Source organism: Noviherbaspirillum sp. UKPF54 (genome assembly GCF_007874125.1).
Lineage (GTDB): Bacteria > Pseudomonadota > Gammaproteobacteria > Burkholderiales > Burkholderiaceae_D > Noviherbaspirillum.
The window spans coordinates 1,363,809-1,420,426 of record NZ_CP040128.1 but is presented as its reverse complement, the minus strand read 5'-3'; the positions used below and the strand labels follow the sequence as shown (position 1 = coordinate 1,420,426).

Genomic DNA, 56,618 nt, shown 5'->3' with positions numbered 1-56,618 from the left:
CGGCACTGCCGGCGCCGGTAATGCATCGTCAACAGGCGTACCGCCTGGAAGAATTCAAAACGCTGGGGCTCGCTACGCAAGCGCTCGATCAGGCCAGGATCGATTCGCCGTTTCTTGGCTGGCATTTCAGCAGCTCCTGACCCGATTGTTTAGAAACCAGCACCAGTTGGACAAAACTGTTGGCGTGCGCATACAGCCCGAAAAAATGATCCAGCACCTGGGCAAACACGAACAGCCCGATACCGGCGTAATGGCTCTCGTCCACCGTCACCCGGATCTCCAGTCCGCGCACGAATACGGGGAACGGATTGCCGGCGATGCGCGCCGTGGCCGGGCGATTCTCGATGGCAGCGATGCCGCTGATCTGCCTGGTGTTCGCGCTCGAGCGCGTAATATCGTAGAGCGTCAAGATCTCCCTGATCGCATCCACGCCCTGTCCGGACAACGAAAGATGATTGAGCGAAAGTTGCGATATCAGGCGCCACTGGGCGCCGCGCCCGCGCGGAAAACGGTAGCCGGGCGTCGGCTTGCGCAGCAGCCGGATGGCTTTCGCGACCGAGCCGCCTTCGATGAACAGGTCGCCGTCCGCCATCCCGAACGGCAGCTGTGACGGCAATTCGCGGTTGGTGCAGGTCAGTTCCAAGCTCAGGGTATGCGTCTGCGACCGGCTGGTATCGAGGCTGTCGTCCACCAGCGACAGTTCCAGCGTATAGTTTTCCGCCACGTCGCCATCCGAATAGCTGGCATGCCAGTAACACGCCGGTCCGTCATGCAGCTCGCCGTGCCGGATCGAATAGAATGGCTTGAATTCCCTTACCTCCTCCTCTTCCAGGCTCTGTCTCACCTGGAATACGCGCCTGATGTCGTATATTTCGTACGCCTGCGGCCGCCGGCTGTCGACAATGACCGGATAACCGACAGCGGTATTAGTCATGCGTATCGGCTCGGGAATCTGTTTGAACAGATTCACGACCGGCGTGCAGCCGAGCACGAAGTTATCCTTGCTCACCCGGTCCAGCAGGTTGCCCGCCGCCTTGACGCCAGTGCCTTCCCGCAGCCCGATGCGGATTTCGACGCTACGCGCATGCTGTGGCAGCCGTCCTTTCAAGCCGCTCAGATCGAGATCGAAGAAATTGAACTTTTCAGGGAAAACAAAGTATTCGAGCAGCAGCTGGTAAGCGCGATGGGTTTTTGCATCCGTCTCCAGCAATGCATCTTCGGCATCGAAACCGACCGGCTGGATTGCATGCAGCGGCAGTTCGATTTTTTCCGCCGCAAGCGGAGTCGTCACCCAGATCCCTGCAGCGCCGGACATCAACGCTTCCCGCAGCGATGCGGTCAGCGAAGGATCGCCGTTCAGGAAAAACCTGAGTCGGCCAACGCCAAGAGTGTCGAGAGCGGCGCTTTCTGAGAGCGCCTGCAGTTCGATGCGGATGACGGAAGCGGTCGAGCGAGCGACACTTGAGCGCAGGCCGGCGATATCGAAAGCATTTTCATGAGCTGCCCGGGCGATCCGTAATGGCCAAAGCTCGGTTTCATATGCAGTGCGAAAGCGGCACGCCACGCCGCGCACCGGGCGCGTATGCAGCATCGCGTGTCGCGGGACGCGCACAGCCTTGGTCATTTGCGCTGCGCCACCGCCGCAGTCGAAATGAGCGATCGAAACCGATGGGAACGGGCGCAGGTACTGCGGATAAAGCACCTGCAGCAGGGAATCGGTCACTTCCGGGAAGTCGTCGTCAAGCTTTTTGTGGATGCGCCCGGCCAGGAAGGCAAACGACTCGATCAGCCGTTCGATGTGAGGATCTTCACAGGTTTCACCCGACAGCAGCAGTCGGCTGGCGACTTTCGGGTAGCGCTTGGCAAAGTCATGCGACAGCCTCCTGAGGAAGGTCAGCTCGCGCTCATAATATGGCAGCAGGGATTCCATGAATGTCCGGTGTTCAGATAGGTGCGAGTCGTCTTGCCTTGTTCACCGAGTACTGCAGCGTGGACGGCTGCAGCAGCGCGTCGAAGAACACCGGCTCGGCCGACGGATGGACCACCAGCAGCGCATTGATCGCAAAGCGCAGCCGGTTGACGGCCCCGTTTTCCAGTTCGAGCGACACGCGCACCTGCTTGAGCCGGCGCTCGTGAATCGAGATCGTGCGTTCGAGCGAACGGCAGATATGGCTCCTATCGCCCGGATTGGCCAGGCTGAGACCCACGAAATCACTCATGCCATAACTTGAGATCGAACGCAGGGCTTGCGGATATCTTCCGAAAACCTCGTCGTCAAAAGCGCAGCGCGAATTCAGAAGCGCCTCTAGATCGCGCGCGACGGATTCCTTCAATTCCTCCGCCGTAATCAGGCGCAGCGGTTGCCGCTCCGCCGGCTCGCACGGCGCCTCGTCGGCCAGGCGTTCAAAAAGCGTCGGTGAATATTTGGCGCAAGGAGAGGAACCGTGGTTCATTGAATCAATTGGCCTGAAAAAATGTTGCGGCGCATGCGAGGCGCCGCAATCAGGTAATGGAAAAAGCAGCCGCGAATTAAACCGCTTCGGTCGCCTTGTTCTTCGACAGGCTCCACATCTGCGGATTGCTGCCGCCCTTCTTGCCGTCGATGCCCTGCACCGTGTAAGTCCACTTCACCGACGCATATTTCAGCGCGACGGTTTCAGTCGGCAAGCCCTCTTCCGCCACCGCCGGCGTCACCGACGAGATGATGACGTGGTTCAGCACGATTTCCAGGTACTTGACCTTGTCCTTGCCGGACGCCCGCATGAACTCGATCGTGACCTTGTTGAAGGTATCGCCCTGGCTGCAGGCCAGCCAGATCGAGGGGCTGGTCGAATCGATATCCTTGACGAACACCATGTCGCCATGTTCGCAGCGTTCAGCGGTATGGCCGCCGGAAGTGCTTGCCGTCGCCGATTTCGGCTGGCGAATCAAGTGGCTCCAGGACAGTGCCTCGAGCCACTTGGAGTGGGCCTCGTCGCGCGACTCGCCTTCGATCTTGGTATCGCCCCCCTCAAACTTCAGGTATATATCTTTCATTCTTTAAAGCTCCTTTTTATAGTAGGCACGCGAGTGCCGGCTTGGTTGCAACAACAACGCTACGCCTTTGCCGACTGCGGCAATTCGGCCACCAGGCGCAGCGACACGCTGAGTTCGTCAAGCTGGAAATGAGGCCGCAGGAAAGTGACGGCGCGATAAACGCCAGGGCGGCCCGGCACTTCCGATACCTGCACCGCCGCTTCGCGCAACGGGTATTGCGCCTTGACTTCCTGGGATGCAGAGTCATCCATCACGACATACTGCGCCAGCCAGTTGTTCAAAAACTGCTCGACGTTGGCTGCGGCGGCGAAGCTGCCGATCTTGTCGCGCATCATCGACTTCAGGTAATGCGCGATGCGGCAGGACGCGAAGACGTATTGCAGTTGTGCCGACAGCACGGCATTGGCATTGGCGGCATCGGTGTTGTATTTCCGGGCGCGCTGCGCAGACTGCGCTCCGAAAAATGCCGCGTAATCGGTGTTCTTGCAGTGGACCAGAGGGATGAAGCCGAGGTCGCTCAACTCCTTTTCGCGGCGATCAGTGATCGCGATTTCAGTCGGGCACTTCAGCGCGATTTCGCCGTCGTCGGTCTTGAACGTGTGGGTCGGCAAGTCCTCCACCAGACCGCCGCCTTCCACTCCGCGGATCGCCGCGCACCAGCCGAAATGCTCGAACGCTCCGGTCAGGCGCGCGGCAAAGGCATACGCGGCATTCACCCACAGGTATTTATGGTGATCGGCGCCATCCACGTCTTCGGCAAAATTGAAGCCGTCGACCACCGTACCCTCCTTCGGGTGGTATGGCATCCGCCCCAGGAAGCGCGGCACGACAAGGCCGACATAGCGCGCGTCCTCCGACTCGCGAAAGGACTTCCATTTGACGTATTCGAGGGTGTCGAACACCTTTGCCAGGTCGCGCGGCTTGCCCAGGTCGGCGAACGACTCCAGCCCCAGCAGTTCCGGCGAAGCGGAGGAAATGAATGGCGCGTGGGCAGCGGCTGCAACATGCGACATCTGCTCGATGAAATACATGTCTTCCGGCTGGCGCGTGATTTCGTAGTCGCCGAGCAGCGCGCCGAAAGGCGCTCCGCCGAATGTTCCGAACTCTTCCTCGTAGACCTTCTTGAACAGCGCGCTCTGATCGAAGTCGATGGCGTTGCTGAAGTCGCGCACCAGGTCTTTCTTTGAAGCGTTGAGGACCTTGATTTTCAGCGTGTCCCCGGTCGAGGTGTGCTTGCACAGATAATGCAGGCCGCGCCAGGTGCTTTCCAGTTGCTGGAATTCCGGCGCATGCAGGATTTCGCTGAGCTGCTCCGAGATGAGCTCGTCCAGTTCGGCGATACGCGCATCCAAAGTCGCCGCTAGGTTGTTCGACACGACCACGGTGCCGTCCATGACCTGCGCCACCAATTCGCTGATCAAGTCTCTTGCGCGAGCGCGTTCGCTGTCCGAACGTGCCACCCTGCTCTGGGTAATTACCTGGTCGAGCAGGCTTTCCGAAGCCTGCTCCGCATATGCCTGAACGGCTTGAGCTTGGGCTGCCATATCAGTCCTCCGCGCGCTTGGCTTCGTCACCGAGCCGTTTCAGTTTCTCGGTATTCGCCAGCACCTCGCTCAATACGTCTTCCAGCTTGTCGTTCGCGGCAAGCTTGTTGCGCAAGTCCGACAGCCTGGTGCGCGCTTCGAGCAATTTGCGCAGCGGTTCCACCTGCTGCACCACGGACTCCGGCCGGAAGTCGTCGATCGACTTGAAGCTGAGGTCGACGGCGAATTCGCCGCCCTGATCGCCGAGCGTGTTCCTGACGCGACATGCGGTTCTCGGCGCGATACCCCTCATCACGTCGTCGAAATTGTCCATGTCGACGTTAACGAATTTGCGCTCTTTCAGCTTGGGCAACGGATTTCCGGAGCTTCCTGAAAAATCGCCCATTACGCCGACCACGAACGGAATCTCCTTCTGTTCGATGGCGTCGCCGATTTCGACGTCATAAGTCAGTTGTACCCGGGGCGGGCGGACGCGTTGCAGCTTCTTCTGCACGCTTTCTTTCTTGGACATGGATTTTCCTTCCGATGGAGAAGTCAGGTGGGTGGATGCGCTGCCTTACTTCAGCGACTTGAACGGATCGGCTGCCTCCGCGGCGGAAGTCGATGGCGCGGTGGCCCGCGTCGGAGCGGGCCGCTTGGCCTTGCGCTGCGCAGCGTGGCTGACAGGCCGCTTCTCCGGCACAGGAGCAGGAACGAGCACTTTCTCGCCGAGTACGGCGCGTAGGGAATTCGTCAGATTTTCCGCCTCCACGCGCACATCCGAGTTCACGGCATTCGGTGAACGCAAACCCGCCACCGAGTTGGAGGCAATCCGCAGCCCCGAGACTACCAGCAGGCTCTTTGCTTCCTGATTCGCTGTATCCCGTTGGAGCGCTTCGTTCGCGGACTGGATAGCGGCGGGATAATCGCCCTCGTCAAAGGAAATTTTTGCGATCTTGAGCCAGGGAATTGCGCTGGACGGATTTTCCCTGGCTGCTTGATTAAGCAGGGAAATAGCCTTGTCACGCTGGCCATTGGAAATTTCGGTATCGGCCTCCTTTGTCAAGATATCAAGCTGCGCCTGCGCACGCTCGGGATTAGTTGTCGTTGCGCAACCGGCCAGCAAAGCAAGGCAAAGCGCTGGAATGGCAAATAAACGATTTCCGTTGAGAACAGAAGAACTGCGTCGGTCGGTGAAATGGCTCATGGATAGTTTCAATGAAAGAAGGTCTCGGTTAGCGGAAAACACAGCAACATCGCCGGGTTCATCCAGTCAAGGATGACTGCCTTTACAGAGTGTCCGGGAAGAACACTTATCAAATTTTCAATTAACAAAATTGCAATGTTTGGTTTATACTAGCCGAAACATTGCGAATTAGACAATTTATTTTTTAATATTTTTTTGCTCTGGCGATATAAAAATGAAGAAAAAAGCAGAGGAAAAGAGCTTTTACATGATCTTGGATAGAAAAACGCGGCGTCATGTAACAAAAGGAAATCTACATGAGCTTCCATTTAGAAGGGTCGGTTTATTGACTATGAGTATTTTTCTCGCCGCCTGTAGCGCCGTGCGGGCCACGACGGATAAGGCAGCGCAGTTAGCCTTGGAAACAGTTGGAATCAGGGCGCCGGAAAGCTCGGCTCAGGCGGCGCCGGCCAGAACGATCCGGATACGCCTCGACGCCGCTAGGGATTTGAATGCCGACGAGGATGGAAAAGGCTTGTCGGCGATCGTACGGCTGTACAAGTTAAGAGACAAAAATGCCTTTCTTTCCGCATCGTACGCCGTATTTGGCCATCTTGATCGGGAAAAACAGGCGTTCGGCGCCGATTTGATGGAAGCGCACGAACTGATACTTACGCCAGGACAACAAATTGACCTTGCCGAGAAAATGAGCGCCGAAACGCCGTATCTCGGTGTGGCGACATTATTCCGTACGCCCGACAGCAGACGCTGGCGTTTTGCATTTGCTGGCGCGGCCGCCGAGGCGGCGGGCATTACCTTAGGCGTGCATGGATGCGCGATGACCGCCACAACCATCGCCCCCTTGGGCATGACATTGAGCGACGCGGCCTTGCTGTCTTCGGTCAAATGCAACTAATCCGGTAGCCATCACGATTTTTTCATCGCCACTCCAATGAACCATCCATCGAAAATCCTATGGGGCGAAGGCTTGTTTCTGCGCCCGCAGCATTTCCAGCGCCAGGACCTGTACCACGAATCGCGGCTGATCGAATTCGGCCGCGCAGTCCACCCCTATTTGTGGGGAATCCGCAGCCTGAAGTTCGACATGGATGCGCTTGCTTCGGGCGTGCTGCGCATCACCGAAGTCTGCGCCATTCTCCCCGACGGCGAGAGCGTCAATGCGCCCTCCTGCGACGATTTGCCCGAGCCCGTCGACCTAACGAGCGTCGATAGTTACGGTGCCGGGGTCGTGTTCTATCTGGCGCTTCCCTATCTGCGCGATACCGGCCCGAATTTTTCCGCGTGCCCGGACGATGCGGGCAAGACCCATCGCTACCGCCAGCATGACGTGCCCGCCCCCGATCTCTATACCAATGCGATCGACTCGACGCTATCGGTCCTGAAGAAATCAGTACGCCTTTTGTCGGACCTGGACAACCGCGAGCGATACGTGTCCCTGCCGTTGGCCCGGGTGCGTACGACGAGTTCCGGCGGTTATGAGCTGGACAACGCCTTCGTTCCGCCCGTCGTCAGCATCCAGGCCAGCGCTCCAATCTATCAAATGGTGCGGCGGCTGATCGAAATGCTGCAGGCGAAAGCACATGCACTTTACGGCTATCATCGGGAACCTTCCTTGAATATCGTCGAGTTCCGCTCTGGCGACGTCGCGTCCTTCTGGCTGCTCCATACCGTCAACACCGCCTGCGCCGCGCTGCAGCATCTGTTCCGTCATCCCGACCTGCATCCCGAGCGACTGTTCCAGGAATTGCTCCGCCTCGCAGGGCAGCTGCTGACCTTTTCCAAGGCATACAGCCTTTCCGACCTGCCCGCCTATCATCATGCCGCTCCCGGCCTTGAATTCATGAAGCTGGACCAGCTCATCAGGGAGTTGCTGGAAACCGTCATTTCGTCGCGCTATTTCTCGGTCATGCTGGCAGAGCCCAAACCAGCATTCCACCTCGGACGGCTCGATTCGGACAAGGTCGCCAGCGGTGCCGCCTACTACCTCGGGGCGACGGCTGACATGCCTCCGGCCGAACTGGTGGAGGCCGTCCCGCAGCGCTTCAAGGTCGGGGCGCCGGACGATGTGGACAAGATGGTGTCGTCGGCCATGCCCGGCGTGCGCCTGATGGCTGCGCCACAGGTTCCGGCGCCGATCCCGGTGCGCCCCGGCTGCTACTACTTTTCGATCGAACCGCACGGTCCACTTTATGAGCGCATGATCCAGTCTGGCTCGATCATGATCTACACAACCGCGGGTTTCAGGAACCTGAAGCTCGAACTGTTCGCCGTGACGCAATGAATGCCGCCACACCTTCCCCCGACTCCGTGAACCGCGCGCCATCGCTGTATGCCGGGCACATGGCGCCAGGGTTGGAGCCGCACGCCGGGCCACGTACGCTGGTCGACCTGATGCACGACGGCTTTTACCTGCTGCTGCTGCTAAAAAACCGCCACGTGCCGGACGATGCGGAGCGCTTCACGGCACAAGTTTGCCGCTTTCTCGCTACCTTCGAGCGCAATGCGCGAGCGCTGGATGTTTCTGCGGATGACATCTACGCCTCGAAATACGCCTTTTGCGCAGCTCTCGACGAAACCATCCTGTCATCCGACATGGCTATTCGCGACATATGGGAACGGGCGCCGCTGCAGCTGACGCTGTTCGGAGATCAGCTTGCCGGAGAAAACTTCTATGCCAAGCTGGAAGAAATCCGTCATCGTGGCCAGACAAGCCTGCAGGCGCTGGAAGTCTTCTACATGTGCCTGCTGACTGGGTTCCAGGGAAAGTACATGTTGGAGAGCAAAGAAAAGCTGAACTACCTGATTGCCACGCTGGACAAGGAAATCGTTCACCTGAGAGGCAAGCGAGCCCAGTTCGCGCCGCACTGGAAGGCGCCCGACAATATAAAGAACCTGATGCAGACGGGCATTCCGATGAGGGTGATCGGCGCGGCGCTGGCGCTGCTCGGCGTCGCGGCCTTTGCAGGCCTAGATTGGCTGCTGGCAACACATACGAATGCGGCACTCGCGCCCTACTTCGACATCGTCAAACTGGCGCCCAAGGTCGCCAATATCACGATCAGCCTCCCCTGATCGCAGGCCTATAGAAGATGAACAGCGCTTTCAGCACGGATCTTTCGCTTTCCCGGGTACCCCTGCCGCAATCCTTGAAAGCCGGCCTGCAAGCCTTGCCGCTCTGCCTGTCGCAGCATGCCAGGCTGCTGTCCATCGAAACCGCGCTCGGACCGGACGCGCTGATCGTGGAAAGCTTTAGCGGGCACGAATCCATGTCCGGACTGTTTCGCTTCAAGGTAGATTGCCTGGCGACGTTTGCGCATTGCGAGCTCAGTTCCATAGTCGGAGAAGAGGCTTGCCTGCGCATGCGCCTGGCCGACGGCAGCACGCGTCCTTTTCACGGCATCGTGACGACGGCCAGCCTGCTGGGCGGTGCCGGATCGACGGTTCGCTACGGATTGACGCTTGAGCCGTGGCTGCACGCGCTCACGCTGCGTCGGGACAGTTATGTTTTCCAGGACAAGTCCGTGCTCGACATCGTCGCCGAGATATTCCGGGACTACCCTCATGCCAGCTACCGCTTCGATGTCAGTGCACCGCCGCCCAAACGCGCGGTGACGATGCAATATCGCGAGTCCGACTACCAGTTCATCACGCGCCTGCTCGCCGACGAGGGCTTGAATTTCTATATTCGCCACGATACGCAAGACGGCCATTCGGAACGGGAAGCAAAGGCCGTGCGCGCAGGCCACTGTTTCGTCGTTTTTGACGACAACGCATCGCTGGCGCCGTGCGCGCAGCGCCAGGTACGCTTCCATCGCGCCGACGCCACCGAGCGAAGCGACACAATTACGCTGTTTGCGCAACGGCGCCGGGTGCAGGCAAACTCGGTCACCCAGTCGAGCTGGGACTACAGGGAACTGCATACCCATGCCGCGGACGATCAGGCAGGGATTGACGCGCGCGGCCTGCCGCCACTGGAAGTTTTCGAGGGACGCGGGGCCCATCGCTATTCCAGCGCGGCGGAGAGCGCGCGCTTTGCCCGGGCGCGCGCCGAATCGCTTGCCCTCCAACATCAGATTTGCCATGGCGAGAGCGCAGTTCGCGCATTTTCCATCGGCGCCTGGTTCGAATTGACTGGCCATGCGGCAAGCGGGCCGGCCGAATACGTAGTGCTCTCGATCGAACACCGGGGAGCCAATAATCTTTCGGCCCATGACAACGGGTTATCGAAACAAGCAGCAATCGAAGGCGGCACCTACCGCAATCATTTCACCTGCGTTTACCGCACAACGCCCATTCGCCCGGCCTGGACGCCGCCCAAGCCGACCGCAGGCGGCGCACAAGTGGCACTGGTCGTCGGGGTCGCAAGCGAGGAAATCACCACCGAGCGCGATCATCGCATCAAGGTGCGGTTTCCGTGGCAACGCGGCGAGCGGATGGCAAACGGGCAGTTCGGACACCCTGCGGCACCGAACGGTCCCGGTAACGAAACTACCGGCAACTGGGTGCGCTTGGCCGAACCAGCCGCCGGCGCGAACTGGGGCAGCAATTTCATCGCCCGCATCGGACAGGAGGTACTGGTCGACTTCATCGACGGCGACATCGATCGCCCCGTCGTGATCGGCCAGCTCTATAACGGTTCCGATATACCTCCTTATCATGGCGCTGGCAATCATCCCGGCGCCCTGGCCGGTATCCGCACGAAAGAATATGGAGCAGGCGGATTCAACCAGTGGAGCATCGACGACACGCCGCAACAGTTGCGCCAGTCGCTTGTTTCCTCATATTCGGCAAGCCAGTTGAATGTCGGTTACCTGATCCGGCGAATCGGCAACGTACGCGGCGCGTTTCGCGGCACGGGGTTCGAACTGATAACCGATGTGTGGAGCACGATACGGGCAAAGCGCGGGATATTCATCTCGACCGCACAAAGAACTGGCGCGGCCTCCACCCAACTCGACGCGCAGGAAGCGCAGGGTAAACTGTCGTCGGCATCCGACCTGGCGCATGCCTTGTCGGATGCCTCGGCACAGCACCAGGCGCTGCCGCTGTCCACGAGCGCCGGCGTCAGGGGGCTAGTCAAGACTATCACCGCCATCAACCCCGCCGATGGGCGGCAGGCGCCCGCGTTCGAGCAACCTGTCGCGCTACTCGACAGCCGAGCCGGCATCAGTGTTGCGTCCCCGGCATCGTCGGTCCTGCTGGCCGGGCAAGACCTCACCTTGAGCGCGACCTCGGCGCTGCGCATGAGTGCCGGCCAGGCGGCATCTCTTGCGGCGGCAAAAACGTTATCGTTGTTCACGCACGCCGGCGGCGCGAAAGTGATCGCGGCCAAGGAGCCTGTGTCGGTACGCGCACATGCCGGGCCGATGGATGCGCTGGCGGAACGAACACTTGCGGTCACCTCCAGCGGCGGCCGCATCAAGATTCAGGCGAAGCAGGAGATTCTGCTGGCATCCGGCGGCGGGTATATCAAGCTGGCTGGCTCCAACATCGATATCCACTGTCCTTCTTCGCTCTCGGTCAAGGGAAGTACGCATGAATTCCTGGGGCCGGGAAACCTCAGTGCAGGCAGCCCCGATTTGCCGGAGGGTCGCGCTCCCGGCTTTCCGTATCCCGCAAATTCGCCAATTTCGCCGAAGCCGGAGCGCTACAGCGGGCGCTTGTTAGCATGCAATCCCATCACCGGCGAGAGTCTGTCCGCAGGTTATGCCTTGATCCACGACGGCACCGTGATCGAAAAGGGCCGCACTACCGGCGATGGGTTCTCAATACGACACATACAAGATCGCGACGCCTGCCTCGCAGCGTTCGTCGGCCCGAGTAGTCCTTGGACCGTCGAGTATCATAGCGGCGCCGAAACGCCATCTCCCATCAACGACGAAGGCCAAGACATCAGCAGTCCCGAGGCAGACGCACAATGAATTCTGAAAGTACGCTCGTTGAAACCGAACTGAGTCCCTCGCCAGCCGCAGCCGAAGCAATTAATCAGGACCAGCGGCCAGCACCTCTGGTCGAGGCGATGCCAACGGCGCAATCGTCAGATCTGCCAGAAGCCGCGGCTCCAGCGATTGAACGTCCATCACAAGTTGATAATGATGTGAATTATGTGTCGCTGATCTTTCGCGACGGGCTGGACATGTCTATCGCCGGACTGGAATTATTTGTTACGCTGCCTTCGGGGCACGTGTGCACGGCGACATCGACCGCCCAAGGAGCAATCACTCTGCCGGTGCCGGCAAAGGCGAGCGGGCACGCGCAGGTTGAGGTAAAAGACTCCAAGGGAAAACGCCAGCCGGTTTGCTCCATCGACCTTGCGCAATGCAATGATGCTGTCATCATTCGCAGCCCCAAGGTCAAAGCCGATCTTCCCTTGCGCCCGCACCAGCAATCCCTGCCGCCCAAGCCCAGCCCGTTGACGCTTGCCCAACCAAAGGCAGTAAAACCGCCAGCGACACAACCCGGCCATGTAGACACCGACTCGCCATGGTGGAACGCAAACGGCACAGTGCAACAAGCGTGGAATTGGCTGACCAGTAGCCTCCACGTGGACGAGCAACGCCCGGCATCTACACCGACGACACCCGTGATTTCGAGTACGCTGAGCAAAGCAGGTCAACCAGTGACCGTACTTGTCGGGCCGGAATGCCCCAACAAAGACAGGCTGAGATTAGGTCGCAATAATATTTACCGGCAGGCGATTCTCGACGCTTCAAAACGCTTAGGCCTGATACCTCAGGCATTGTGCGCGTTGATGGATTGCGAAGCAGGTAAAGTCACTGAACATATCCCGAAGCTGGGACCGAATGGTGAGCAACTCAAAGACAAGAATGGCAAGCCGCTTACCACCACCATTCGCGAACTTTGGAACGCCAACGCCGGCAACGCGCAAAGCGGCGCGGCAGGCCTTACTCAATTCCTGGCGAGCACATGGCTGGGACACGTATTGAAGCCTGGGCTGTACATTCATGATCGGAGTGTCGCCAACGGATGGGTGCGCAAAGAAGTCGATGCCAAGGGCAGGCCGCGCTGTGTATTTGTGCTTGCGAATGGCAAAACCACCACAGATCCCTATTTAAAATGCCGCAATGACGACAACGTCAAGAAATGCCTTGCGATGCGCATGGACCCGACGTGGTCGATCAATGCGGCTGCTGACTATGGCAATGCAAATCTAAAACTACTCGCGAGCCAAGGCTTTAAGCTGGCGAGCCTAAACGACATGGACCGGGCAAAGCTCATGTACCTGATGCACCACGAAGGCGAAGGGGCGGGACCGCTGTTTATTCGTAATACTCTCGCTAGAGGCAAAGGTGGCATCGAGGGGTTGCGCAAGAAGTTTGCGACACAATTGGGAAAAGACGGAAGAGCTTTAGCACAGGAGTTGATTGACCGGGCCGATGGAGACGTGGAAATCGCCTATCGAAATTGGTTAGGCCACTATATCGATATGCAGTTTAGCGCTGCAGATAAATACTTCTGTTCCGAACCCGTTTCGGCAAAAACATTATCAAAATTAATGTCCTATATCGGAGGAGAAAAATTGTGAAGCACATCTTTTTACCGATTCTACTGCTGTTGCAAATCACTGGTTGCGCCGCCAAGGACACTTGTGAGAGCGAAAGAGGAATCAAAACGCCATATGGTCGAATAACTGCAACAGAGTGTACCGACTCGAAGGGGGCCACAACGCGTCAATGGATCTCACTCGACGAAAAGCGATTACTAGAAGACAAAAAATTGTCAGCAGATTTGGCAGTCGAGAAGACGCGTACTTATTGGGTCTTCGCCGGTCACCCTACCTGGGAAACAGGCTGCCCAGATCGCCTATACTTGATCGACCTTTCGAGGAAGCCGGTAACGGTCATTGCCTTCGGCGTGAAAAAGGCGTGCAACGAATTTCACTGGGCCTCCTGGGGCAAGACACGCAGTGTGATCGCTCTTAAAAACAATGTGAAGTTCGTCTACGAAAACGGCAAGATGCTACCGCCAGCAACCGGTGAAAGGCTTTGGAAAGCCATCGAACCTCCACATGCGGGAGCGGGATTAGGTCTGGAAGACGCCATACCGTTTGCCGAAGATGTGCCCCTGCCTAAATAAGCATATTGGGCTGCTACCGTTCCAGTGCTGGACAATTAACGAGCCAGGCTTCGATAAGCACATTTCAATCCCGCGTCGCAGCATAGAAAATTTGCAATACTAAATAAGCAATCAATTTGTATTACAAATTAAGCAATAAATTGAAACGATGCTAATATCGCGAAAATTGACAATCAGAAAAGTTACAACGTTGCGACGCGCGTTCAGCTTCACTCCTGTATTCGATCGGCAAGCCGTCCATTCCTGAGCGGTCCATGCACAGGGAACAGACAAGGTTGCCGTTTGGTCTGTTTATGCCTGGAGCCTGGAATATGGATCACATTCCTTTTACAAAGATATCGATCGAAGAAGCGAAAACGGCTCTGCAGAATAGCGGTGAGCCGGTTCGTATCCTGCCTCAGGTAACGACATCCTGGGAAACCAGGCGCAAGCCCCCGCATGACGTCGATCAGGACTTGGCCAAGCAAGCCTTCCAATGGCTGGCGACGTTGCCGAAAGATACCCGCCCTACGGCACTTGCCCTCCAGTTTCCGCGTATTGCAAACCGGCTTGCCGAAATTTGGAAACGCCCGTTGCAATGCGAGCGCTATCTGGATGAATTGATGATCGACCGCCGTGGTGGCCGTCAGGGGTTCCCTTCCGATGTCGCGGCCGATATCGCCAAAGTCAAGTTGCACTTCATGGATACGAGCAGCAGCGTGCGCTTCGGCGTATGGGGCGACCGGATCGGCCTGGACTAATCAGCTTCGGTGGCACGGCGTCTATGACGGCATCAGAGCTTGCCCGCCTTTTTCAGGCGATACGTCAGCCCCTCCACGATATCCAAGTGCCCATGGTTCCGTGCAAAGTCGATTGCAGTCAAGCCCAGTTCGTTTTTCAGGGATGCGTCCGCGCCCTCGTCGAGCAGCAGCTTCACGGTGTAAATATGCCCTTCGCGCGCCGCCATCATGATCGGCGTAGTTTTGTTGGGCGATTCGGCGTCGATATAGGCGGATTTGTCGAGCAATAGCCGCACGATCTCGTCGCTGCCGCTGGCGGCGGCATAATGCAGCGGCGTCCAGCCCGGCCGGTTGACCTCGGCCCCTTTGGTCAGAAGGGCTTCGACCGCCGGCTTGTTTCCCTTGTAGCAGGCAATCATCAGCGCGTTGTCGCCATTGCGCGACTTGGCTTCGATGTCGATTCCTTCGGCGTCCAGCAACACCTCGAATACCTTCATCGACTCTTCCCGCAACGCCAGAATCAGGCCGGTGTCATTGCGCTCGGGTTCGATCAGATTGGGGTCGAGGCCGCGCGCCAGGAGCGATTTGACCGCCTGCTCGCGGTTATTCCTGACCGCCAGGAAAAAATCATCGTAGGCGCCGGCAAATGCCAACCAGGGCAGACATGCCAGCATCGCCGCACCCAGCACGGTGCGCCGATGCCTGTTTCCTTGAAAAGCGTCGACCATACCGTTCAGCGCGCTATCTTGAACAGGTTAAAAAAATTGTCCGTCGTCTGCCGTGCTACCTGTTCGAGCGGAACCTGTTTCAGCGTCGCCAGGAACTCTGCCACATGCCGCACCAAACCCGGCTCATTCATTTTTCCCCGGAACGGCACCGGCGCCAGGTAGGGTGAATCGGTTTCGATCAGCATCCGCTCCAGCGGCACGGCACGCGCCACTTCATGCAATTCCTTCGCGTTCTTGAAGGTGACGATGCCGGAAAACGAGATATAAAAGCCCATCTCCATCGCCGCCTCGGCCACCGCGAGCGACTCGGTAAAGCAATGCATCACGCCTCCGGCGCCGCCCGCATCGGGGCCCGCGCCCTCTTCACGCATGATGCGGATGGTGTCTTCCGACGCCGAACGGGTATGGATGATCAGCGGCTTGCCGGTTTCGCGGGAAGCGCGGATATGGTTGCGAAAGCGCTCGCGCTGCCATTCCAGGTCGCCTTCGAGCCGGTAGTAGTCGAGGCCGGTTTCGCCGATCGCGACGATCTTCGGATGCTGCGACAGGCGGACCAGTTCGTCGACGGTCGGCTCCGGCGTTTCCTCATAGTCGGGATGGACGCCGACGGATGCGTAGATGTTCGGATATTTTTCCGCCAGCTCGAGCACGCGCGGGAAATCGGGCAAGTCGACCGATACGCACAGCGCATGGCTGACCTGGTTGTCGGCCATCTTGTTGAAAATTTCCGGCAGGCGAGCCGCCAGCTCGGGGAAGTCAATGTGACAATGAGAATCGATAAACATGCCGCCTATTTTACGACGGCACGGGACTTCGGGCGCGCGACGAGCGATGTTTCGGTCAGGCTACGCGCTTGCCGACGATAACCAGGTCGCGCTCTATGCCGCCATGTGCAGCTAGAGAGTATGCGTGGCGCGCGACGAGCGCAGGGCCGCACCGAGCAGTTCCTCGATGCGCGCCTTGACGCGCTGGCCGCTCTCGTCGGCGGAGAACTGGACGCCGACGCCCTGCGCCTTGTTGTTGTTGGCGCCCGGCGGCGTGACCCAGGCGATCTTGCCGGCGATCGGATACTTGGTCGGATCGTCCATCAGCGTCAAGATCAGGTAGATTTCATCGCCGATCTTGTAGCGCTTGTTAGTCGGAACAAAAATACCGCCGTTGGTCAGGAAGGGCATGTAAGCCGCATACAGGGCCGCCTTTTCCTTGATCGGCAGCGACAGCACCGAAGGACGGGCCACCGCCGAGCTGGCGCCGGAGGCGGCTGCGGGATTCGCTGTGGGTTCGGCCATGACTGTCCTTTCACGCTCGCGCGGCAAAAAGAGTGGAATAACTGAGCAGCATGTCTTCAATAAACAACCGCGCCGACAACGGGTGCTCGGCGATCGCGCGGCGCTCGTTCAGGGATTTCAGCGCCCCCAGCAGCCGGGAAACGTCGGCCTGCCCAGCCAAGGTCGCCAGTTCCTTCTGGTAGCGCGGATAATACCGGATTCTGCCGGAAAGTTTGAGCGAAAACACGTCGTACAACCAGCGCTGCAGCCATGCGACCAGCTCGGTCACCGGCACTTTCTGCAGCCGCTCCGCGCCCCTCAGCGCGCCATCGACGCCCGGCCTGACCAGCAGTTGCAGGAACTCATCCATCGTTTCGCGCGAGCCCGACTCCGCGGCGGCATGCGCGGCAAGCGGCGCGCCGCCCTGCTCGGCCAGCCAGACATCGCCATCCTTGACGCCCTGCTCGCTCAACCAGGCCAGCGCCTGTTCGGCCGAGGGCATGGCGAGCGCGAATTTGCGGCAACGCGACAGAATGGTCGGCAACAGGCGCTCCAGACTATTCGACACCAGCAGGAACATGGTGTGCGGCGGCGGCTCTTCCAGGGTCTTGAGCAAGGCATTGGCCGCCGCCGTATTGAGCGCTTCGGCCGGATACAGCAGGACCACCCGCATGCCCTGGCGGTGGGTCGAAATGTTCATGAAATCGGCCAGCGCGCGAATCTGGTCGATCTTGATTTCCTTGGATGGCGTCTTGCTCGCCTTGCCGGATTTTTTACCCTCGCCCGCCTCGGCGCCGTCTTCGGCCTCGCTGGCCTCATCCTCCAGCGCCTCGGGGCGCACGCGGCGATAATCGGGGTGGTTGTACTGGGCGAACCAGCCGCAGGAATCGCAGGCGCCGCAGGCATGGCCGAGCGCATCTGGCGACTGGCATAGCAAGGATTGCGCGAAGCGTTCGGCGAACGCCGTCTTTCCGATGCCTTCCGGGCCGTGGAACAGGATGGCATGCGGCAGCCGCTGCTTCAACTGCTGAAGTTGCTGCCATGGCGTGCTTTGCCAGGGATACAAGGCGTCGGTCATGGTCTGTTCAATCTTAAATACCGCGAACCAGGCTCGCGAGTTCCTCCTGAATCGTGGGAATGCTGCGGGTCGAGTCGATGATGCGGAACCGGTCCGGAAATTCGGCGGCGCGGCGCAGATATTCGCGCCGGGTGGCATCGAAAAAATCGGCCTTTTCCTGCTCGAACTTGTCGAGCTCGCGCGTTGCATCCAGGCGCGCCCGGGCGACCGCCAGCGGCACATCGAACAGCAGCGTCAAGTCCGGCTGCAGATGCGGATGCACCCACTGCTCAAGCACCGCCAGCTTGTCCAGCGCCAGCTTCCTGCCGCCGCCCTGATAGGCGAACGTCGCATCGGTGAAGCGGTCGGATATCACCCAGTCGCCGCGCGCGAGCGCCGGCTCGATCACTTGCGCGAGATGTTCGCGCCGCGATGCGAACATGAGCAGCGCCTCCGTTTCAAGGTGCATTTTTTCATGCAGCAGCAGTTCGCGCAGCTTTTCCCCCAGCGGCGTACCGCCCGGCTCGCGCGTCACCACGACCCGCAAGCCCCTGGCCTTCAACAGCTCTGCCACGAAGGCGATGTGGGTCGACTTGCCGGCACCGTCGATGCCTTCGAAAGTGATAAATTTGCCAACCATTTTCGATCTTGTTCTGTTTTTTTGATACCCGGCATTATCGCTGGTATTTGTTCACCGCGCGGTTGTGATCGTTCAGGTTGTTATTGAATTCGCTGGTGCCGTTGCCGCGCGAGACGAAATACAGCACGTCGGATTTGGCCGGGTTTAGCGCGGCCAACAGCGACGCGGCCCCCGGCAGCGCGATCGGCGTCGGCGGCAACCCCGACCGGGTATAGGTGTTGTAGGGCGTATCCGTGGTCAGGTCGCGCTTGCGGATATTTCCCTTGAACTTGTCGCCCATGCCGTAGATGACGGTCGGATCGGTCTGCAGCAGCATGCGGTGCTTCAGACGATTGACAAACACGGCCGCGACCATCCCGCGCTCTGACGAAGCGCCGGTTTCCTTTTCCACGATCGACGCCATGATCAGCGCCTCGTAGGGCGACTTGTACGGCACCGACGGATCACGCCTGCCCCATTCGTCGTTGAGCCGCTTGAGCATCAGAGCGTGCGCCTGCTTGTAGATCTGCAGGTCGCTCGCGCCCTTGGCAAACAAATAGGTATCCGGGAAAAACAGTCCTTCCGGCGCCTTAAACTCGCTGTTGATTTTTTCCATCAACTCCTTGTCGGACAGCCCGGCGGTATCGTGCTTCAAGGCTGGATGGGCGGCAACCGCCTCGCGCATCTGCCTGAAGGTCCAGCCTTCGATGATGGATAGCGACTCTTGCGCGAACTCGCCGCGCGTGAGCTGGGTGATCAGGGCCAGCGGCGTGGTTCCCGGCTTGAGCTCGTAATTGCCAGCCTTGAGCTTGCCGCCCTTGCCGGTGAGGCGCGCCAGTACTTCCAGCAAACTCGGATTGACCGGCACTCCCGCCGCGGCGATCTGCTCGGCGCTGCTGCGTACGCCGCTGCCGGCCTTGATGGAGAAATCGATCGGCGCGTGATTGTTATCGATGATCGGCTGATGCGACCAGAATGACATCACGGCAGCGAAGAACAGCGCGACGGCGACTATACTAACAAGAAATTTTTTTACCAAAACAATGCCTTACACAAATATCAATTGCGTCCGGCGCTTTCGGCGCCGGCAGACGCGTTTTTTCAGACGTCACTATAATCAAGCCATCACGATATTGGCTATAAATTCCTGATACCTATGACTGAAATGATGACCGCATGGTTGCAGTTTTTGACGACGCAAGGGGCGCAGATCGACGCCAGCACGCAACGGGTGTCCGGCTTTTCCCGGCCGCTGACGCAGGACCAGCTCGAGCAAGGCTTCGTTGCGCCATTGACGGAGCTTGGCCTGATCGCGGTCACGGGCGAGGACGGACCGCATTTTCTGCATAACCAGCTGACTAACGACGTCGAGCATCTGGGACAGGCGGAGGCGCGCCTGGCCGGTTACTGTTCGCCGAAAGGCCGCCTGCTCGCCACCTTCCTGATGTGGAAGGCGGGCGATGCGATCATGCTGCAACTGCCGCGCCAAATTCAGCCGGCGGTGCAAAAGCGCCTGCAAATGTTCGTACTGCGCGCCAAGGCCAAGCTGCTCGACGCAACAGACAGCCATGCCGTTCTCGGCGTTGGCGGGCGCGCCGCCGGCGATTTGCTGCGGAAATGGTTTTCGCAGCTGCCGGACGCGCCTTACACGAAAGTCGACGGCGAAGCCGGCACGCTGATGCGCGTGTCCGACGCCTTCGGCGCGCCGCGCTATCAGTGGATTGCCACGCTCGATACCGCGCAACAGGCGTGGAATGAGCTCTCTGCGGCGCTGCCGCCGGCGGGAGCCCAGGCATGGCATCTGGGCGAGATCCACGCCGGCATCCCCCAGGTGACGCAGGCGACGCAGGAGCAGTTCGTGCCGCAGATGATCAATTTTGAATTGATCGGCGGCGTAAATTTCAAGAAGGGCTGCTATCCCGGCCAGGAGATCGTGGCGCGCAGCCAGTACCTGGGGAAGCTGAAACGGCGCATGGCGCTCGCCTCGGTCGATGCGGTGGACGCGGCGCCCGGGATGGAAGTTTTTTCGGCGGCCGATCCGGAACAACCCTGCGGCATGGTCGTCAACGCGGAGCGCAATCCACAGGGAGGCGCCGATTGCCTGGTCGAGCTCAAGACGGCGGCCATCGAGGCCGGCACGATTCACCTCGGCTCGGCTGGCGGCGCGGCGCTTGCCATTCAAGCCTTGCCCTACCCGGTTCCCGATACGGGCGCGTAATTCCCCCGATGGACTTGTATATCTACTATCGGGTACGCAGCGAACACGCCGAGACGCTGCGGGCGCAAGCGGCGGCCATGCAACAATGCCTTTCCAGGGAATATGGTATCGTCACCGGACTCAAGCGGCGCCCGGAAGAAAGGGACGGACGGCAGACCTGGATGGAGATCTATCAATCGGTGCCGAACGGTTTCGCCGCGATCCTTGAACGCGCAATTGCGCAGGCAGGACTGGCAAGTCTGATCGACGGCCAGCGCCATACCGAATATTTTTTGGATGTTCCCACATGTGCTTGATTGTCTTCGCCTGGCAAGTAGTTCCGGGCATGCCCTTGTTCGCCGCAGCCAACCGCGATGAATTTTACGAGCGGCCGGCCGCGCCGGCCGGCTGGTGGAGCGATCATCCGAACGTCTATGCGGGGCGCGACCTTCAAGGCGGCGGCACCTGGATGGGCGTGACGCGCGCCGGGCGCTTTGCGGCGATCACCAACGTGCGCGCGCCGGACGAGAAGCGTCCCGACGCGCCGACACGCGGCAGGCTGGTGGCCGACTACCTGAGCGGCGAAGCATCGCCGGAGCAATACGTGGAACAGGTCGCCGAGCTGGCGCACCGCTATAACGGATTCAACCTGCTGGTGGGGAGCGCTGAAAAAATGATCTGGTTTTCCAATGCAGGCAAGGAAGACCCTCGCAACGGCAAGCCGCTGACGCCAGGCATCTACGGCTTGTCCAACGGCTTGCTCGATTCGCCGTGGCCTAAGGTGGTGCGCACCAAGGCGCAATTCGGCAGCCTGCTGTGCCAGGGGGCGCCGGAAGATGCGTATTTCGAAATGCTGGCCGACACCGCGCGCGCGCCGGACTGCCGCTTGCCGCGCACCGGCGTCAGCCTGGAATGGGAACGGGTGCTGTCGGCGGTGTGCATCGACTCGCCGGAATACGGCACGCGCGCAGCGACCGTGGTCCGGCTGCATGCGGACAATACCGCGATCCTGCGCGAGCGAGCGATCCGTTAAGTTGAAGTCGTGCCGAAGTCGCGCCGCATGCTGACGTGTGCGATGCCGGCCTCGATGAACTCCTCTCCATCGCGCACGAAGCCGAAGCGCCGGTAAAACGGCTCGGCTTGGGTCTGCGCGTTGAGCAGCACGCAGCGGTCGCCGCGCCGTTGCGCTTCTTCCATGAGCGCTTGCAAGACCAGTCCGCCTATACCCTGCCCGCGCGCGCTCTTGCGCACGGCCATGCGGCCGATATGGCCATCCGGCAGAAGGCGGCCGGTGGCGACCGCCTGGCCGGCATCGTCGTAGACCACCGCATGCACGCATGCAGCGTCCATGTCATCCCATTCCAGTTCGACGGGCACGTTCTGCTCGATCACGAACACGTCGTAACGCACGGCGCGCGCATCGGTTTTGTGGCGCTCCCAGTCGCCGAGGATCAGGCGGTAGCTCATGATGCCGACGGGGCGATTTTCTCGAAGCGCGTCAGCGCCTCGCGCCACTGCCCCGGGAACGGAACGCCCTTGCGCACAGCGGTATCGGCATATACATACACCAATTCGCCGGAGATCAGGTGCCGCTCGCCGAGATGGATTTCCAGCGCAAAGCGCACCGACGTGCGTCCAAAACCCGCGCAGCGCACGCCGATGTCGAGCATATCGTCGAAACGCGCGGGCGCAAGGTATTCGATGGTCGACTTGCGCGCAAACAGTTCGCGGCCTTCCTGTGCCTGCTGCAGCACGCTCGGCAAGCCGGTGGCGCGCCAGTACTCGGTGAAAGCCACGTCGAAATACGTCAGGTAATGCCCGTTGAACACGATGCCCTGCATATCGACTTCCGCCCAGCGCACCCGCAGGGGGTGAAAAAAGGAAAAATCTTCGCGTGCCATGATGAGTTGAATAAGGAGCGACGGGCAATTATCACCGATCCCGATAAATGCCGTGCGCCTTAATCGGAGAGGAAGCCGCGAATCAGCCGATTGATGCGTTCGGGCTGCTCGTGAACGATCCAATGCGAACCTTCCGGGATACGCACCACCTGCAAGTCGTCAACGAAGTCTTCCAGCCCATCCGCCAGCGTCCTGGGCAACGCGATATCGCTTTCGCCCCATATCACGCGAGTCGGCACGCGCACGCGGAAATCCTCGGGATCGAGCTGCAGATTAAGCGGTCCCGGATGATCGCCGGTGGGCGGGTGCAACGGCGAGGCGCGATAATAGTTCACGCCGCCGGCAATGCCGCGCGACCAGCATTCATGGTATTTGGCGCGCACGTCGCCGGCAAGCCACGGCGTCGGCGAGCGCCCCATGCCGCTCAGGATGCCTTCCATCAGCGCGAAGCCGTCCTTGGCAAGCGCCTGCTCGGAGCCCTCCGCGCGCAGCCAGTTCATGTAGCCGCTGGCTTCCTTCTGCGCGGGATCGGTCGCCAGCGCCTTCATGAACAAATATGGATGCGGCGAATTGATGATGACGAGCTTGTGCAGCAGGTGCGGCAACGCGATCGCCAGGTTCCAGGCAATCGCCCCTCCCCAGTCGTGCGCCACCAGCACGAATTTGTCGTAGCCGAGATGCGCCGCCAGCAGGCGCAGATCGTCGACGATGTGGCGGGCCTTGTAGGCGCCGACATCGGCGGGCATGTCGGACAGGTTAAAGCCGCGCAAATCCGGCGCGACCGCGAAATAGTCGAGGCCGAACTCCTTGAGCTGCGCTTCCCACTCGTACCAGAACTCGGGAAATCCGTGCACAAACAGCAGCAGCGGCCTGCCCTTTTCACCCGCGCTCGCATAATGCAAGCGAATGCCATTGGGCAGCGACGCAAACTGCCCGGTCTGAATTGCGGTGTCCATGCTCATCCTTCCCTTTCCAGTCGAAGAAATCGCTGCCGCCTTACTTCACGTTCATTTTCGCCTGCAGCATCTCGCGCACCTGAGGCGCGGCGGCAAACGGATCGCTCGGGTTGCGCTGCAAGACGATGTCTTCCATCCGGGTCTGCACGTTGCCGAGTGCATGCGGATGCGAATAGATGTAGAACTGTTCGTTGCGGATGGCATCGAAGGTGCGCTCGGCCACTTCCGCCGCCGTCACCTTGCCGGACGAAACGGCTTTCTCGGACACTGCCTGGGCGGCGATCTGGCTGGCGGTCGGTCCGCCTTCCGTCTTCACGTCGTCCGGGCGGTTGCGGTGCGATTGGCTGATCCCGGTCGGCACGAAATACGGGCACAACACGGAGGCGCCGACCGGCGCCTCGATCAGTTTCAGGTCCTGGTACAGGGTTTCCGACAAGGACACCACCGCATGCTTGGACACGTTGTAGATGCCCATGTTGGGCGCATTCAGCAGGCCCGCCATCGACGCCGTATTCACGATATGGCCCTGATAGCCCGCTTCCTTCTTCGCGCATTCGAGCATCAGCGGCGTGAAGATGCGCACACCGTGGATCACGCCCCACAGATTCACGCCCAGCACCCATTCCCAGTCGGCCACCGAGTTTTCCCAGATCAGTCCGCCTGATCCGACGCCGGCGTTGTTGAACACTAGGTGCACCGCGCCGAATTTCTCCATCGTGGCGTCGGCCAGCGCCTGCACCTGCTCGGCGCGGCGCACGTCGCAGCGCATCGCCAGCACCTGCGCACCCTGCGCTTCCAGCTCAGCCGCGGTCTTGTCGAGCGCATCCTGCTGCACGTCGGCCAGCACCAGTTTCATGCCCAGCCGCGCGCCGATATTGGCAAACTCGCGTCCGAAACCGCTTCCGCCTCCGGTAATGACGGCTACCTTGTTTTGAAATTCTTTCATGCTTGTCTCCTGATATTTTGGTTAGGCTTTCTTGAGCTGGAATCCGACGCGCGGGAAATGCACCACGACTTCGCCCGCGAGCGGATCGGTGCGGCGCACCGCAAGCTCGTTGTCGGTGGAAATGACGAGTTCGCCTTCCACCGGGTCGATACCGTAGTCATTCGGCATGATCGCAACACGCTCGCCCGGCGCAATACCGTGAAAGTCGACAAAGGGCAGATGCGAAGTGTCCGCCGCGCGGCTGTTGCGGGCGATTTCAAGCGCCTGCTCGGCATTCATACGATCGAACTCGTGATGCCCGAATGCCTCCATGCGCCCGGCCCACTCCTTCAGCTTCGGCGCCACCTCCAGCACCTCGGCAACGGCTGGCGCACTCCGCAGGAACCACACCGAGTGATACACCGAAAAATCGGCGATGCACGGTTGCGCGCCCAGCAGGTACGGCTTGCCGTCCGCCAGCATGTTTTCCAGACGGCGCAGGTATTCCGTCAGGCTGCCGGTCGCCTCCGGCAGCGACATGCGCGGCATGTTGCCGCGAAACGCCGCGCGGTCCGCGCCGAACGCCTTGATCTGTTCCGGCGTCATATTACCGAGCGCGCTCTTCATGCCAGCAGGCTGGAACAGATGCGTGATCATGGTCCAGAACAATGTCGAATCAGCCCATTGCGCCAGCGTGCGTGCCAGCCCGGCGCATTCGGTCGGATAAAGCGAAGGCGCCGGCGCCAGCCGTTCCAGAACATCCGCGATCAGCGCCGTGTCGCAATAGATGTCGGCGCCGATCTGCATCACCGGCGTGCGGCGATAACCGCCTGTCAGGGCGACCACATTCGGCTTGGGCATGATGGCCGGGATGATGACCGACTTCCACGCGACTTTCTTGAAGCCGAAGATCAGCCTGACCTTTTCGGAAAAAGGCGAATTCGGATAGTGATGAAAAATAATCTCTGACATAGTCATTCTCCTGATCGCGGGCGTTCAAGTCAGCTTGACCAGCTGCTTGCCGAAATTCCTGCCCTTGAGCAGGCCGATGAATGCATCGGGCGCACAAGCGAGGCCTTGCGCGATCGATTCGCGGAACTTCAGGCGGCCGGCGGCGACCAGCGTGCCCAGTTCCCGCAGGCCCTGTGGCCAGAATTCCATGTGCTCGGAGACGATAAAACCGCGCATGGTCAAGCGCATGGTCAGGAATGCGCGGACATTATTGATCGGCATGGGCTGGCCGTCGTAACCGGCGATCAGGCCACACAACGCGATGCGGCCGAACGGGTTCATGCGCGCCAGGCAAGCGTCGAAGCCCTCGCCGCCGACGTTTTCGAACACCGCGTCGATGCCGTCCGGCGTCGCCTGCGCGAGGTCGGCAACGAGGTTGCCCGCCTTGTAATCGATGCAGGCGTCGAAGCCGAGCTCGTTGACCACGTAATCGCACTTTTCCCTGCCGCCGGCGATGCCCACCGCGCGGCACCCGCGCAGCTTCGCCAGCTGACCGACCACGCTGCCGACTGCGCCGCTGGCGGCCGACACAACGATGGTCTCGCCTTCCTTCGGCTGCATGATCTGCGTGAGGCCATACCAGGCGGTCATGCCGGGCATACCTACCGCCCCCAGATAGGCAGACAGCGGAATATGCGTGGTGTCGATCTTGCGCAGCAAGGCGCCATCGGAAACGCCCATCTCCGACCAGCCGAGCATGCCTTGCACCTTGTCGCCCACGGCGAATTTCGGGTTCTTCGACTCGACCACTTCGCCGACGGTGCCACCGATCATGGTTTCGCCGATCGGCTGCGGCGCCGCGTAACTCTTCACGTCTTCCATGCGCATGCGCATGTAGGGGTCGAGCGACAGATAATGATTGCGAATCAGGATTTCGCCGTCCTTCAGCGCCGGAACCGACACCTCTTCAAGACGGAAATTTTCGGGCACCACCTCCCCCGTGGGGCGGGAGGCGAGGACGATGCGGTTGAATGTGTCCATGAGGTTCTCTCTATTCTTTTCGTTGGTCGTTTGTTGCCGGCCCCGTCTCCAGGAGCCGGCCAGCCTGTGCAAAACTACTCGAGATCCAGCTTCCTGCCGGCGTCGAGGCGCTTCAGGTACTTGAATGTTCCCATCGCCTTCGCCACCAGCTTTTCGCCGTTCCAGATCTCGCCTTCGCAAAAGCACATCGTCGTCGAACGATGAAAGGCCTTGCCCTTGGCAACGATACGGCCGCCCGGTTTGCCACCGGGCTGCAGGAAGCTGGTCTTCATCTCGATCGTGACGCCGCCGCGCGCATCCGGGTCGAGCGATCGCCCGGCCATCGACATGACCACGTCAAGCAGGGTCATGATCACGCCGCCATGCGTGACCTGCCAGCTGTTCATGTGGCGATGCTGCAGGTCGAGCGCGATCTGCGCCTCGCCGTTGCCCATGCCGAGAAAGTCGACGCCGAGGTCGTGCAGGAACGGGATCTCGACCGGAAACGGTTGCGGCTTCGAAGTATCCATCAGTGAACCGCCGACACGCCGCCATCGACTGCCAGGATCTGGCCGGTGATGTGCTTGGAAGCGTCGGACGCGAACAGCAGCGCCGCGCCCTTCAGGTCCTCGTCGTCGCCGATGCGCTGCAGCGGCGCGCGCCTGGCGAGATTTTCCTCTCCAAAGTTTTCCAGCACGCCCTTGGTCATCTTGGAAGGGAAGAAACCCGGAGCCAGCGCATTGACGGTGATGCCGTGACGGCCCCATTCGCCGGCCAGTGTGCGCGTGAAATTAACCACCGCCCCCTTGGAGGTGTTGTACGCCACCGTCTGCATGCTGCCAGGACCGTTGCCGGACAGGCCGGCGATAGACGCGACATTGATGATGCGACCGTATTTACGCGGGATCATCGACTGCTTGCCGACCGCCTGCGACAGCAGGAAGATGCTGCGGATGTTCAGGTTCATCACCTTGTCCCAGGCTTCGGTCGGATAATCTTCGGCCGGCGCGCCCCAGGTGGCGCCGGCATTGTTGACCAGGATGTCGATGTGGCCGAGGCGCTTGATCGCTTCGTCCACCAGCGGTGCAACCGCAGATTCCTGCGCCAGATCGGCGGCGATGGCGGACGCTTCGATGCCGCGCTCCTTCAGGTGCGCGACCGCTTCGTCCAGGTCGGACTGCTTGCGCGAGCACAGCACGAGTTTGGCGCCCTGCTCGCCCAGCGCTTCGGCGATCTGCAGGCCCAGGCCGCGCGAGCCGCCGGTGATCAGGGCGGTCTTTCCGGTCATGTCGAACAATTGTTTAATGGTGCGCATGTCGTCTCCTTGTTTCGTTGGTGTCGTTAAAACCACGCGTCCTGCATGTCCAGCGTGGTGGTGTCGATGCTTTCCAGCAGGTCGAGCTGCGGCTGCACTTTCGGCAGCTCCCACTTGAAGAAGTAGGCGCAAGCCTGCAGCTTGCCCTTGTAGAAATCGGCGTCGTGCCCGTCCTTGCCGGCCGCCAGCAAGGCCTGTTCGAGCCAGATCCAGGCGACCACCGCATGGCCGAACGCTTCCAGGTAAACCGATGCATTGGCCAGCGTCTTGTTCAGGTCGTCGGCAGCATACAGCGCCTGCGTTACGGCGGCGATGCGCTGCAGCACCGCACCGAGCGACTTCGCGTAGGCAGCCAGCTGCGGCACTTCCAGCGCACGAGCGATGGTCTTCTGCACTTCCGCGCCCAGCGCCTTGAAGGCAGCCCCATTCTGCATTGTGACCTTGCGCCCGAGAAGGTCGAGGCCCTGGATGCCGTGCGTACCTTCATGGATGGGATTCAAGCGGTTGTCGCGGTAAAACTGCTCGACGTTGTATTCGCGGGTATAGCCGTAGCCGCCATGCACCTGGATCGCCAAGCTGTTCGCTTCCAGGCACCACTGCGACGGCCACGACTTCGCGATCGGGGTCAGGATGTCGAGCAGCAGCGTCGCATGCCTGCGCGCCTCATCCGTTTCGGCTGTGCGCTCCTCGTCGACCAGCCGCGCGCAGTACAGGTTGAGCGCCAGCCCGCCTTCGACATAGGACTTTTGTGCCAGCAGCATGCGCTTGACGTCAGTGTGCGCAATGATCGGAATCTGCGGCTGCGCCGGGTCCTTCGCCTGCGGGTGGCGGCCCTGCGGACGCTCGCGCGCATACTCGAGCGCGTGCAGGTAGCCGGTGTAGCCCAGCATGACCGCCCCGAGGCCGACGCCGATACGCGCCTCGTTCATCATGTGGAACATGTTGGCCAGCCCCTTGTGCGGCTCGCCGACCAGGTAACCGATCGCACCGGCCTTGCCTTGCGGCTTGAACTTGCCTTCGCCGAAGTTCAGCAAACAGTTGGTGGTGCCGCGATAGCCCATCTTGTGGTTCAGGCCTGCGAGCACCACGTCGTTGCGCTCGCCCAGCGAGCCGTCCGGGTTGACCAGCTTCTTGGGCACGATGAACAGCGAGATGCCCTTCACGCCCGGGATCAGCTTGCCGTTTTCGTCCGGGATCTTGGCCAGCACCAGGTGCACGATGTTATCCGACAGCTCGTGCTCGCCGGCGGAAATCCACATCTTGTTGCCCTTGATGCGGTAGGTGCCGTCCGGTTGCGGCTCGGCGCGCGTGACGATGTCCGACAAGGACGAACCCGCCTGCGGCTCGGACAGGCACATGGTGCCGAAAAAGCGCCCGCTCATCATTGGCTTGACGAAGGTCTCGATCTGCTCGGGCGTGCCGCACTTGAGCAGCGTATTGGCGTTGCCGATGGTGAGGAACGGGTAGGACGAGGTCCCGACGTTGGCGCCCTTGAAGTAGGCGAAGCCGGCCTTTTCGATCAGCACGGGCAGTTGCATCCCGCCGAAATCGTAGTCCTGGCCGGCGGCCATCAAGCCGGCTTCGCAGAACGCTTTCAATGCGGTTTTCACTTCCGGGATGATATGGACCGTCTCGCCGTCGAAATGCGGCTCCTGCTGGTCGTTCTTCTTGTTGTGCGGCGCGAACAGGTCGGTCGCGATCTGTTCGCAGGTATCCATCGCGGCGTTGAAGGTTTCGCGCGAGTGATCGGCGTAGCGCGCGCGCCTGGTCAGCGCTTCGGCGTCAAGCCACTCGTATAGCAGGAAGTCGAGGTCGCGGCGGGAAATGATTTTCGATTGCATGGTGAGTCTCCGCGCGTGAAGGCGACTCGCCGCACGCGCCAATGAACGATTTCAGATAGCGGACGAACGTCCAATGCAACCGTGGGCGCCGAAGCGCCCACGTTTTACTTGAATTAAACGACTTCGAACAAGCCGGCGGCGCCTTGTCCGCCGCCGATGCACATCGTGACGACGACATACTTGGCGCCACGGCGCTTGCCCTCGATCAGTGCATGACCGGTCAGGCGCGCGCCCGACACGCCGTACGGGTGGCCGACGGCGATTGCGCCGCCGTTCACGTTCAGGCGATCCATCGGGATGCCGAGCTTGTCGGCGCAGTACAGCACCTGCACCGCGAATGCCTCGTTCAGCTCCCACAGGCCGATGTCTTCTACCTTCAGGCCGGCTTTCTTCAACAGCTTCGGAATCGCGAACACCGGGCCGATACCCATTTCATCCGGCTCGCAGCCAGCGATCGCGAAACCGCGGAAAATGCCGAGCGGCTGCAGCCCCTTGGCCTCGGCGACCTTGCTGTTCATGACGACAGCCACCGATGCACCGTCGGAGAACTGGCTGGCATTACCCGCGGAAATCACGCCGCCCGGAATCGCGGTGCGGATCTTGGACACGCCTTCCAGCGTGGTGTCGGCGCGTATACCCTCGTCGGCGGAAATCGTCACTTCACGGGTGACCAGCATGCCGCTTTCCTTGTCGGCCACGCCCATGACAGTCGTCATCGGCACGATCTCGTCGTTGAACTTGCCGGCGGCTTGCGCGGCAGCCGCGCGCAACTGACTTTGCACGCCGTATTCGTCCTGGCGTTCCTTGCTGATGTTATAGCGCTTGGCCACGGTCTCGGCGGTCTGCAGCATCGGCCAATACACTTCCGGCTTGTTCTGCTTGAGCCAGGTTTCCATGATCATGTGCTTGTTCGCCTCGTTCTGTACGCAGGAAATCGATTCCACGCCGCCGGCGGCGTAGATGTCGCCTTCGCCGGCAATGATGCGCTGCGCCGCGGTGGCAATGGTCTGCAGGCCGGATGAGCAGAAACGGTTGATCGTCATGCCGGCGGTGCTCACCGGGCAACCGGCGCGCAGCGCGATCTGGCGCGCGATGTTGCTGCCGGTGGCGCCTTCCGGCGTGGCGCATCCCATGATCACATCTTCCACTTCGCCGGCATCGATCCTGGCGCGCTCGATCGCGGCTTTCAGCACATGGCCGCCCAAGGTCGCGCCGTGGGTCATGTTGAAAGCACCTTTCCAGGATTTGGCGAGGCCGGTGCGGGCGGTGGATACGATGACGGCGTCAGTCATTTTGGGCTCCTTGTGAATTGAACGGTTATTTTGAATCGCTGTTGTATGGCTGTTTTCGGGCGTTTCATCCCGGGTACCGCTGGTAATGAAACACCAGAATATCACATTTTTAGCACGATCGTTCGCAAATTATAAAGGCTAAGGAAAGCCCTTGAAACGGCGTGCCCACCTCAAAAAAGCACTTCCGAATCCGTAAGGTTTTGTAAGTTTCAAGCAAGTATGCCGTAAGGTTTGCGTCGCACACTCGAAACGTGCAGAAATGGGCATGCAGTTTTGCACATTAAATATATATACCTATTAAGGAGACAAGCATGGCGACAGTACAAGCAGCGTCACGCGGCATTACGGCGGAGGAGCGGAAAGTCATTTTCGCGTCCTCGCTGGGCACCGTGTTCGAGTGGTACGACTTTTATCTATACGGCTCGCTGGCCGGCATCATCGCGAAGCAGTTCTTCGCCGGCACCGATCCGACCACCGCGTTCATTTTCGCCCTGCTGGCGTTTGCCGCAGGCTTCATCGTGCGGCCGTTCGGGGCGCTGGTATTCGGCCGCCTCGGCGACATGATCGGCCGCAAGTACACCTTCCTGGTCACGATCATGATCATGGGCCTATCCACGTTCATCGTCGGCCTGCTGCCCTCCTATGCGTCCATCGGCCTCGCCGCGCCGGTCATCCTGATCTCGCTGCGCATCCTCCAGGGGCTGGCGCTGGGCGGCGAGTACGGTGGCGCGGCCACTTACGTGGCCGAGCACGCGCCGCATGACAAGCGCGGGGCCTTCACCGCCTGGATCCAGACCACCGCGACTCTCGGCCTGTTCCTGTCGCTGCTGGTGATCCTCGGCACCCGTACCGCAATCGGTGAAGAAGCGTTCGCCGATTGGGGTTGGCGCATTCCGTTCCTGGTCTCAGTGTTCCTGCTCGCGGTCTCCGTCTGGATTCGCCTGTCCATGAACGAGTCTCCGGCCTTCGCCAAGATGAAGGCAGAAGGCAAGACTTCCAAGGCACCGATCACGGAATCCTTCGGCCAGTGGAAAAACCTGAAAATCGTGATCCTGGCGCTGGTCGGCCTGACTGCCGGCCAGGCCGTGGTCTGGTACACCGGCCAGTTCTACGCGCTGTTCTTCCTGACGCAGACGCTGAAGGTGGACGGCCCGACCGCGAACCTGCTGATCGCCGCCTCGCTGGTGGTCGGCACACCGTTCTTCATCGTGTTTGGTTCGCTGTCCGACAAGATCGGCCGCAAGGTCATCATCATGGGCGGCTGCCTGATCGCCGCACTGACCTACTTCCCGATCTTCAGCGCGCTGACCCACTACGCCAACCCGGCGCTGGAAGCCGCGATCAAGAACTCGCCGGTGGTCGTCACCGCCGATCCGGCCAAGTGCCAGTTCCTGTTCAACCCGACCGGCACCAAGAAGTTCACGACATCCTGCGATATCGCCCGCACCGTGCTGGCCAACGCCTCGGTGAACTACACGACGGTCGAAGCCCAAACCGGCGCCATTGCCTCGGTCAAGGTCGGCGACAAGGTCATCCAAGGCTATGATGCCACCGGCTTGTCGAAGGAAGAGGCTGCCGCCAAAGACAAGCAATTCAAGAAGGAGTTGGGCGACGCCATCAAGGCCGCCGGCTATCCGACCAAGGCGGATCCGGCACAAATGAACAAGGGCATGGTGCTCGTCCTGCTGACCATCCTGGTGATCTACGTGACCATGGTGTACGGCCCGATCGCCGCAATGCTGGTGGAAATGTTCCCGACCCGCATCCGCTACACCTCCATGTCACTGCCCTACCACATCGGCAACGGCTGGTTCGGCGGCCTGCTCCCGACCACCGCCTTCGCGCTGGTCGCCTACAAGGGCGACATCTACTACGGCCTGTGGTATCCGATCGTTATCGCCGTGATCACCTTCGTGATCGGTTCGCTGTTCATCAAGGAAACCAAGGACAGGGATATCTACGCAGCCGATTAACCGTCTAATCGTCCCAGGCGTACCTTCCCGGTATTCCTGGCTTTCAGCCGCCAGCGTCCCTGGCGGCTTTTTTTTCCCCTTTTTGCAACAAGCCGGAATTTGCTGCCAGCCACCGCTCTAATGTGCAGGCCGCGCCTGTCCGAAAGTGTTAAGATCGGGAATTGTCGCTCTGCCAATATTTTGGCTTGCAAAGTCTATAGTATGTCCACCGTGCAATATTGCTCCATTTACAATCCTTAAACATCTTGTAACAGGCCTGTTACCTTTTACTACATGAAAACACCTATCCGCCTTGGCACGCCGCTCTCTCCCACTGCTGTCAAAGTCATGTTGCTCGGTTCCGGGGAACTGGGCAAAGAAGTCATTATTTCCCTGCAACGCCTGGGTGTGGAAGTCATCGCGGTCGATCGCTATCCGGATGCACCGGGCCATCAGGTTGCGCATCGCTCGCATGTGATCGACATGACCGACGGAGCCACATTGGCGGCACTGATTGAACAGGAAAAACCGGACTTGGTGGTGCCGGAAATCGAAGCGATCGCCACCCACACGCTGATGGATCTCGAAAGCCGCGGCAAGGCAACCGTCATTCCGACCGCACGGGCCGCATGGCTGACCATGAACCGCGAAGGCATCCGCCGGCTGGCCGCCGAGGAACTGGGCTTGCCGACCTCCCCCTACCGCTTCGCCGACAGCCTGGAGGAATTGAAGGCGGCATGCGCCGCGGTCGGTTTCCCCTGCGTGATCAAGCCGGTAATGTCCTCCTCCGGCAAGGGCCAGTCGAAAATCGACGGCCCCGGCGAGGTGGAAGGCGCCTGGAATTACGCGGCGGCCGGCAGCCGGGTCGATGCGGGGCGCGTGATCGTCGAAGGCTTCATCGATTTTGAATATGAAATCACCCAGCTGACCGTGCGCGCCCTGAACGCCGACGGCACGGTCTCCACGCATTTCTGCGCGCCGATCGGCCATGTGCAGGTCAAGGGCGACTATGTCGAATCCTGGCAGCCGCATCCGATGCCGCCGTCCTCGCTGGCAAAGGCCCAGGAAATCGCCAGGAAGGTCACCGACAACCTCGGAGGACTCGGCGTATTCGGCGTCGAGCTGTTCGTCAAGGGCGACATGGTCTGGTTCTCCGAAGTCAGCCCGCGTCCGCACGACACCGGGATGGTCACCATGGCAAGCCAGGTGCAGAGCGAATTCGAACTGCACGCCAAGGCGATTCTCGGCCTGCCGGTGAATACCGCATTGCGTTCGCCGGGAGCCTCCGCCGTGATCTACGGTCAGCACGACGCCGCGGCAATCGCCTTCGAAGGTGTCGCCGACGCCCTTGCCGTACCGGGCGCAGACCTGCGTCTGTTCGGCAAGCCAGAATCGTTTGCGCGGCGTCGCATGGGAGTGGCGCTGGCGACTGCGGACGATGTCGACACCGCTCGCCGGCGCGCCAAGGAAGCCGCGTCGAAGGTCAAACCGACCACGGACCGATGAAAATCGCGGCGCTGCGCCTTCCCACTGCCATCATCACCGGCGACGAGGTCTTCCGCCTCGCCTCGCTCGGCCTATACGTCACGCTGCTGCTGCACGTCCTGCTGACGGGATACATGCGGGACATGCAACTGACAGTGGTGGGCCTGGCGGCGGCCGGCGCGCTCGCCGCGCTGTTCGTGACGGCGCTGGTGCGCTACCTGCGGCCCACCGCCGGGCAGTTCGGACGCGACCGCATGCTCATCGAGCTGTTCACCGCCATCTTCGTCGTTACCGGGTTGTCGCTGCAACAGGGCATGCCCAACCTGCCCCTGCCCTGGCTGATCGGCATGGCGGGTCTGTTTCCGCTCGTGCTGGAACGCGTGCTTGCCCTAGCTGCGACGTTTGCCATTGCGCTCATCGGGCTGGCAATGAACGTCACGCTGGACGTGCAGCCGGTCGACTGGTTGCCGCAAGCGTTCGCGACGATGTTCGTCGGGATTTCCGCGATTTTCCTTTCGAGCGCCCTGGACCGCAGCCTGGCGGCTGTCCAGCAGGCGCACACCAACCAGCGCCGCTTCAACGCGATCGCGCGCGCGACACGCAATGCATTCCTGATTACCGATATCCATTACAGGATCAGATTTTCGAATCCTGCCTTGCAGGACGTCATCGGTTACTCCCCGGAGGAATTCGAGCGCTCCGGCATTCATCCGATCGCCCATCCCGACGATGTAAAGGAGCACCAGCGCAAGTTGCGCTACCTGCGCGACACGCCAAAGAGCAGCATTTTTTCGCGCCACCGCATCAGGCACAAGCAAGGCCACTGGGTGTGGGTCGAGACGCGCGGCTTCAACATGCTCCACGACGACGGCATCGACGGCCTGGTGTTCAGCATCGAGGATATTTCGGCGCGCAAGGACGCCGAGCTGAAGCTGAGCGAAGAGCACGCCCTGTTGCGCGCCGTGCTCGACCTGAACCCGTCGTGCATCTACGCTACCGATGCGGAAGGCCGCTTCACGATCAGCAACCAGACCTTCCAGCGCCGCTTCGGCTATTCCTCGGAAGACGAACTGCGCGGCAAGACGATTCACGACATTTTCCTGCGCCAGGTGCCGAAGACGCAGCAGCGCAGCGCATGCGAGCTGGCGGAGCGGCTGTACCAGCTCGACATGCAGGTCATCCGCAGCGGCATGCCGCAGCAGGACCAGGAGCTGCAGGGCCTGTGGGACAGCGACCTGCGGTCCTGGTTCCGCGTCAACAAATATCCGCTGCACGACGCAGAGGGAAGTATCGCCGGCATGCTGTGCATCGCGCGCGACATCACCGACCGCAAGGAATACGAGATGCGGCTGCAGCACCAGGCCCTGCACGATCCGCTGACCGGCCTGCCCAACCGACGCTATCTCCTCAAGGCGATTTCCGACGCCATGACCAGGGCGAGGGAAAGCTCGATGCCGCTCGCGATGCTGTTCTGCGACCTGGACTTCTTCAAGAGCGTCAATGACACCCACGGGCACGACTTCGGCGACAAATGCCTGACCGAAATCACGCGCCGCATCCTGGCGGAGCTGCCGACCCGGGATTTCGTCGCCCGTTTCGGCGGCAATGAATTCGTGGTGCTGTCTCATGCCGGAGTCGATGAGGCCAAGGCCAAGGCCGACGCCCTGCTGCAAGCCGTATCGCGGCAGCTGACCGTTGGAGAGGCGGTGGTCAAGATCCAGACCAGCATCGGGATCGCCATGCTGGAGCACGCGCACAAGAATCCGTCCGAATTGATCCGCGACGCCGACGCGGCCATGTACCAGGCCAAGGAGCGCGGCCGCAACCGCGCCGAAATCTTCGACGCCTCCCTTCAATCCAATACCACCAAGCGCGCGCAGATGGACGTCGCCCTGCGCTTTGCGCTGGAGCGCAACGAGCTCAAGCTGGTCTACCAGCCGAAAGTGTCGATCATCAACGGCGCGGTCAAGGGATTCGAGCTGCTGCTGCGCTGGAATAACCCGCAGTACGGCGCGATCCCGCCGACCGAATTCATCCCCGTTGCGGAGAGTTCCGGCCTGGTGGTGCCGATCGGCCTGTGGGTGCTGGAAGAAGCCTGCAAGCAGTTATCCGCCTGGCAGGCCGAATACCCGGAAATGAAGAACATCACGCTCGCCGTCAATGTATCGATGCGCCAGATTCTGCAATCGACCTTCCTCGACGACGTCACCGGCATCCTGGGGCGAACCGGCGTGGCGCCGGGATCAATCGAGCTGGAGCTGACCGAAACCTCGGCAATGGCCAACCCGATGCAGACCATCGAAAACCTGTCGCGCCTGAAGAAGCTGGGGCTGCGGCTGGCGCTCGACGATTTCGGCACCGGGTATTCGTCGCTGGCCTACCTGCAGAAGCTGCCGATCGACGTACTGAAGATCGACAAGGCGTTCGTGCAGGGGCTCCACAAGAACCCGGGCGACGCCGAAATCGTTCGCCTGATCCTCGCGCTGGCGCAGACCCTCAATCTCGACACCGTGGCAGAAGGCGTGGAAACCCGGGCCGACATGATGCACCTGAAGAAGATGGGCTGCTACCTGGCGCAGGGCTTTGCCTTCTCGCCGCCGGTCAATGCCGACATGGCGGGCGAGATGCTGCGGGACGCGCAGCACTACCAGGTGGCTTAAGGAACAAGCGTCAGCAAGCCGAGACGATCCTTCTCCACCTCCGCGCGCCGGGTTTTCATTGGCACGTATGCGACGTCCGCCCAGCGTTGCGCGAAGTTGCGATACAGCGGCGACAGCACGTTCCCCGATTGCCCCGTGGAGTGCATGAAGCGGGAGTTCTCCAGGTTCGACAAGTCGTAGAGCGCGCGCAGGCTGGCCGCATGGTGATTCACGAACGGGCCATTTTCGTCGCGCAGGTTGTAGCGCCCGACATTCACGGTAAAGTTGTCGCCCGGCGAGGCAACGCGGATATCGAAGAAGGCCGAGAGTCCCTTCACCTTGCCGAACGGCCGGTGCTCGGAGAGCGCCGCGTGGGCATCGCCCCATCGCCAGCCCGCCATGTCCCGGCCGTACCGCCGCTCCAGGTCGTCCAGCGCCGTCTCCAGAGACGCCGACAGGACGTCGCCGCATCCCTGCGCGCGGGCCGCCTCGCCCCCGGCGGTATCGGTGCACCATTTCGCCATGCCGTTTTTATTCTGCAGCACCAGCACCATCGGCCGGTGCACGTTGCGCAGGTCCCAGTAATCCTTCATCAGCGCGTCGCCCAGCTCGTCCGCGAAGATCGCATATGACGCCGCACGCAGCCAGGCATTGAAGATCAGCGGCTCGCTGCGCCCGGCATCCATTGCGCCGTTCCATCCAGCCAGCAAGGCGAGCGCCGCCCGCGCGCGCTGCGATCTGGGCGTCGTCTTGCGCAGCAGCGGCAGCAATTCCCGCGCCGCCAGCGACACGTCGTCCTTCTGCATCTCCGCGAAGCTCTCGATGCCTTGGCGCGGCGCGGCGTCGAGCAGTTCGCCGATACGCTGCGCCCGGTATGGCAGCGTCCATTCGCTGGTCAGGAAATACGGGTAATCGTCCGCCACGATCTTCTGGTTGGCGGTGACGATGCGTTGCGACGGCGGGTTGAAGCTTCGCGGCAGCGCGTCGAACGGGATGAAGCCTGCCCAGTCGTAGCGCGCCTTCCAGCCGGGCGCGGGGGCCAGCCCCTTCAGGTCGTTGTCCGGCTTGCGCAGCGGCACACGCCCGGGCGCGACAAAGCCGATATTGCCGTCGACATCCGCATACACCATGTTCTGCTGCGGCGCGCCGAAGTCCCTGGCCGCATCGAGGAATTCCTCCCAGTTGCGTGCGCGGTTGAGCTTGACGCCGGCTTGCAGGGTCAGGTCGTCCGGGCGCAATGCCGTCCACGCAAATGCCACCACATGGCGTTTTGCATCGAGCCCGGCGCGCTCCACGATCGGCAGCGCGCCGCTCAGCACCGGCCCGTGCCGCGTCTCCCTGATTTCCAGCGTCACATCCGGCTTGCCCTTGACCTTGATGATTTCGGTTCGAATGGCGAAGTTGGCCCAGCCGTCCGGTGTCTGGTACTGCTTGCTGTTGCCGGGATGAATTCGCTCGATATACAAATCCTGCACGTCCGGCCCGGTATTGGTGAAGCCCCAGGCAATCCGGTCGGTACGTCCGAGCACGACGGTCGGGATGCCGGGCAGCGTCGCGCCGATCACGTTCATTCCCGGCGCCGACAAGTGTGCGAAATACCATAGCGCCGGCGCGCTCAGCCCCAGGTGCGGATCGTTCGCCAGCAACGGTTTTCCGGTTTCCGACAAGGCCCCGGCCACGACCCAGTTATTCGACCCCATGCCCTCGACATAGGAAGGCGGCGCGATCGCGGCCACTGCGGCAAGCTGTTCGCCGGTCCCGGCCAGTTCCCGGTACAGCGCTGTGTAATCGCGCGTTTTCAGCACTGCATCGCCCGGATACGGCGGCAAGAACTCATTGATCTGCTGCAGCGACAGGCGTTGCGCCAGCCGCATGCGCAGCAACTCCTGCGTCCAGTTCGCGCCCAGGTCCCAGGCCATCATGGTTTGCCAGCCGATCGAATCAGCCGGCTGCCAGGGTTCGGGGGTCGGCGCGCCCGTCAGCAGGAATTCCGGCGGCAAGGGCCCCTTGCGGCTGGCGAGATAGGCATTCACGCCGCGCGCATAGGCCTCCAGCACCGAGCGCGTTTCCGGCGCAAGATGGGAAAAAATCCGCTCGGCATTGCGGCGCACGCCGAGCGTTCTCAGGAAGCGATCGGTATTGGCAGCGCTCTCGCCCAGGATTTCCGCCAGCCGGCCAGCTGCGATGCGGCGGTTCATCTCCAGTTGCCACAGGCGATCCTGTGCATGTACGAAACCGAGAGCAAAATAGGCATCCGAAGCCGATTTCGCATAAATGTGCGGAATGCCTTCCGCATCACGCACGACGTCAACCACCGCGCCCAGGCCCGTCAGGCGCAGCTTGCCGTCGATCTGCGGCTGGCTGGCGCTGCGGTACCAGAGCGCGATTACTGCCAGCAGGCCCAACAGCGTTGCGATGGCAATGGCAACTTTTCTGAAAATCCCAGTCATACTGTTTTTGTCCCCGTAACAGCGACTATCCACACTTTGCATCAAGAGCAGAGAATTGCTAAGTGGTAAGATGTCGCCTTGTGTAATGGATACGCAAAAGAATTATCTTATGAAATTCGATGTCGCAATCGTCGGAAGCGGACTGGCCGGATTGTCGGTCGCGCTGCATCTTGCACAAACCCGCAAGGTGGTGATCATTTCCAAACGCAGCCTGCTCGACGGCGCGAGCAACTGGGCGCAGGGCGGCATCGCGGCGGTGCTCGATTCGGCGGACAGCCACGAACAGCATATCTCCGACACGCTGATAGCGGGCGCCGGCCTGTGCGACGAGAGCGCCACCCGTTTCATCATCGAGCACAGCCGAGAAGCCATCGAATGGCTGATCGAACAGGGCGTCCCCTTCACGCGCGACCCGAAGGCGGAACTCGGTTTCCACCTGACCCGCGAAGGCGGCCATAGCCAGCGCCGCATCATCCACGCGGCAGACGCCACCGGGCATGCGGTACAGGTCACGCTGGAGCAGAAAGCGCGCTCGCATCCCAACATCACCATCCTGGAACATCATTACGCGATCGACGTCATCAAGTCGGACAAGCTCGACGCCAGCGTCGGCACGCCCTCCTGCCTCGGACTGTACGTGCAGGACGTCCATACCGGCAAGGTGATGACGCTGGCCGCCGATCACACGGTGCTGGCCACCGGCGGCGCCGGCAAGGTCTATCTGTACACCACGAACCCCGACACCGCGACCGGCGACGGCATCGCGATGGCATGGCGCGCGGGATGCCGCGTGGCCAACATGGAATTCATCCAGTTCCACCCGACCTGCCTGTACCACCCGTATGCCAAGTCTTTCCTGATCAGCGAGGCGGTGCGAGGCGAAGGCGGCGTGCTGAAGCTGCCGGCCGGCGCGGGTCCCGCCGCCGGCAAGCGCTTCATGCCGGAGCACGACGAGCGAGCCGAACTGGCGCCGCGCGACGTGGTGGCGCGCGCAATCGACTTCGAGATGAAAAAGCGCGGCCTCGACTATGTCGAACTCGACATCAGCCACCAGCCGCCGGAATTCCTCAAGGAGCACTTCCCGACGATCCATGCACGTTGCCTGGAACTGGGCATCGACATCACGACGCAGCCGATCCCTGTCGTGCCTGCGGTGCACTTCACCTGCGGCGGCGTGGTCACCGACATGTTCGGCCGCACCGACCTGCCCGGCCTGTACGCGGTCGGCGAAACCGCCTATACCGGTTTGCACGGCGCCAACCGCCTGGCCAGCAACTCGCTGCTGGAATGCCTGGTTGTGGGGCGCGCCGCAGCCAAGCATATCGAGCAGCAGCCGAAGCAGAAGACGATCGCGCTTCCCGCCTGGGACGAGAGCCGCGTCACCGACGCCGACGAGGAAGTCGTCATCGCCCACAACTGGGACGAACTGCGCCGCTTCATGTGGAACTACGTCGGCATCGTGCGCACCACCAAGCGCCTGGAACGCGCGCAGCACCGCATCCGCCTGCTGCGCGAAGAGATCTACGAGTACTACGCGCATTTCCGCATCACGCGCGACCTGCTCGAATTGCGCAACCTCGTCGACGTAGCCTCGATGATCGTGGAAAGCGCCCTGTCGCGGCGCGAAAGCCGCGGACTGCATTACAGCCAGGATTATCCGGAGACCTTGCCGAAGGCCTTGCCGACGGTGTTGTCGCCGGCGCCGCGGTAACGGCAAACGCATATTGAAAAGGCCGCAGCGCGCCGTTAAACGCGCTGCGGCCTTTTCATTTGCCGCGTCGAACAGCGACAGGAGTTAGCCGACGATGCGCAGCGAATAGTCGGTTGCCTGCACATCCTTGGTCAGGCTGCCGATCGAGATCCGGTCCACGCCGGTTTCGGCGATGTCGCGCACCGTCTTCATGTTGACACCGCCGGAAGCCTCCAGCAGCGCCCGTCCTGCCGTCATCTTCACCGCCTCGCGCATCATCTCCAGCGTAAAATTATCAAGCAGTATGGAAGTCGCGCCCGCCGCCAGCGCCTCTTCCAGCTCAGTCAGGTCTTCCACTTCGACCTGGATTGTCACGCCGGCATTCAGGCCTTGCGCCGCGCGCAACGCCGCAGTCACGCCGCCGGCCGCGGCGATATGGTTTTCCTTGATGAGGATGCCGTCATACAGGGCCAGGCGCTGGTTCTGGCCGCCGCCGACGCGCACCGCGTACTTCTGCGCCAAGCGCAGCCCCGGCAGGGTCTTGCGGGTATCGAGGATCGCCGAGCGCGTGCCCTTGATCGTGTCGACATACCGGCGGGTGGCCGTCGCCACGCCAGATAGCAGCTGCAGGAAATTCAGCGCGCCGCGTTCCGCCGTCAGCAATGCGCGCGCCGGCGCCTCGATGACGCACACTTCGCTGTCGGCGCGCATCAAGTCACCTTCCGCGTAACGCCAGTCGATGCGGATGCGCGCGTCGAGCTGCACCATCACGCCTTCGAACCATGGCGCGCCGCACAGCACCGCCTCTTCGCGCACGATCACGCGCGCCTTCACCCATTCGTTTTCCGGCACCAGCAAGCCGGTGACGTCGCCGCCGCCGACGTCTTCGGTCAGCGCCGCCTGGATATTCGCCTCGAAGGCCGCCTTCAGCGCCGCGTCGAATGGCGCAAATGTATTCTTCAGTGTGCTCATGCCGGTCCGATCCCTGCAAATAGTTTCTGTTCTTTCGCCAGGTCGCCCGACGGGCGCACGTTGGCCTTGCGCTGTGCGGCAAACGCCAGCATGCGGTCGATGCAGACATAGGCCTTGCGGCCGATTTCCGGATCGACGTGTATCTCGTTCTTCCCTGTTTCCAGTACCTCGGCCAGGTTCTGCAAGCCGTTCATCGCCATCCACGGGCAGTGTGCGCAGCTCTTGCACGTGGCGCTGTTGCCGGCGGTCGGCGCGTCGATGAAGCGCTTTCCCGGCGCGGCCATGCGCATCTTGTGCAAGATGCCGTTGTCGGTGGCGACGATGAACTCGGTCGCATCCAGCTTCTGCGCGGCGGCGATCAGCTGCGAGGTCGAGCCGACCACGTCGGCCTGCGCCACCACCGACTCCGGCGACTCCGGATGCACCAGCACCTTGGCGCCCGGATGCTCCTTTTTCAGCAGCTCCAGCTCGATGCCCTTGAACTCGTCGTGCACCAGGCAGGAGCCCTGCCACAGCAGCATGTCGGCCCCGGTCTTCTTCTGGATGTAGCTGCCCAGGTGCTTGTCCGGTGCCCACAAAATTTTCTTGCCCTGCGCATGCAGGTGCTCGACGATCTCCAGCCCGATCGAGGATGTCACCATCCAGTCGGCGCGCGCCTTCACGGCGGCGCTGGTGTTGGCGTACACCACGACGGTGCGGTCCGGATGGGCGTCGCAGAATGCCGCGAACTCGTCGGCCGGGCACCCCAGGTCGAGTGAACAGGTGGCATCCAGGTCGGGCATCAGGATGGTCTTGTCCGGGCTCAGGATCTTTGCCGTCTCGCCCATGAATTTCACGCCTGCCACCACCAGCGTCTTGGCCGGATGGTCACGGCCGAAGCGCGCCATTTCGAGCGAATCGGATACGCAGCCGCCGGTTTCCTCCGCCAGGTCCTGCAGGTCGGCGTCGACGTAGTAATGCGCCACCAGCACCGCTTCCTTTTCCTTCAGCAAGCGCCGGATGCGCTCCTTCAGCGCGGCCTTTTCCGCCGGCGAAGGCGCCGCCGGCACGCGCGCCCACGCATTGGCGGTACAACTGGTGCCCGCCTCCATTTGCGGACGCTCGAATTCGACGGTTTTGATGGATTGAGTCTGCATGGTGTTGAAACTGTTAATCAGATAGCAATGCGCGCAATCGCGCGGCCAAATAAGCAGTATGCCCGAAAACCGAACTGGGGGATCAAGCGGTAGATTTCAAGCGGTTCCCTTGTTGGATGGCCATAATTAACGCCTGAAATATATTTACGCAGGGCCAAATAGATTGCATACTAAATTGACGCACATCAACAATTGACCGTACTGTTTCTCTATAACTAGTCAATTCTAAACGTTGCCTGGAAGAATTAACAAATCCATACAATCAGGCACCCGTATTTTCTTGCGTTGGAAGTGGAGACCATGATTAACACTGTGTTTGACAAGACCGACAAGGGTCGCGAAGAAATAGCCACGCGCAAATACCAGCTCGCTCCGCGCTTGCGTACGCTGTTGGTCATGGTCGATGGCAAGCACGGCGCCGAAGATTTGCTCAAGAAAGTGTCGGGCCTGGGCCTGTCGGAAGCCAGCCTGGCTGAACTGGCCGCTAATGGCTTCATTCAGGCCGCGGGGCCCCAGTCTGCGCCGGAGTACCCCGTCGCGCAGCCTGAACCTGCCATTGCCGCCACAGAACCCGACTCGCCTATTCCGGAAGGGCAAAACCAGTTCCAGGCCATCTACCATTTTTATACGCAGACCATCAAGAGCATGATCGGCTTGCGCGGCTATACGCTGCAGCTCAAGGTGGAAAAGGCGGGCTCGATCGAGGACTTCCGAGCATTGCGCCTGCCTTACCTGGAAGCAGTGCTGAAGGCGAAAGGCGACGAAGCCGCGCGCAGCCTGCGCCAGCGGCTCGACCAGCTGCTCTACCTGGGCGAAAGCGCGCCGGCCACCACCATTCCCGCGCAGCTGCCGGCCGAGTAGGCGGCCGCCGCGCGACAGGACAGGCGCCCTGCCGTAACGACTATTCGATGCCCTGGCTGGCCAGATACTCTTCGTAGTTGCCCTGGAAGTCGATCACTTCGCCATCCTTCACTTCCAGGATCCGGGTCGCCAGCGACGACACGAACTCGCGGTCGTGCGACACGAAGATCAGCGTGCCGGCATACTTGTCCAGCGCGATATTGAGCGATTCGATCGACTCCATGTCCATGTGGTTGGTCGGCTCGTCCATCAGCAGCACGTTGTGCCGGCCCAGCATCAGCTTGCCGTACATCATTCGGCCCTTCTCGCCGCCCGACAGCACTTTCACCGACTTCTTCACGTCGTCGCCGGAAAACAGCAGGCGGCCCAGGATCGAACGTACCGCCTGGTCGTCGTCGCCTTCCTTGGTCCACTGGCCCATCCAGTCAGTCAGGTTCTTGTCGACGGCGAATTCCTCGGTCGGGTCCTGCGGCATGTAACCGACATTGGCATTCTCCGCCCATTTCGCGTTGCCGCTGTCCGGCTGCAAACCGCACAGGTCGCCGCCGATGCAGCGCAGCAGCGTGGTTTTACCGGCACCGTTGGCACCGATGATGGCAATCTTTTCACCGGCATCGACCATGAGATTCAGGTTCTTGAAAATCGTGCGGTCGTAAGCCTTTGACAGGCTCTGCACTTCGACGGCCTGGCGATGCAGCTTCTTTTCGCCTTCGAAGCGGATGAAGGGCTCCTGGCGGCTGGACGGCTTGACGTCCTCCACCTTGATTTTCTCGATCTGCTTGGCGCGCGAGGTGGCCTGGCGCGCCTTCGATTTGTTGGCCGAGAAGCGGCGCACGAATTCCTGCAACTCCGCCACGCGCTCCTTGGCCTTCGCATTGGCGGCCATTTGCTGGGCGCGCGCCTGCGACGACGCCAGCATGTAGTCGTCGTAATTGCCAGGATAGATCTTCAGCGTGCCGTAGTCCATGTCGGCCATGTGCGTGCAGACCTGGTTCAGGAAGTGACGGTCGTGCGAGATGATGATCATCGTCGAGTTGCGCTCGTTGAGCACGTCTTCCAGCCAGCGGATGGTATTGATGTCGAGGTTGTTGGTCGGCTCGTCCAGCAGCAGGATGTCCGGGTTCGAAAACAGCGCCTGCGCCAGCAGCACGCGCAGCTTCCAGCCGGGCGCGACGTTGCTCATCGGCCCCTGGTGCTGTTCGATCGGCACGCCCACGCCCAGCAGCAACTCGCCGGCGCGCGACTCCGCCGTGTAGCCGTCGTACTCGGCGAACTTCGCCTCCAGATCGGCGGCGCGCATGTAGTCGTCGTCGGTGGCATCCGGATTGGCGTAAATGGCGTCGCGCTCGGTCATCGCCGCCCACATTTCGGTGTGGCCCATCATCACGACGTCGAGCACGCGCTTGTCTTCGTAGGCGAACTGGTCCTGGCGCAGCTTGCCCAGGCGCTCGTTTGCGTCGAGCATGACGGTACCGGAGCTCGGCTCCAGGTCGCCGCCCAGAATTTTCATGAAGGTCGACTTGCCGCAGCCGTTGGCGCCGATCAAGCCGTAGCGGTTGCCATCGCCGAATTTAACGGAAATGTTTTCAAACAGCGGCTTGGGGCCGAACTGCATCGTGATGTTTGCGGTGGATAACACTGAGTAAAGCCTCTTGCGGAATGGATTTAGGATAACCGGCTATTTTACCATTCCGGGAAGCGACGGGGCTTTGCGCACCGCGCAGCCGGCATTGCGGTCGATTCGCCGCCCTCCCTCATGGACAGTCCATCTATCCGAACAGCAATTGGAACAGGAAGCGGCGGCAAGGAGTCTATTTACGCTAAACACATTGCCTGCGTACCGGCCAATCTCTTGCGTGGATGAGCTCATTGCCATGACAGCCGACATCATCGTCCTCGAATCCGACAAGCAACGCTTGCAAGTAGCCCCGGAATTGGGCGGCAGCGTAATCGACTGGGACTGGAAACCTCAGCACGGGTGGGTGCCGCTGTTGCGCGCATGGGACGGCGTTTCCGCCGACCGTTATACGGTAGCCTGCTTTCCGCTGGTGCCCTGGTCGAACCGTATCACGCAAGGCGGCTTCGAGCACGATGGCGCGTTCTACCCGATCCATGCCAACCGCAGCGAGGAGCACTACCCGATACATGGAGACGGCTGGCTGCAGGCCTGGAAAGTGGCGGAACGCAGCGACAGCCACCTCAAGCTGACGCTCGAATCGCGTCATTTCGACGGCAATCCCTACCATTACCGCGGCACCGAAACCTTCCGGCTGCTGCCCGACGGCCTGCAAATCGACCTGACCGTCACGCATCTGGGGCAGAAGACGCTGCCTTACGGTCTCGGCCTGCATCCTTACTTCCTGCGCAATGCGGCGACCCGGCTGCGCTTCAAAGCCGAGGGCATCTGGCTGGCCGACACCAGCTCGATCCCGACCGGGCATACGACCAACCTCCCCGCCGGCTGGGACTACAACACATCTGCATCCCTGGAGGGACCGTTGATCGACAACTGCTATACCGGCTGGAACGGCAAGGCGATCGTCGACTACCCGGACCACGGAATCTCGGTCACGATGGTGATGCCTGATTGCAATGGCTATCTGCTGTTTTACCGGCCGCCCGGCTACGATTACTTTTGCATCGAACCGACCACCCATCCGATCGATGCCTTCCACATGCCCGAACAGCCCGGCCTGTCTTTCCTGGCGCACGGCGACAGCTTGGCATTGCGGACAAAGTTTCTGGTCGGACCGTCAGCCGGGGCTGCCTAGCGACGGGTAACCGCTCATCGAAAGCAGCACGTCACGTCCGTCCGACTGCAGGCGGCCCTGGCAACCGACGACCAGCGTCGCCTTGTCGCGGATATGCCCGAATGGCAGCCCGGTCAGCACAGGAACAGGCAGGTGCGCGCGCAGGTAGGCAAGCATCGCCGCGAAGTCGTAACCGTTGTCATAGGCGCTCAAGCGGTAATTCGAAAAATCGCCCAGCACCAGCGCCTTTTGCCGCAGCAAGCCGGCATGCAGCAATTGCAGCAGCATGCGCTCGACCCGGTACGGATGTTCATTCACATCCTCGACGAACAGGATGCCACCCTCGATGCGCGGCATGTAGGGCGTGCCGGCAAGATGGGTCAGCATCGTCAGGTTGCCGCCCCACAGGATGCCCGACACGTCCAGCGCCGGATTGCCATCCGCCTGGAATGCGATCTGGTGCGCAGGCTGGCTAACGCATTGCCAGAACCGCTGCAATGTATAGGCGCTCGCTTCCTCCCGCGTGAAATCGTCGCACACCATCGGCCCCGCAAAACTGGCCGCGCCCTGCTGCGCCAGCAGGCCCATCTGCAACGCGGTAAAGTCGCTGTGACCAACAAAAAGTTTTCCGCTTGCCGCCAGCATGCTGAAATCCAGTGCCGGCAAGATGCGCGACATGCCGTACCCGCCGCGCAGCGCGAGCAGGATCTGCACGTCGGGGTCGGCGGCGGCGGCATGGATCTGCCGCAACCGTCCCTCGTCGGTGCCACCGAAGCGCTCGTGCTTTTGCAGCGGGTCGTAGTAGTTACGGACGAGGCAGCCCTGCGCCTGCAAGCGTTCGATTGCCCTGCCGAGCGCCACCTCGTCCGGCGCATAGCCGCCGGGAGCGACGATCGCCACGCCCGTGCCGGCGGGCACTTTCAATGTGGAGGTCATCCGGTGTCGATAGGAAGTGGTTCAGCGAGACGCGATTGTAGCCGCCGCATTCCGGGCGCGCCAGAAGCCCACGGTGCGGCTTCCGGCCCCTCTTAAAAGATGCCGAAACGCGGATTGCGCTGCGGATCGCGATACAGCAGCTTCTTCAAGCCCGCCAGGCCTTCGCGGTCGAAACGACGCCACTCGCCTTCCGGCTGAGCCAGGCGATCGGCGATGGCGTACAGCGCGGTCGGGTTCATGCCCATGCCGATATGGCTGGCATGGACTTCGATGTTCTCGGAGCGTTCGGTCTCGTCCTCCAGGCTGCACTGCCAGGCGACCACGCCATCGGTGCGACTGAAAATCGATGTGGTCGGCACTGGCGGCGTGCCCTTCAGGTCGGCGATGCGCGCATCGTCGTCGATGCTGCGACCGCTTGCGAATTCGTACAGCCGCCAAGCGTTGGTCGCCTTGGGATGGCCTGTGAACGGCGAGCCCAGCGTGATCACCGTGCGTACGTCGTCCGGCATCAACTTGGCGATTTCTCGGGCGTAGATCCCGCCCAGGCTCCAGCCCACCAGGCTGACGGTCCTGCCGTGCTCCGCGCGCAGTTCCTGCACGCGTTCGACACAGTTCTCGATCACGCCCGGACGCGGTCCACGATTCAAGCCTTGTTCCCATGCGTAAGGAGCGTAGCCGCGATCCTTCAGAAAATTGCGCAGCACGAGCGTCGTCATGTCGCCCGTCGCCAGCCCCGGAAACACCATGACCGGATGACCGTCTCCTTTCGGCGCGTTCTTCAAGACCGGCAGCGCAATCAGCGATGCCCACAATTCCCACAGCGCGCGCCCTTCCAGCGCGAGCCGGAACCAGCCGGGAGCCTTGATGTGGGACTCATTCTGTTGTGCCTTTCCTTCGTTTCTCACTTGAAGCACCCCATGTCGAAAATTAAGCTGCTGCGCCAACATGCCCCTCTCCTTCCCGCGTTGACTGGATGAGCGGTCCAGCATAACACCTTATATTTCCGCCAAGAAACAATCTCATGCAAATCGGCACTCTGAAGTCAACCATTCGTCACGCGCACCGCGCTTCCAGCTCGTTGCCGCGCCGGCAATGCTTGCCGATCACATCCGACAGCGCCGTTTCGAGCGCGGGCGGGAAATCGTGCCCCATGCCTTCAATTTCGTGCATTGTGGCATTCGGTATCCAGCGCGCGGTGTCGCGGCCGCAGGCAATCGGCACCAGAGGGTCGTCGCTGCCGTGAATGATCAGGGACTGCGCCTTGATCGTGCGCAGCAGGGCGACCCGGTCGCCCGAGGCCGCCACGGCCATGATCTGGCGCGCGCTCCCGGCAGGACACACATTGCGGCGCACGCTTTGCACAACACGCCTGCGCAGCTCCGCCTCGGGCGTCGGATAGCGCGGGCTGCCGATCACCTGGAACATCTTTACGAAATAGCCGATCACGCTGTCGATATCGCGCGGATTGTCGGGCGACGAAAACAGGGCGTTATGTGCCGCCAGCGTCGGACCGGGCAACCCCGGACGGCCGCTGGTCGACATGATCGAAGTCAGCGTCAACGTGCGGTGCGGGGAGGTGGCAGCGATGATTTGCGCGATCATCCCGCCCATCGAGGCGCCGACAATGTGCGCCTTGCCGATGCCCAGTTCATCGAGCAGGCCGACTGCATCCTTCGCCATGTCATAGAGCGTGTAGCCGCTCAGCAGCGGCAGATGAAACAGCGAGTGAAAAAAAGCTGTCGGCAGATGCGGCTTGCCGAACTGGTCCATCTTGGTCGACAGCCCGCAGTCACGGTTATCGAAGCGGATGACGCGAAAACCTTGCGCGGCGAGGCCTTGGCAAAATGCGTCCGGCCAGGATATGAGTTGGAGGCCAAGGCCGGCGATCAGCAGGATCGGCTCACCTGCCGGGTCGCCTTGCACGTCGTAGGCCAGGTTGATGCCGTTGGTAGCGATAATAGGCAATTCACATCCCTTCAGCATGCCGATTAACTGACTTCATTCCTCGGCTGCAAATTTGTCTCAATATCAAGCGTTCTTGATGCTGAGCTCTTTGCAAGGCGTATGCCAGACATGAGCGGGCCTGCGTAAGCCTTCCTGGACGCCGGACGGACCGTTCATGCCGGCGCACCGACTGGCGACTTTACACGTACATGTAGTTTTTCCAGAGACAGTGCCCGCGCGGCATTATTCAAACGAGGCCGGCATCCGGAACCAGGCCCGTTGCGCGCTGCGCCGCGCGCCGCCGCTCGGCGAAGAAGTCCTTGAGCAAGGCCCCGCATTGATCCGCGAGCACGCCGCCGACCACTTCGGCATGGTGATTCAGTTTTTCCTGCTCGAACAGATTCACGATGGAACCGCAGGCGCCCGTCTTTGGATCAGGCGCGCCGAACACCACGCGCGACAGCCGCGCATGCATCATTGCACCGGAACACATCGCGCATGGTTCAAGCGTGACATACAGTTCGCAGCCCGGTAGGCGATAGTTGCCCAGGATAGCGGCCGCAGCGCGCAAGGCCATGATTTCGGCATGCGCCGTCGGATCATGGGTGCCTATCGGCTGATTGAAGCCGGTGGCGATGACTTCGCCGTCCCTGACCACGACCGCGCCCACCGGGACCTCGCCCAGTGCCCACGCATTGTGGGCCTGCGAAATCGCCTGCTGCATGTAGATCGCGTCGCGCATTGCTCAGTCGGCCGTGATTTCGGCCCAGCAGTTGGGTGTCTCGTGCAGCACCAGCTTGTGCAGGCGCAGGCCGGTGCCGTAACGGTCCTGGTAGGCCGCTTTCAGGATGTTGAATGCCGTCTGCGCCAGGTTCTCGACGGTCGGGATGCTGCCGATGACCACGGTCTTGTGACCAGGAAGGCTGTCGAGGAATTCGCGCAGCGCAGTATCCTTTTCGTACACCAGGAAGGCGTGGTCCCAGACATCGACCAGATGCTGCTTGGCCAGCGACTTCACATCGGAAAAATCCATGATCATGCCGTTGTCGGAACTGCCCTCTTCCGTGATCACCGCGCCAATCAGCGTGATTTCAAGGGTATAGCGATGCCCATGCAGGTTGCGGCACTGGCTCTTGTGGTCGGGAATACGATGGCCGGCATCGAATTCCAGCTTGCGGGTAATGGTCAGCATGGGGACTAGGAATCAGGGAATTTGCAGCAGCTTGTGGGTTTGCAGGCTCAGCTTCCATTGCGGGCGCTGCTTGCACAGTTCGATCGCGAGCTGCGTATTGCGCTCCGCGTCGGGGCCATCCATCGGCTGCAGGTAAAAATGGTCGAATTCGAGCAGCTCGTAATCGTCGAGGTTCTGGTTTTGCTGCGGGATCACCACCTTGAGCTCGTTACCCCGACGGACCTGTAGCATCGATCCTATCTTGGGGCTGATGCATATCCAGTCGACGCCTGCGGGCACCGGCAGCGTGCCATTGCTCTCGATGGCGATTTCGAAACCATGCGCATGCATGCTCTCGATGAGCGCCGCGTCAAGCTGCAACAGCGGCTCGCCGCCAGTGAACACGACAAACTTGCTTGCGGGGTAAGCGGCCGGCCACAGGGCATCGATGGCCTTTGCCAGACTGGCGCTGTCCGGATATTTCCCGCCCAGCTCGCCATCGGTGCCGACAAAATCGGTATCGCAGAACTTGCACACCGCGCTCGCGCGGTCGCTTTCCCTGCCGCTCCACAGGTTACAGCCCGAAAAGCGGCAGAACACCGCGGGGCGCCCGGCATGTGTGCCTTCGCCCTGCAAGGTGTAGAAAATCTCTTTGACGATGTAGCTCATTCCCACTCGATCGTCGCGGGCGGTTTTCCGGAAATGTCATACACGACACGATTGATGCCGCGCACTTCATTGATGATGCGGTTCGATACCTTGCCGAGCAATTCATGCGGCAGATGTGCCCAGTGCGCGGTCATGAAGTCCTGCGTCTGCACCGCGCGCAATGCGACCACGTACTCATAGGTGCGGCCGTCGCCCATCACGCCGACCGACTTCACCGGCAAAAACACGGCGAACGCCTGGCTGGTCTTGTCGTACCACGACTTGCCCTCTTCATCCATCGTTGCCCGCAATTCTTCGATGAAGATCGCGTCGGCGCGGCGCAGCAGGTCAGCGTAGTCCATCTTCACTTCGCCGAGGATGCGCACGCCCAGGCCCGGCCCCGGGAACGGATGGCGGTACACCATGTCGTGCGGCAGGCCGAGCGCCACGCCCAGTTCGCGCACTTCATCCTTGAACAGTTCGCGCAGAGGCTCCAGCAGTTTCAGATTCAGCGTTTCCGGCAAGCCGCCGACGTTGTGGTGGCTCTTGATCGTATGCGCGGTCTTCTTGCCCTTGCCCGCGCTTTCGATCACGTCGGGATAAATGGTGCCCTGCGCCAGCCACTTCGCATTTTTCAGCTTGCCGGCTTCGGCCTGGAACACCTCGACGAACTCGCGGCCGATGATCTTGCGCTTGGCTTCCGGGTCGGTCACGCCAGCCAGCTTGCCCATGAACTGCTCGGTGGCATCGACATGAATCACCTTCACGCCGAGGTTCTTGCCGAACATGTTCATCACCATCTTTCCCTCGTCCAGCCGCAACAGGCCGTGATCGACGAACACGCAAGTCAGCTGATCGCCGATGGCGCGATGGATCAGCGCCGCGGCGACGCTGCTGTCGACGCCACCTGACAGGCCGAGAATGACTTCGTCATTGCCGACCTGCTTGCGGATCGCCTCGACCGCCTCTGAAATATAGTCCGGCATGTTCCAGTCGGACTTGCAGCCGCAGATCTCGTGCACGAAGCGGCCAAGGATGGCCTTGCCCTGCAGCGTGTGGGTTACCTCCGGATGGAACTGCACCGCGTAGAACTTGCGCTCCTCGTCGGCCATGCCCGCGACCGGGCAGTTGTCGGTCGATGCCATCAGCTTGAAGCCGGGCGGCATTTCGTTGACCTTGTCGCCGTGGCTCATCCAGACCTTCAGCATGCCGTGGCCTTCCGGCGTAACGACATCGTTGATCCCGTTGAGCAGCGCCGTATGGCCGCGCGCGCGCACTTCCGCGTAGCCGAATTCGCGCACCTTGCCATTCTCGACCTTGCCGCCGAGCTGTTCGGCCATGGTCTGCATGCCGTAGCAGATGCCGAAAACCGGCACGCCGGCCTCGAACACCGCCTGCGGCGCGCGCGGGGTGTCGCCCTCGGTGACCGAGTTCGGCCCGCCGGACAGGATGATGCCCGCGGCCCCATAGTTACGGACGAAATCGTCGCTGACGTCATACGGATACACCTCGGAAAAAACGCCGGCTTCACGCACGCGGCGCGCGATCAGCTGGGTCACCTGGGAACCGAAATCGAGAATGAGAATTTTAGAATGCATGATGTGCTGGTTTTGATAATCAGGGTAATTCTGGTGCTGCCTTGACGATGCGGTTACGCCCTGCATCTTTCGCGGCGTACAGCGCCACATCGGCGCGGCTGATCAATTCTTCCGTCGTCGCGGTCGGAAACATATCGGTCGACGCCACGCCTGCGCTGATCGTCAGGTTGAACGTCGTGCCCCCGATCGTTTCCGGTTGCGACGCCACCGCTTGCCGCATGCGCTCGGCGACCGCCATGGCCGTCGCACTCGTCGCCCCCGGTAATACGATCAAGAACTCTTCGCCGCCATACCGGCCCAGCGCTTCCTGGGGACGGATGCAGGAACGCAGCCGGCTGGCGACCTTGACCAGCACCGCATCGCCCGCCTGGTGCCCGTAAGTGTCGTTGATCTTCTTAAAATAATCGAGATCGGCTACGATCAGCGACAGTGGGACTCCCGCCTTGTCGCAGCGAATCGCCTCGATCGTCAGAATACGCATGATCGCGCCGCGGTTCCAAGTCCCGATCAAAGGGTCGATCAGGGATTTGCGACGCAGATTCTTGTTCTTCTTTTGCAGGTCGAGATGCGACGCGCTCATCGAGTGGACCAGCAGCTCGCGCTCCACCAGCGATGCGAGATCGGCCAGCAACTGCCGTTCCGCCGGCCCGAAACCCGGCCGTGGAGCAAGGTCGATCAGGCAGACATGGCCAACCAGGACTTTTTCCTGATTACGGACCGGATGCGCCGCAAAAAACCGAATATGCGGCACGCCCAGCACCGCGCGGTCGCGCCCGAGCACCGGATGACTGCCAGCGTCCGCCACCACGACCGATGCGTCGGGCAACGGCTGCCTGCGGCAGAAATCCGCTTCTGCGGACAACGGTGAGGACGCGCCGTCGGGCGATTCCGACGACGTCTGCCCGAGGACGATGACGCAGTCGGCCACATCGAACAGCCGCTTGCCGATGCGCCGGATGCGCAGCAGTTGCTGTTCGACTTCGTGCGGCGCCGCATCCGCCGGTCCGCCAACGGATGGCTGCGCCTGCGTTTGCATCGCCGCTACCGGCTTCGTCATCTTGCTGTTACCTTCAACGCGGATCACTCCGCACGGTAGTTCGGCGCTTCCTTCGTGATCTGGACGTCGTGCACGTGCGACTCGCGCATGCCGGCGGACGTGATCTCGACGAATTCTGCCTTCTCGCGCAACTCATCGATGGTCGCGCATCCGCAATATCCCATGGAAGAACGCACGCCGCCAACCAGCTGGTACAGGATGGCCAGGACGCTGCCCTTGTACGGCACGCGCCCTTCGATCCCTTCCGGCACGAACTTGTCCGCATTGTTCGCAGCGTCCTGGAAGTAGCGGTCAGCCGAGCCTTCAGACATCGCACCCAGGCTGCCCATGCCGCGATACGACTTGTAGCTGCGGCCCTGGTACAGGATCACTTCGCCAGGCGCTTCCTCGGTGCCGGCAAACATACTGCCCATCATGACGCTCGATGCTCCTGCCGCCAGCGCCTTGGAAATATCGCCAGAGAAGCGGATGCCGCCGTCTGCGATGCAGGGGATGCCGGTCCCCTTCAACGCCTCCGCGACGTTTGAAATCGCGGTAATCTGCGGCACGCCAACGCCAGCCACGATACGCGTGGTGCAAATCGAGCCGGGCCCGATACCAACCTTGACGCCATCGGCGCCGTGCTCGGCCAGTGCGATGGCGGCGGCGGCGGTGGCAATATTTCCGCCGATGACGTCGACCTGAGGATAATTGTTCTTGACCCAACGCACCCGGTCCAGCACGCCCTTGGAATGGCCATGTGCGGTATCGACCACGATCACGTCGACGCCGGCCTTCACCAGCAGTTCGATGCGCTCGTCGTTATCCGGGCCGACACCAACCGCCGCGCCGACGCGCAGCTTGCCGTGCTCGTCCTTGCTCGCGTTCGGGTGCTCTGTCGATTTCTGGATGTCCTTCACGGTAATCAGGCCGCGCAGTTCGAATGCATCGTTGACCACGATGACCCGCTCCAGGCGGTGCTTGTTCATCAGGCGCTTGGCTTCGGCCAGGTCCGCGCCTTCCTTCACGTACACCAGCTTCTCGCGCGGGGTCATCTTGGCGCGCACTTCCGCATCCAGCTCTTCTTCGAAGCGCAAGTCGCGGTTGGTGATGATGCCAACCACCAGCTTGCCCTCAACGACCGGGAAGCCGCTGATGCCGTGCTGTTGCGACAGCGCGATCACGTCGCGGATCTTCATGGTCGGCGGAATCGTGATCGGATCGCGCACCACCCCGGACTCGAAGCGCTTGACTTTCGCCACTTCACGCGCCTGCTCAGCCGGCTTCAGGTTCTTGTGGACGATGCCGATGCCGCCCTCCTGCGCCATCGCGATCGCGAGCCGCGCTTCGGTCACGGTATCCATCGCCGCCGACAACAGCGGGATATTCAGCGTGATGTTGCGCGTCAGGCGCGTTTTCAGGGAAGTATCTTTGGGAAGGATGTCCGAATATGCCGGGACGAGCAGCACGTCATCGAATGTGAGTGCTTTCTGGAGTAGACGCATAGTGATTCCTATAGGCGCAAAGCCGCATTATACAGAAATCCTCAAGGCAAGGCTTTTTTACATTGCTTTCGCCTATAAGCTTCTTCGTTGACACGATGCATAAAGCATGGCGAAATCCGACTGTCTGCTCCCCGTTCAAAAGGATCGCAATGAGAATAACCAATTCCCTGCGCCTCGCCGGCGCCAGCTTCCTGGCCGTTGTACTGCTCGCGCCGGTCGCCGCTCTTGCGCAGTATGTATGGCTCGACGAGAAAGGCGTGAAGCAGTATTCGGACATGCCGCCTCCGCCTTCGGTGCCGGCCGCGCGCGTATTGAAGCATCCGGGCGTTCGCGCCACCGCCGATGCAACGGCTCCCGGCAGCGGTGCCGCCACGCAGCAAAAGTCGCTCGCCGAGCAGAATGCGGAATTCAAAAAGCGGCGCGCGGAGCAGGCCGAAAAAGAGAAGAAGGCGGAGGATGATGCACGCCTGGCCGCGGAAAAAAGCAAGCACTGCGAGCGTACCCGCAGCTACCTGCGCGCGCTGGAATCGGGCGAACGCATTGCGCAGACCGACAATAGCGGCGAGCGCTCTTTCTTGTCGGATGAACAACGAGCACGCGAATTACGCGAGGCTAGGCAGGCCGCACAGGATTGCAGATAACGTGAAAAATACGCAACAAGCCTGCGCCTGCGCAGGCTTTTTTATAGCCCTTTTTTCACGGCACGCTTGCGGCGCGATTCTTTCGGATCGGCAGTCAACGGCCGATAAATTTCGACGCGGTCGCGCTCTCGCAAGACCGTATCGAGCGACTTGAGCTTGCCGTGGATGCCGACGCGGCAGGAGGCTAGGTCGATGTCCGGCACGGCCTGCAGCACACCGCTTTGCTCCACCGCCGCCTGCAGCGTGGCCCCCTGCGGCAAACGCAGATCGCGCGCAAATTGCATGTCCGGCCGCGCATAGCAGACCTGCACGTAAATGTCAGCCATAAACCGTCTCCGCGCGCTTGCAGAAGGAATCGACAAAGCTGTTCGCAATCATATTGAAGACAGGGCCGATCAATTGCTCCAGCACCCTGCTTGAAAATTCGTAATTCAGCTCGAACTCGATCTTGCATGCGTCGCTGCGCAGCGGCTTGAAACTCCAGGCGCCGTGCAACTGCTTGAACGGACCTTCAACCAGCCGCATTTCGATCGAAGTCGGCGCCACGTTGAC

At 61.1% G+C, this 56,618-nt stretch carries 55 protein-coding genes (2 of these 55 cut by a window edge); 17 read left to right on the top strand and 38 right to left on the bottom strand.

Translation table 11 applies throughout. The features are described 5' to 3' along the window. The 7 genes from tssG to FAY22_RS06640 all read right to left on the bottom strand — a co-directional run. On the bottom strand, positions 1 to 125 hold the 5' end (the start) of the coding sequence (gene tssG, locus FAY22_RS06670; RefSeq protein ID WP_146329492.1) for a type VI secretion system baseplate subunit TssG. 946 nt of this gene lie to the left of the window's left edge; the window shows 125 of its 1,071 coding nt (coding positions 1-125); its start codon is at positions 123 to 125; its stop codon lies beyond the left edge, outside the window. Continuing rightward, the gene (tssF, locus tag FAY22_RS06665; RefSeq protein WP_146329491.1) at positions 89 to 1,930 is read right to left on the bottom strand and encodes a type VI secretion system baseplate subunit TssF; all 1,842 of its coding nucleotides are present in this window, start codon (positions 1,928 to 1,930) and stop codon (positions 89 to 91) included. Before tssF ends, tssG begins: the two co-directional genes overlap by 37 nt. A gap of 13 nt (positions 1,931 to 1,943) precedes the next feature. After that, positions 1,944 to 2,453, bottom strand: a complete 510-nt coding sequence (gene tssE / locus FAY22_RS06660; RefSeq protein WP_146329490.1) for a type VI secretion system baseplate subunit TssE — start codon at positions 2,451 to 2,453, stop codon at positions 1,944 to 1,946. A 76-nt stretch (positions 2,454 to 2,529) separates the two neighbouring features. Further along, complete coding sequence (locus tag FAY22_RS06655) at positions 2,530 to 3,036, bottom strand: type VI secretion system tube protein Hcp (protein WP_146329489.1); 507 nt, start codon at positions 3,034 to 3,036, stop codon at positions 2,530 to 2,532. A 59-nt stretch (positions 3,037 to 3,095) separates the two neighbouring features. Further along, positions 3,096 to 4,580, bottom strand: coding sequence for a type VI secretion system contractile sheath large subunit (tssC, locus tag FAY22_RS06650; RefSeq protein WP_146329488.1), 1,485 nt, complete (start codon positions 4,578 to 4,580; stop codon positions 3,096 to 3,098). Between the two features lies 1 nt (position 4,581). Continuing rightward, on the bottom strand, positions 4,582 to 5,091 hold the full coding sequence (gene tssB, locus FAY22_RS06645) for a type VI secretion system contractile sheath small subunit (RefSeq protein WP_146329487.1): 510 nt from the start codon (positions 5,089 to 5,091) through the stop codon (positions 4,582 to 4,584). 45 nt (positions 5,092 to 5,136) lie between these two features. Further along, entirely contained in the window at positions 5,137 to 5,766 is a 630-nt protein-coding gene (locus tag FAY22_RS06640; RefSeq protein ID WP_146329486.1) for a lipopolysaccharide assembly protein LapB, read from the bottom strand. A 214-nt stretch (positions 5,767 to 5,980) separates the two neighbouring features. On the opposite strand from FAY22_RS06640, the gene tssJ reads away from it, so the two are divergent. The 7 genes from tssJ (at position 5,981) to FAY22_RS06605 (ending at position 14,603) form a co-directional block, all read left to right on the top strand. Then, a complete protein-coding gene (gene tssJ / locus FAY22_RS06635; protein WP_146329485.1) occupies positions 5,981 to 6,661 on the top strand; it encodes a type VI secretion system lipoprotein TssJ in 681 nt (226 codons plus the stop codon). A gap of 36 nt (positions 6,662 to 6,697) precedes the next feature. Further along, positions 6,698 to 8,047 carry a type VI secretion system baseplate subunit TssK gene (gene tssK, locus FAY22_RS06630; protein ID WP_146329484.1) on the top strand — a complete coding sequence of 450 codons (1,350 nt, stop codon included), beginning with the start codon at positions 6,698 to 6,700 and terminating at the stop codon, positions 8,045 to 8,047. Between the two features lie 26 nt (positions 8,048 to 8,073). Then, positions 8,074 to 8,838 (top strand): type IVB secretion system protein IcmH/DotU, encoded by a 765-nt coding sequence (gene icmH, locus FAY22_RS06625; protein ID WP_371417393.1) that lies wholly within the window; start codon positions 8,074 to 8,076, stop codon positions 8,836 to 8,838. Positions 8,839 to 8,855: 17 nt separating this feature from the next. Further along, entirely contained in the window at positions 8,856 to 11,687 is a 2,832-nt protein-coding gene (locus FAY22_RS06620; protein ID WP_146329482.1) for a type VI secretion system Vgr family protein, read from the top strand. Next, positions 11,684 to 13,312, top strand: a complete 1,629-nt coding sequence (locus FAY22_RS06615) for a hypothetical protein (protein ID WP_146329481.1) — start codon at positions 11,684 to 11,686, stop codon at positions 13,310 to 13,312. Before FAY22_RS06620 ends, FAY22_RS06615 begins: the two co-directional genes overlap by 4 nt. Then, positions 13,309 to 13,863, top strand: coding sequence for a hypothetical protein (locus FAY22_RS06610; RefSeq protein WP_146329480.1), 555 nt, complete (start codon positions 13,309 to 13,311; stop codon positions 13,861 to 13,863). The genes FAY22_RS06615 and FAY22_RS06610 overlap by 4 nt, the downstream gene beginning before the upstream one ends. Positions 13,864 to 14,174: 311 nt before the next feature. Next, a complete protein-coding gene (locus tag FAY22_RS06605) occupies positions 14,175 to 14,603 on the top strand; it encodes a hypothetical protein (protein ID WP_146329479.1) in 429 nt (142 codons plus the stop codon). 32 nt (positions 14,604 to 14,635) lie between these two features. Here the strand turns inward: FAY22_RS06605 and FAY22_RS06600 are convergent, their stop codons facing one another. The 6 genes from FAY22_RS06600 to mltG all read right to left on the bottom strand — a co-directional run bounded on the left by FAY22_RS06600 (position 14,636) and on the right by mltG (position 19,236). After that, entirely contained in the window at positions 14,636 to 15,310 is a 675-nt protein-coding gene (locus tag FAY22_RS06600) for an ankyrin repeat domain-containing protein (protein WP_146329478.1), read from the bottom strand. Positions 15,311 to 15,315: 5 nt separating this feature from the next. Continuing rightward, positions 15,316 to 16,095 (bottom strand): TatD family hydrolase, encoded by a 780-nt coding sequence (locus tag FAY22_RS06595; RefSeq protein ID WP_146329477.1) that lies wholly within the window; start codon positions 16,093 to 16,095, stop codon positions 15,316 to 15,318. Between the two features lie 111 nt (positions 16,096 to 16,206). Then, positions 16,207 to 16,599: a PilZ domain-containing protein gene (locus FAY22_RS06590; protein WP_146329476.1), complete on the bottom strand. Its 393-nt coding sequence runs from the start codon at positions 16,597 to 16,599 to the stop codon at positions 16,207 to 16,209. A 10-nt stretch (positions 16,600 to 16,609) separates the two neighbouring features. Next, positions 16,610 to 17,656 carry a DNA polymerase III subunit delta' gene (locus FAY22_RS06585; protein ID WP_210411903.1) on the bottom strand — a complete coding sequence of 349 codons (1,047 nt, stop codon included), beginning with the start codon at positions 17,654 to 17,656 and terminating at the stop codon, positions 16,610 to 16,612. Positions 17,657 to 17,669: 13 nt separating this feature from the next. Next, positions 17,670 to 18,275, bottom strand: a complete 606-nt coding sequence (gene tmk, locus FAY22_RS06580) for a dTMP kinase (protein WP_146329475.1) — start codon at positions 18,273 to 18,275, stop codon at positions 17,670 to 17,672. 34 nt (positions 18,276 to 18,309) lie between these two features. Beyond that, on the bottom strand, positions 18,310 to 19,236 hold the full coding sequence (gene mltG / locus FAY22_RS06575) for an endolytic transglycosylase MltG (protein ID WP_246860679.1): 927 nt from the start codon (positions 19,234 to 19,236) through the stop codon (positions 18,310 to 18,312). 174 nt (positions 19,237 to 19,410) lie between these two features. Between mltG and FAY22_RS06570 the strand changes: the two genes are divergently transcribed. The 3 genes from FAY22_RS06570 to FAY22_RS06560 are packed head-to-tail and all read left to right on the top strand — an operon-like array spanning position 19,411 to position 21,484. Next, entirely contained in the window at positions 19,411 to 20,472 is a 1,062-nt protein-coding gene (locus FAY22_RS06570) for a folate-binding protein YgfZ (protein WP_246860678.1), read from the top strand. 8 nt (positions 20,473 to 20,480) lie between these two features. Further along, a complete protein-coding gene (locus tag FAY22_RS06565) occupies positions 20,481 to 20,768 on the top strand; it encodes a DUF4936 family protein (RefSeq protein ID WP_146329473.1) in 288 nt (95 codons plus the stop codon). Beyond that, positions 20,759 to 21,484: an NRDE family protein gene (locus FAY22_RS06560; RefSeq protein WP_146329472.1), complete on the top strand. Its 726-nt coding sequence runs from the start codon at positions 20,759 to 20,761 to the stop codon at positions 21,482 to 21,484. Before FAY22_RS06565 ends, FAY22_RS06560 begins: the two co-directional genes overlap by 10 nt. Here FAY22_RS06560 and FAY22_RS06555 read toward each other — a convergent pair. The 10 genes from FAY22_RS06555 to FAY22_RS06510 form a co-directional block, all read right to left on the bottom strand. Continuing rightward, complete coding sequence (locus FAY22_RS06555) at positions 21,481 to 21,918, bottom strand: GNAT family N-acetyltransferase (RefSeq protein WP_146329471.1); 438 nt, start codon at positions 21,916 to 21,918, stop codon at positions 21,481 to 21,483. The two genes, FAY22_RS06560 and FAY22_RS06555, sit on opposite strands and share 4 nt — an antisense overlap. After that, positions 21,915 to 22,352 (bottom strand): thioesterase family protein, encoded by a 438-nt coding sequence (locus tag FAY22_RS06550; RefSeq protein ID WP_146329470.1) that lies wholly within the window; start codon positions 22,350 to 22,352, stop codon positions 21,915 to 21,917. Before FAY22_RS06550 ends, FAY22_RS06555 begins: the two co-directional genes overlap by 4 nt. Before the next feature lie 59 nt (positions 22,353 to 22,411). Further along, complete coding sequence (locus tag FAY22_RS06545; protein WP_371417375.1) at positions 22,412 to 23,314, bottom strand: alpha/beta fold hydrolase; 903 nt, start codon at positions 23,312 to 23,314, stop codon at positions 22,412 to 22,414. 34 nt (positions 23,315 to 23,348) lie between these two features. After that, positions 23,349 to 24,254 carry an SDR family oxidoreductase gene (locus FAY22_RS06540; RefSeq protein ID WP_146329468.1) on the bottom strand — a complete coding sequence of 302 codons (906 nt, stop codon included), beginning with the start codon at positions 24,252 to 24,254 and terminating at the stop codon, positions 23,349 to 23,351. A 21-nt stretch (positions 24,255 to 24,275) separates the two neighbouring features. Further along, on the bottom strand, positions 24,276 to 25,205 hold the full coding sequence (locus FAY22_RS06535; protein WP_146329467.1) for a glutathione S-transferase family protein: 930 nt from the start codon (positions 25,203 to 25,205) through the stop codon (positions 24,276 to 24,278). Positions 25,206 to 25,229: 24 nt separating this feature from the next. Then, positions 25,230 to 26,225, bottom strand: a complete 996-nt coding sequence (locus FAY22_RS06530) for an NADP-dependent oxidoreductase (RefSeq protein WP_146329466.1) — start codon at positions 26,223 to 26,225, stop codon at positions 25,230 to 25,232. Between the two features lie 74 nt (positions 26,226 to 26,299). Beyond that, a complete protein-coding gene (locus FAY22_RS06525) occupies positions 26,300 to 26,734 on the bottom strand; it encodes a PaaI family thioesterase (RefSeq protein ID WP_146329465.1) in 435 nt (144 codons plus the stop codon). Continuing rightward, complete coding sequence (locus tag FAY22_RS06520) at positions 26,734 to 27,519, bottom strand: SDR family oxidoreductase (protein ID WP_146329464.1); 786 nt, start codon at positions 27,517 to 27,519, stop codon at positions 26,734 to 26,736. Before FAY22_RS06520 ends, FAY22_RS06525 begins: the two co-directional genes overlap by 1 nt. A 26-nt stretch (positions 27,520 to 27,545) precedes the next feature. After that, entirely contained in the window at positions 27,546 to 29,360 is a 1,815-nt protein-coding gene (locus FAY22_RS06515) for an acyl-CoA dehydrogenase (protein ID WP_146329463.1), read from the bottom strand. A gap of 113 nt (positions 29,361 to 29,473) precedes the next feature. Then, complete coding sequence (locus FAY22_RS06510; protein WP_146329462.1) at positions 29,474 to 30,652, bottom strand: acetyl-CoA C-acyltransferase; 1,179 nt, start codon at positions 30,650 to 30,652, stop codon at positions 29,474 to 29,476. 311 nt (positions 30,653 to 30,963) lie between these two features. Here FAY22_RS06510 and FAY22_RS06505 point away from each other — a divergent pair, with 311 nt between their 5' ends. From FAY22_RS06505 to FAY22_RS06495, 3 genes are all read left to right on the top strand, one after another. Then, positions 30,964 to 32,625 (top strand): MFS transporter, encoded by a 1,662-nt coding sequence (locus FAY22_RS06505; RefSeq protein ID WP_146329461.1) that lies wholly within the window; start codon positions 30,964 to 30,966, stop codon positions 32,623 to 32,625. 273 nt (positions 32,626 to 32,898) lie between these two features. Further along, positions 32,899 to 34,110, top strand: coding sequence for a formate-dependent phosphoribosylglycinamide formyltransferase (gene purT / locus FAY22_RS06500; RefSeq protein WP_146329460.1), 1,212 nt, complete (start codon positions 32,899 to 32,901; stop codon positions 34,108 to 34,110). Further along, complete coding sequence (locus FAY22_RS06495; protein ID WP_246860677.1) at positions 34,107 to 36,749, top strand: bifunctional diguanylate cyclase/phosphodiesterase; 2,643 nt, start codon at positions 34,107 to 34,109, stop codon at positions 36,747 to 36,749. The genes purT and FAY22_RS06495 overlap by 4 nt, the downstream gene beginning before the upstream one ends. Here the strand turns inward: FAY22_RS06495 and FAY22_RS06490 are convergent. Further along, a complete protein-coding gene (locus FAY22_RS06490; protein ID WP_146329459.1) occupies positions 36,746 to 39,178 on the bottom strand; it encodes a penicillin acylase family protein in 2,433 nt (810 codons plus the stop codon). The genes FAY22_RS06495 and FAY22_RS06490 overlap by 4 nt on opposite strands. A gap of 109 nt (positions 39,179 to 39,287) precedes the next feature. Between FAY22_RS06490 and nadB the strand changes: the two genes are divergently transcribed. After that, complete coding sequence (gene nadB / locus FAY22_RS06485; protein WP_146329458.1) at positions 39,288 to 40,889, top strand: L-aspartate oxidase; 1,602 nt, start codon at positions 39,288 to 39,290, stop codon at positions 40,887 to 40,889. An 84-nt stretch (positions 40,890 to 40,973) separates the two neighbouring features. Here nadB and nadC read toward each other — a convergent pair whose 3' ends face one another. Continuing rightward, positions 40,974 to 41,840: a carboxylating nicotinate-nucleotide diphosphorylase gene (nadC, locus tag FAY22_RS06480; protein WP_146329457.1), complete on the bottom strand. Its 867-nt coding sequence runs from the start codon at positions 41,838 to 41,840 to the stop codon at positions 40,974 to 40,976. Further along, entirely contained in the window at positions 41,837 to 42,976 is a 1,140-nt protein-coding gene (gene nadA / locus FAY22_RS06475) for a quinolinate synthase NadA (RefSeq protein WP_146329456.1), read from the bottom strand. Before nadA ends, nadC begins: the two co-directional genes overlap by 4 nt. 300 nt (positions 42,977 to 43,276) lie before the next feature. Here nadA and FAY22_RS06470 point away from each other — a divergent pair, with 300 nt between their 5' ends. Next, complete coding sequence (locus tag FAY22_RS06470) at positions 43,277 to 43,837, top strand: hypothetical protein (protein WP_146329455.1); 561 nt, start codon at positions 43,277 to 43,279, stop codon at positions 43,835 to 43,837. Positions 43,838 to 43,877: 40 nt separating this feature from the next. Here the strand turns inward: FAY22_RS06470 and FAY22_RS06465 are convergent, their stop codons facing one another. Further along, entirely contained in the window at positions 43,878 to 45,476 is a 1,599-nt protein-coding gene (locus FAY22_RS06465) for an ABC-F family ATPase (protein WP_146329454.1), read from the bottom strand. 235 nt (positions 45,477 to 45,711) lie between these two features. Between FAY22_RS06465 and FAY22_RS06460 the strand changes: the two genes are divergently transcribed. Next, the gene (locus tag FAY22_RS06460; protein ID WP_146329453.1) at positions 45,712 to 46,608 is read left to right on the top strand and encodes an aldose 1-epimerase; all 897 of its coding nucleotides are present in this window, start codon (positions 45,712 to 45,714) and stop codon (positions 46,606 to 46,608) included. Here FAY22_RS06460 and ldcA read toward each other — a convergent pair. From ldcA to guaB, 9 genes are all read right to left on the bottom strand, one after another. Then, positions 46,591 to 47,523, bottom strand: coding sequence for a muramoyltetrapeptide carboxypeptidase (gene ldcA, locus FAY22_RS06455; RefSeq protein ID WP_146329452.1), 933 nt, complete (start codon positions 47,521 to 47,523; stop codon positions 46,591 to 46,593). The two genes, FAY22_RS06460 and ldcA, sit on opposite strands and share 18 nt — an antisense overlap. A gap of 92 nt (positions 47,524 to 47,615) precedes the next feature. Next, a complete protein-coding gene (locus FAY22_RS06450) occupies positions 47,616 to 48,428 on the bottom strand; it encodes a triacylglycerol lipase (RefSeq protein WP_246860676.1) in 813 nt (270 codons plus the stop codon). 148 nt (positions 48,429 to 48,576) lie between these two features. Beyond that, a complete protein-coding gene (locus tag FAY22_RS06445; RefSeq protein ID WP_146329451.1) occupies positions 48,577 to 49,488 on the bottom strand; it encodes an alpha/beta fold hydrolase in 912 nt (303 codons plus the stop codon). A 226-nt stretch (positions 49,489 to 49,714) separates the two neighbouring features. After that, positions 49,715 to 50,209 carry a tRNA adenosine(34) deaminase TadA gene (tadA, locus tag FAY22_RS06440; protein WP_146329450.1) on the bottom strand — a complete coding sequence of 165 codons (495 nt, stop codon included), beginning with the start codon at positions 50,207 to 50,209 and terminating at the stop codon, positions 49,715 to 49,717. A gap of 3 nt (positions 50,210 to 50,212) precedes the next feature. Next, positions 50,213 to 50,659 (bottom strand): 6-carboxytetrahydropterin synthase QueD, encoded by a 447-nt coding sequence (queD, locus tag FAY22_RS06435; RefSeq protein WP_146329449.1) that lies wholly within the window; start codon positions 50,657 to 50,659, stop codon positions 50,213 to 50,215. Between the two features lie 12 nt (positions 50,660 to 50,671). Next, positions 50,672 to 51,307, bottom strand: coding sequence for a 7-carboxy-7-deazaguanine synthase (gene queE, locus FAY22_RS06430; protein WP_146329448.1), 636 nt, complete (start codon positions 51,305 to 51,307; stop codon positions 50,672 to 50,674). Beyond that, positions 51,304 to 52,884: a glutamine-hydrolyzing GMP synthase gene (gene guaA / locus FAY22_RS06425; protein ID WP_146329447.1), complete on the bottom strand. Its 1,581-nt coding sequence runs from the start codon at positions 52,882 to 52,884 to the stop codon at positions 51,304 to 51,306. The genes queE and guaA overlap by 4 nt, the downstream gene beginning before the upstream one ends. A gap of 19 nt (positions 52,885 to 52,903) precedes the next feature. Then, the gene (locus FAY22_RS06420; RefSeq protein ID WP_146329446.1) at positions 52,904 to 53,941 is read right to left on the bottom strand and encodes a sensor domain-containing diguanylate cyclase; all 1,038 of its coding nucleotides are present in this window, start codon (positions 53,939 to 53,941) and stop codon (positions 52,904 to 52,906) included. A gap of 23 nt (positions 53,942 to 53,964) precedes the next feature. Then, on the bottom strand, positions 53,965 to 55,425 hold the full coding sequence (guaB, locus tag FAY22_RS06415; protein ID WP_146329445.1) for an IMP dehydrogenase: 1,461 nt from the start codon (positions 55,423 to 55,425) through the stop codon (positions 53,965 to 53,967). Positions 55,426 to 55,574: 149 nt separating this feature from the next. Between guaB and FAY22_RS06410 the strand changes: the two genes are divergently transcribed. Then, positions 55,575 to 56,066 (top strand): DUF4124 domain-containing protein, encoded by a 492-nt coding sequence (locus tag FAY22_RS06410; protein WP_168204779.1) that lies wholly within the window; start codon positions 55,575 to 55,577, stop codon positions 56,064 to 56,066. A 41-nt stretch (positions 56,067 to 56,107) separates the two neighbouring features. Here FAY22_RS06410 and FAY22_RS06405 read toward each other — a convergent pair whose 3' ends face one another. Then, a complete protein-coding gene (locus tag FAY22_RS06405; protein ID WP_146329443.1) occupies positions 56,108 to 56,392 on the bottom strand; it encodes an RnfH family protein in 285 nt (94 codons plus the stop codon). Further along, on the bottom strand, positions 56,385 to 56,618 hold the 3' portion of the coding sequence (locus FAY22_RS06400) for a type II toxin-antitoxin system RatA family toxin (RefSeq protein WP_146329442.1). Its footprint extends 198 nt past the window's final position; 234 of the gene's 432 nt are visible here — the last part of the coding sequence; the start codon falls outside the window, past its right edge; it ends in the stop codon at positions 56,385 to 56,387. The genes FAY22_RS06405 and FAY22_RS06400 overlap by 8 nt, the downstream gene beginning before the upstream one ends.

Coding starts and splice junctions, on each gene's coding strand:
- purT (WP_146329460.1), top strand. CDS start 32,899: ATGAAAACACCTATCCGCCTTGGCACGCCGCTCTCTCCCACTGCTGTC.
- FAY22_RS06550 (WP_146329470.1), bottom strand. CDS start 22,352: ATGGCACGCGAAGATTTTTCCTTTTTTCACCCCCTGCGGGTGCGCTGG.
- FAY22_RS06640 (WP_146329486.1), bottom strand. CDS start 5,766: ATGAGCCATTTCACCGACCGACGCAGTTCTTCTGTTCTCAACGGAAAT.
- queD (WP_146329449.1), bottom strand. CDS start 50,659: ATGCTGACCATTACCCGCAAGCTGGAATTCGATGCCGGCCATCGTATT.
- nadA (WP_146329456.1), bottom strand. CDS start 42,976: ATGCAGACTCAATCCATCAAAACCGTCGAATTCGAGCGTCCGCAAATG.
- FAY22_RS06410 (WP_168204779.1), top strand. CDS start 55,575: ATGAGAATAACCAATTCCCTGCGCCTCGCCGGCGCCAGCTTCCTGGCC.
- nadB (WP_146329458.1), top strand. CDS start 39,288: ATGAAATTCGATGTCGCAATCGTCGGAAGCGGACTGGCCGGATTGTCG.
- FAY22_RS06585 (WP_210411903.1), bottom strand. CDS start 17,656: ATGACCGACGCCTTGTATCCCTGGCAAAGCACGCCATGGCAGCAACTT.
- FAY22_RS06600 (WP_146329478.1), bottom strand. CDS start 15,310: ATGGTCGACGCTTTTCAAGGAAACAGGCATCGGCGCACCGTGCTGGGT.
- tssC (WP_146329488.1), bottom strand. CDS start 4,580: ATGGCAGCCCAAGCTCAAGCCGTTCAGGCATATGCGGAGCAGGCTTCG.
- FAY22_RS06460 (WP_146329453.1), top strand. CDS start 45,712: ATGACAGCCGACATCATCGTCCTCGAATCCGACAAGCAACGCTTGCAA.
- FAY22_RS06420 (WP_146329446.1), bottom strand. CDS start 53,941: ATGACGAAGCCGGTAGCGGCGATGCAAACGCAGGCGCAGCCATCCGTT.
- FAY22_RS06615 (WP_146329481.1), top strand. CDS start 11,684: ATGAATTCTGAAAGTACGCTCGTTGAAACCGAACTGAGTCCCTCGCCA.
- guaA (WP_146329447.1), bottom strand. CDS start 52,884: ATGCATTCTAAAATTCTCATTCTCGATTTCGGTTCCCAGGTGACCCAG.
- FAY22_RS06405 (WP_146329443.1), bottom strand. CDS start 56,392: ATGGCTGACATTTACGTGCAGGTCTGCTATGCGCGGCCGGACATGCAA.
- FAY22_RS06565 (WP_146329473.1), top strand. CDS start 20,481: ATGGACTTGTATATCTACTATCGGGTACGCAGCGAACACGCCGAGACG.
- tadA (WP_146329450.1), bottom strand. CDS start 50,209: ATGCGCGACGCGATCTACATGCAGCAGGCGATTTCGCAGGCCCACAAT.
- FAY22_RS06555 (WP_146329471.1), bottom strand. CDS start 21,918: ATGAGCTACCGCCTGATCCTCGGCGACTGGGAGCGCCACAAAACCGAT.
- nadC (WP_146329457.1), bottom strand. CDS start 41,840: ATGAGCACACTGAAGAATACATTTGCGCCATTCGACGCGGCGCTGAAG.
- FAY22_RS06595 (WP_146329477.1), bottom strand. CDS start 16,095: ATGTTTATCGATTCTCATTGTCACATTGACTTCCCCGAGCTGGCGGCT.
- tssJ (WP_146329485.1), top strand. CDS start 5,981: ATGAAGAAAAAAGCAGAGGAAAAGAGCTTTTACATGATCTTGGATAGA.
- tssB (WP_146329487.1), bottom strand. CDS start 5,091: ATGTCCAAGAAAGAAAGCGTGCAGAAGAAGCTGCAACGCGTCCGCCCG.
- FAY22_RS06655 (WP_146329489.1), bottom strand. CDS start 3,036: ATGAAAGATATATACCTGAAGTTTGAGGGGGGCGATACCAAGATCGAA.
- FAY22_RS06490 (WP_146329459.1), bottom strand. CDS start 39,178: ATGACTGGGATTTTCAGAAAAGTTGCCATTGCCATCGCAACGCTGTTG.
- ldcA (WP_146329452.1), bottom strand. CDS start 47,523: ATGACCTCCACATTGAAAGTGCCCGCCGGCACGGGCGTGGCGATCGTC.
- FAY22_RS06510 (WP_146329462.1), bottom strand. CDS start 30,652: ATGACTGACGCCGTCATCGTATCCACCGCCCGCACCGGCCTCGCCAAA.
- FAY22_RS06605 (WP_146329479.1), top strand. CDS start 14,175: ATGGATCACATTCCTTTTACAAAGATATCGATCGAAGAAGCGAAAACG.
- FAY22_RS06540 (WP_146329468.1), bottom strand. CDS start 24,254: ATGAAAGAATTTCAAAACAAGGTAGCCGTCATTACCGGAGGCGGAAGC.
- FAY22_RS06570 (WP_246860678.1), top strand. CDS start 19,411: ATGACTGAAATGATGACCGCATGGTTGCAGTTTTTGACGACGCAAGGG.
- FAY22_RS06560 (WP_146329472.1), top strand. CDS start 20,759: ATGTGCTTGATTGTCTTCGCCTGGCAAGTAGTTCCGGGCATGCCCTTG.
- FAY22_RS06525 (WP_146329465.1), bottom strand. CDS start 26,734: ATGGATACTTCGAAGCCGCAACCGTTTCCGGTCGAGATCCCGTTCCTG.
- guaB (WP_146329445.1), bottom strand. CDS start 55,425: ATGCGTCTACTCCAGAAAGCACTCACATTCGATGACGTGCTGCTCGTC.
- FAY22_RS06535 (WP_146329467.1), bottom strand. CDS start 25,205: ATGTCAGAGATTATTTTTCATCACTATCCGAATTCGCCTTTTTCCGAA.
- FAY22_RS06515 (WP_146329463.1), bottom strand. CDS start 29,360: ATGCAATCGAAAATCATTTCCCGCCGCGACCTCGACTTCCTGCTATAC.
- FAY22_RS06470 (WP_146329455.1), top strand. CDS start 43,277: ATGATTAACACTGTGTTTGACAAGACCGACAAGGGTCGCGAAGAAATA.
- FAY22_RS06520 (WP_146329464.1), bottom strand. CDS start 27,519: ATGCGCACCATTAAACAATTGTTCGACATGACCGGAAAGACCGCCCTG.
- FAY22_RS06530 (WP_146329466.1), bottom strand. CDS start 26,225: ATGGACACATTCAACCGCATCGTCCTCGCCTCCCGCCCCACGGGGGAG.
- tmk (WP_146329475.1), bottom strand. CDS start 18,275: ATGGTTGGCAAATTTATCACTTTCGAAGGCATCGACGGTGCCGGCAAG.
- tssF (WP_146329491.1), bottom strand. CDS start 1,930: ATGGAATCCCTGCTGCCATATTATGAGCGCGAGCTGACCTTCCTCAGG.
- FAY22_RS06545 (WP_371417375.1), bottom strand. CDS start 23,314: ATGAGCATGGACACCGCAATTCAGACCGGGCAGTTTGCGTCGCTGCCC.
- queE (WP_146329448.1), bottom strand. CDS start 51,307: ATGAGCTACATCGTCAAAGAGATTTTCTACACCTTGCAGGGCGAAGGC.
- tssK (WP_146329484.1), top strand. CDS start 6,698: ATGAACCATCCATCGAAAATCCTATGGGGCGAAGGCTTGTTTCTGCGC.
- mltG (WP_246860679.1), bottom strand. CDS start 19,236: ATGTCATTCTGGTCGCATCAGCCGATCATCGATAACAATCACGCGCCG.
- FAY22_RS06590 (WP_146329476.1), bottom strand. CDS start 16,599: ATGGCCGAACCCACAGCGAATCCCGCAGCCGCCTCCGGCGCCAGCTCG.
- FAY22_RS06505 (WP_146329461.1), top strand. CDS start 30,964: ATGGCGACAGTACAAGCAGCGTCACGCGGCATTACGGCGGAGGAGCGG.
- FAY22_RS06495 (WP_246860677.1), top strand. CDS start 34,107: ATGAAAATCGCGGCGCTGCGCCTTCCCACTGCCATCATCACCGGCGAC.
- FAY22_RS06620 (WP_146329482.1), top strand. CDS start 8,856: ATGAACAGCGCTTTCAGCACGGATCTTTCGCTTTCCCGGGTACCCCTG.
- tssE (WP_146329490.1), bottom strand. CDS start 2,453: ATGAACCACGGTTCCTCTCCTTGCGCCAAATATTCACCGACGCTTTTT.